The following is a 43,052-nucleotide window of genomic DNA, read 5'->3' as shown; positions in this document are numbered from 1 at the left end:
CCGGGGCGTCGGTGCGGGGGAACGGGTCAGACGACGCGCGGGTCGGACTCCTGGGTGTCGTCCTCAGGGATGTGGACGTCCTGGACGGTCACGTTGATCTCGGCGACCTCCATGCCTGCGATGTGCTGGATGGCGTCGGCGACGGCGGAGCGCACGTCCTCGGCGACCTTCTGCAGCGGCGCGGGGTACTCGGCGACGATGGTGATGTCGGCGGCGACCTGGCGCTCGCCGACCTCGACCTTGACGCCCTGGCCGCGGTCGTCGTTGCCGATCGCACTGCGGATGGCGCCGATCGCTCGGGCCGCTCCTCCGCCGAGGGCGTGGACGCCCGGGACCTCGCGCGCGGCGATGCCGGCGACCTTGGCGATGACGCCGTCCTCGATCACGGTGCGTCCGGATCCGGTGCTGGTCTGACGGGTGGTGGTCGCGGTGGTCTCGGCCATGGTCTCCTCTTTCGCTCGGGGCCCGATCGCTCGATCAGGCGGGGTATGCAGGTAGGACGCTCCGTCGACGCCGAACGTCACGGTCGGATCCGGCCCGCCCAGGCAACTGCCAGAGAGGAGGGCCGGGCCGGGCCGGTCCTCTCAGGAACGCGGTCGACGCCCGTCGATTCGCCCTCGGCCCGGTGCTGTGGTGGCATGGAGCCGTGACCGACGCGACCGCCCCGCAGGCGCCCCTCCCCGATCGGACGGCCGCGCGCATGCGCCCGCGCGCCCTGCTCGTCCTGGCCCTGATCGGAGCGGTCGGCGGGACCCTGTCGGGCGCGTTCGGCGTCGGCGGCGGGATCGTGATGGTGCCGATGCTGATCGCGTGGGCCGGGATGGACCAGCGCCGCGCCTCCGCCACCTCGCTGCTCGCGATCGCTCCGACCTCGGTCGCCGGAGCGTTCGGCTACGCCCTCGCCGGCCAGGTCGCCTGGGTCCCGGCGGCGGTGATCGCGGCTGCGGCGATGCTCGGGGCGGTGGCCGGATCCTGGCTGCTCGCGCGGCTGCCTCTGGGGGTGCTGCGCTGGATGTTCGTGGCGCTGCTCGTGGCCGCGGCGGTGCGGATGGCCGTGTTCGGCTCGAACGACACCGGCGACGTCGCCGAGGGCTGGGGCGTGTGGCCCGGATTCGCGGGGCTCGGCATCGGGATGGGCGTCGCCTCCGGCCTCTTCGGCATCGGCGGCGGAGCGATCGCCGTGCCGGTCCTGGTCGGCGCCTTCGGGCTCGCGGACCTCCTGGCCAAGGGCACCTCGCTCGCCGCGATGATCCCCACGGCGGTCACCGGCTCGATCGCGAACGCCCGGCGCGGCCTGCTCGACGTGCGCGCGGGCCTCGTGGTCGGGCTCACCGCCACGGCGTTCTCCTTCGCCGGAGTGGCGCTCTCCTTCCTCCTGCCGGCGCGCGTGTCCGGGATCCTCTTCGCGGTCCTCCTCCTGCTCGCGGCGGTGCAGCTCGCCCTTCGCGGGCGGCGCCGCTGAGCCCTGCACGACGCGGACCCCCGCCGTCAACGCCCTGTCCGATCCGTCGCAGACGCTCGTAGCGTCGTCGCGATCGGGCGCGGGCCCGGAGGGGCGGGAGCACGATGGAGCAGCAGCAGCAGCGGGATCAGCAGCACCGGCAGCAGCGGCGAGGGGGCGGCGCGAGCCTGCACCGGGACGTCGCACCCGGGGTGCACCGGCTCGAGCACGCCTGGACGAACCTCTACCTGATCGAGGAGGCGGGCCGGCTGACCGTCGTCGACGCCGGACTCCCGAGGACGTGGCCGCACCTGGTCCGCGCGCTGGAGGTGCTCGGCCGCTCGCTCGGCGACATCGACGCCCTCGTGCTGACCCACGCGCACTTCGACCACCTCGGCGTCGCCCGCAGCCTCGTCCGGCGGGGCGTCCCCGTGCACCTGCACGCGGCCGACCAGCCGCTCGCCGCGCAGCCCTACTCCTACCGCCGCCAGCGCACGCCGTTCGTGTACCCGCTGCTGCACCCCTCCGCGATCCCGGTGCTCGGAGCGATGGCCCGTGCGGGCGCGCTCGCGGTGCCGCCCGTGCACGGGACCCTGCCGCTGACCGCCGGAGCGGTGCTCGACGTGCCCGGATCGCCCCGCGTGCTCGCGACTCCGGGGCACACCGACGGGCACGTCTCGCTGCACCTGCCCGAGCGCGACGCGGTGATCGGCGGAGACGCGCTGGTCACGCTCGACCCCTACTCCGCGCGCACCGGCCCGCACCTGGTCGCGCGCGCCGCCACCGCCGACACGGCGCAGTCCCTCGACTCGCTGCGGGTCCTCGCCGGGACCGGGGCGCGGACACTCCTGCCCGGCCACGGCGCGCCCTGGCGCCTGGGCGTCGCGGCGGCGGCCGAGCTCGCGGCGCGGACGCCGATCGCCTAGGGCAGGCTCCGCAGGCCGCTCGGACGCCGGTGGCCTGCCTCCCCGGCCGACCCGGTCCCGCAGCCGTGACACCATCGGAGGTGATGTCGATCCCCGGTCCCGCATGAGCGCGGTCAGCTACCAGGCCGCGTCGATCCCCCTCCGCCTGGCCAGCGCCGGCATGGTCGTCGCCCTCCCCGTCCTCGCCGTCGAGCGTCTCGGCGACGTCGCGCTCGGCGGTGCCCTGACCGGAGCGGCGCTCTTCCCCGCCGTGATCGCCGCGCCGCTGGTCGGCACGGTGCTCGACCGGGTCCGCCGCCCCCGCCGGCTCCTGGTCGGCGCCGCGCTCACGACCGCCGTCGCCTTCGCGGTCGCCGCCTTCCTCGGCGAGGTGCCGACGCCGCTCATCGTGGTGCTGCTGCTCCTCGCGGGGCTCGCGACGCCCGTCTACATGGGCGGCATGTCGAGCTTCGTCACGAGCGCCATCCCGGAGCCGCGCCGCGCCTACGCGCAGGACTCGCTCTCGTACACGGTCGCCTCGATCAGCGGGCCGGCCATCGTGGGCCTCGCGGTCGGAGTCGGGGGAGCGCGGACCGCGATGCTCGCCATGGCGGTCCTCGCCCTCATCGGCGTCGTCGGGTCGCTCGGCCTCGCCATGGAGGCCCGTCCGGCGCCGACCGTCGGCGTGCTGCGGACGATCGTCGCGGGCGTCACCCACCTCGTGCGGCACCGTCCGATCGCGGTGGTCACCTCGGCGGGCACGCTCAGCCAGGTCGCGGGCGGAGCGGCGGGAGTCGCGGCGATCAGCCTCTCGGTGGAGCGGCTGGGCAGCACCGACGCCGCCGCGTGGATCCTGACCGCCTTCGCCGTGGGCGGCCTGCTCGGCGCCCTCGCCGTGGCGGCCCGCCGCTGGACCCGCCGTCCGCCGGCGTGGACCATGGGCGCCGCCTACATCGCGACCGGCGCCGTCCTCCTGGTCGCCGTCCCCGACCTGGGCGTCGTCGTGGCGATCGCCGCCTTCGCGGTCGCGGGCGTCTTCACGGCCCCCTCGAACGCGGCGATGCTGCTGTTGCGCGACCAGGAGAGTCCCGCCGCCGTCCGCTCGCAGGTGTTCACGATCGGCGCGGGGCTGCGCTCCGCCGCCGCGGCCGTCGGCGCCGTGCTGGCGGGAGCGGCGTCCGGCCTCGGAGCCTCCTGGCTCGTCGCGGGGATCGCCGTGGTCTGGATCGGCTCCGGCCTGCTCCTGCGGCTGTTCCCCGCGCGCGACCGCGACTGACCCCGGCCGCGCGCGGAGCGCTCGGCGGGACCGGCACCACCGCGCGCGGGGATCGCGATCAGGCCGCGACGCCCGCCAGCGTGCCCGTGCTCGGCCCGTTCGGGTCGGTGATCATGCAGTTGATCGTGCGGTCGCCCGTGCCCCAGCTCTCGGCGGTCGGGTAGTAGTAGCTGAAGTCGTACGCCGAGTCCTGGTAGCCGATCCCGGTGAACGACTCGAACGCCGTGACGCAGTCGGTCTCGGCCTGCTCCGTCGCGACGGACTCGCCCGGGTACTCGTCGGCGTCGGCCATCGTCAGGTTCTGGAACACCTCGTAGACGTGCGGGTCGGTGCAGGGCACGGTCGGCACGTCGGTGACCTCGGTCGCCTCCTCGCTGAGCTCGCCGTTCAGGCAGTCGCCCACGCGCAGCTGGAAGACGTCGGTCGTCCCGCCCTCGGTGATCTCCCCGGTCTCGTCGTCGCGGGTCTCGCCTCCCATCAGGCCGTTCAGGCCCGAGCAGCCGGTCAGGCCGAGGGCGAGGGCCGCGCCGGCGGCCAGGACGAGGGCGGTTCTGCGGCGGTTCATGGCGACTCCCGGGATCTGCTGCACGGAGGTGTTCCTGTGACGGCTCCCAGGCTAGAGGTGCAGGGCATCCGTCCCGAGGGGGATGCACCCGATCCGGATCTCCACTTTCCGGAGTAGCGGACGCTCAGCCCGGTCCGGTCGAATGGGGTCATGGCTCAGAAGACGGTCGCAGACCAGCTCATCGCTCAGCTCATCGACGCCGGCGTCTCCCGCATCTACGGGATCGTCGGCGACTCGCTGAATCCGATCGTCGACGCGGTGCGCCGCAGCGGCGGCTCCGAGAAGGGAGGCATCGACTGGATCCACGTGCGCAACGAGGAGGCGGCCGCCTTCGCCGCCGGTGCGGAGGCGCAGCTCACCGGGCGCCTCGCCGTCTGCGCCGGCAGCTGCGGCCCCGGCAACCTGCACCTCATCAACGGCCTCTACGACGCGCACCGCTCCTCCGCCCCGGTGCTCGCCATCGCGAGCCACATCCCCAGCAACGAGATCGGCTCGTCCTACTTCCAGGAGACGCACCCGGACAGGCTCTTCGTCGAGTGCTCGAACTACCGCGAGCTGATCTCGACCGCCGCCCAGGCTCCGCGGGTCGTGAACGCCGCGATGCGCAGCGCGGTGGCGCTCCGCGGAGTCGCCGTGGTCACCCTCCCCGGCGACATCGCCGAGCTGGAGGCGGTCGACGGCTTCCCCGCGTTCGTGCTGCCGTCGACACCCGTCCTGGTCCCCGCCGACGCCGACGTCCGCGCCCTCGCGGCCGCGATCGACCAGGCGCGGACCGTCGCGATCTTCGCGGGCGCCGGAGTGCAGAACGCGCACGACGAGGTCGTCGCCTTCGCCGAGCTGGTGGGCGCGCCCGTCGGGCACAGCCTGCGCGGCAAGGAGTGGATCCAGTACGACAACCCCTACGACGTCGGCATGACGGGCCTCCTCGGCTACGGAGCGGCGCACGCCGGCATGCACGACGCCGACCTGCTCCTCCTCCTCGGCACCGACTTCCCCTACGAGCAGTTCCTCCCCGACGCCTCGAAGGTCGTGATCGCGCAGGTCGACAGCGACGCCTCGAAGCTCGGTCGCCGCGTCAGCGTCGCGCACCCCGTCCACGGCGACGTGGCGGCGACCCTCACCGCGCTGACCCCGCTCGTGCAGCGGAAGGACCACCGCTTCCTCGACAAGACGCTGAAGAAGCACGAGAAGCTGGTCACCGGAGTCGTCGGGAAGTACACCGAGGTCGGCACGCGCAGCCCGATCCACCCCGAGCTCGTCGCCTCCTCGCTCGACGGCCTGCTCTCCGAGGACGCGATCGTCACCGCCGACACCGGCATGGGCAACGTCTGGCAGGCCCGCTACATCACCCCCAACGGGAAGCGGCGCCTGCTCGGCTCGTACATGCACGGCTCGATGGCGAACGCGCTGCCGCAGGCGGTCGGCGCGCAGCTCTCGCACCCGGGGCGCCAGGTCGTCTCGCTGAGCGGCGACGGCGGGCTCTCGATGCTGATGGGCGAGCTGGTCACGGTCGCCGCCTACCGGCTGCCCGTGACGATCGTCGTGTTCAACAACTCCACGCTCGGGCTGGTGAAGGTCGAGATGCTGGTCGACGGCTTCCCGGACTTCGCCGTCGACGTGCCGATGGTCGACTACGCGAAGGTGGCGGAGGCGATAGGAATCCGCGGAATCCGCGTCGAGGACCCGCGAGACGTGGAGGAGGCCCTCCGCTCGGCGCTCGCCGACGGCGGCCCGGTCCTCGTCGACGTGGTGACGGATCCGCTCGCCCTCTCGCTCCCGCCCACGATCACGGGCGCGCAGGTGAAGGGCTTCGCGCTGGCGGTCTCGAAGATCGTGATGAACGGAGGAGCGGGCGAGGCCGTCGCGCTGGCCCGCACCAACATCAAGCACGCTCTCCGATGATCGACGCCCGGGCGCTCGCGAGCGGCACCTGGTTCGTCCGGGGCTCCTCGCTGCCGCTCTGGCGCTCGCGGTCGGGGGTGGCGATCACGTACGCGCCGCTCCCGACCGGCGGGATCGGCGACGTCGTCAGCTGGCGCGGCCGGACGCGCTCGCACTACGTGGTCGGGATCGACACCCCCGACCCGCACGATCCGTCCGGCTTCCGCTGGCGCGGCGTCGAGCCGCTGACCCTCCTCGCCCGCAGCCGCTGGTCGTTCGTGGCCGCCGACGAGGAGGCGGGCTGGGCCCTCACCCGCTTCGCCCGGACGCCGTTCACGCCCGCCGGCGTCGACGTGTACGTCCGCGAGCCGCACCCGGCCCGCGGCGTCCTCGCGGCGGCGCTCGCCGCCTGCGCCGCCGACCCGCGCACGTCTGCGCTGCGCCCGCGCCTCTTCGAGGTCGCGCCCTGACTCCTGAGCGCGCGCCCTCCCGTGAGGCGTCACGAACGGTCGTCATCCCGCTCGGATGACGACCGTTCGTGACCCCTCGGCGGTCGTCGATGCGGGGATCGTTCCGCGAGTGCTCGTCGCAGGCGCTCGACGGAGCGCTCGGGGTGGGGGACGAACTCGGCGCCGACGATGCGGACGACGCGGACGCCGATCGAGGCGAGGTCGTCGTAGCGGCCGAGGTCGCGCGCGAAGCGCCGGTTGCTGGTGCGGTGATCGTCGCCCTCGTACTCCCACGCGACCCGCTCCGCGGGGTACCAGCCGTCCGGCCGCCCGATGAAGACCCCGTCGGAGTCGAACAGCGGCTCCTGCAGCACCGGCTCCGGGAGGCCCGCCCGCACCGAGGCGAGCCGGAACCGCGACTCCTGCCGCGACTCCGCCCCGTCGCGCACCAGAGCGAGCGCCGCGCGGAGCCGCACCGAGCCCCGACCGCGGAAGGCCGACACGCGCTCCCGCAGGTCGGGCAGCGGCACCCAGGGCCGTCGATCGGCCGGATCGCCGACGACCGGCGTGCGCACCAGCGCGTCGCCCACCGCGACGAGGTCGTCCGGCTCGAGGAGTGCGGAGAGATGGCAGAAGAGCGAGGCCGGATCGGTGAGGGGGAGTCCGCGGCGGAGGACGCGGCGGACGTCGGGATCGGCGAGGGCGTGGCCGACGACGTTCCGGTGCCGGGGAGCGCGTCCCGGCCGGCGGACGCTGACGTGCACCGGCTCGTCCGCAGCGGCGGGCGGGAGGTCGAGCGGCCAGAGCCGCGCCGCCGTCACGTGGCTCAGGAGCGCCTCCGGACCGACCAGCGCGAGGAGCGCCTCCGCGCGCAGGCGCAGGTCGGGGTCGGGGTCGGCGGTGCGGACGCCGTGGAAGGGCCGGTGGAGGTCGGAGCTGCGGAGCCGCCCGCGGCTCAGACCGCTCGCGCGAGCGTCAGCGACGGTGAAGGCGCGGCCGCGGAGTCCGATCGGAAGCGGCGAGGGATCGTGCATCCGGCCACTGTCCCGCCTCCCGATCCTCGTGAACCGGTTCTCCACAGGTCGGATCCGCCGCCCACCCCGCTCGACCGCGTCCATGCGTCACGAACGGCCGCCATCCCGCTCGGATGACGACCGTTCGTGACCCCTCGGCGGGCCCCTGAAGCCCGCCGGGCGCGTCACTCGCCGAGCGTGATCGCCTGCGCCTCGACGAGCTCGGGCTCGGGCTCGTGGGCGTCGGCGCGGGCCAGGGTGCGGCGTCCGAGCAGCACGATCAGCGCGGCGACGGCGACCGCTCCGGCCGCGGCGTACATCGGGAAGGCCGGCGAGATCGCGGCGGCCAGGGCGGACGCGGCGGGCGGGGCGATCGCGCCGCCGAGGAAGCGGACGCCGGAGTAGGCGGACGAGGCGACGGAGCGGGGCAGGTCGGTCGCCTCCATCACGCACTCGGTGAGCACCGTGTTGACGACTCCGAGCAGCAGGCCGCCGACGATGATGCAGACGATCAGGCCGACGCGCGACGAGATCACGAGGCCGCCGGCGATCAGGTCGAGCGCGAGCAGCAGCAGCACCGAGCGCAGCACGACGGTGCGCGGGAGGCGCCGGGTGAGCAGCGGAGCGACGAACACGGAGGTGACCGCCACGCCCAGGCCCCAGCCGAAGAACGTGAAGCCGAGGCCCATCTCGTCCAGCCCGAGCGGGTAGGGCGTGTAGGCGAGCAGCACGAAGAAGCCGATGTTGTAGAACAGGGCGGCGCCCGCCAGCGTGCGGATGGCCGGGACCTTGAGGGCCGCGAAGGGCGCCGAGAGCGGAGTCGGAGCGGGCTTGGGGCCGTCCTCGCGCAGGAGCGTCGCGATGGCGATGAAGCCGATGGCCATCAGCACGGCGGTCCCGAAGAACGGACCGCGCCACGAGACGCTGCCGAGGAGCCCGCCGAGCAGCGGGCCGATGGCGATGCCGATGCCCAGCGCGGCCTCGTAGAGCACGATCGCCGCGGAGGAGCCTCCGCTCGCCGCGCCGACGATGGTCGACAGCGCGGTCGAGATGAACAGCGCGTTGCCGAAGCCCCAGCCCGCGCGGAAGCCGATGACGCCCTCGACGCTGCCCGCCGTGCCGGCGAGCGCGGCGAACACCACGATCAGCACCAGGCCGATCATGAGGGTCTTCTTGGCGCCGATGCGGCTGGAGAGCCAGCTGGTGAAGAACATCACGACGCCGGTGATGACGAGGTAGCTCGTGAAGAGCAGGGAGGTCTCGGTCGGAGTCGCCTGCAGGCTCTCGGCGATGGCCGGGAGGATCGGGTCGACCAGGCCGATCCCCATGAAGGCGATCACCGCGGCGAAGGCGACGGCCCAGACGGCCAGCGGCTGCTTCAGGATCGAGCCCTGGGCGGGCGAGTGGGGGGAGGTGGTCACGGCGTGGAGCCTTTCTCGGGGGAAGAGGGGACGGGGGTGCCGGCGATCCGGGCGACGCGGGCCTCGACGAGGGTCGCGGCGCGCTCGAGGGCGAGGCGGTCGTCCTCGTCGAGGTCCTCGAACAGCGGGGCGAGAGCGGCCTCGAGGCGGAGCCGGTGCTCGGCGAGGGCGTCGAAGCCGGCGGGAGTGCCCTCGATGAGCCAGGCGCGGCCGTCGCCGGCGTCGTGGACGCGGCGGATCCAGCCGGCCTCGTCGAGCCGGGCGATGATGCCGGTCATCGTCGGCTGGGTGACGCGGACCCGCTCGGCGAGCTCGCCGAGGCGGGAGGGGGAGGCGGTGCGCAGCTCGGCGAGCGTCGACCAGACGGCTCCGGACTGCGCGCCGAGCCCGGTCGCGCCGCTCGCCCGGCCCGCGAACCGCGTGAGGGCGGTGGCGGCGGAGGCGAGACGCACGGGGGCACTGGGATCGGGCACGAGAAACAATATAGCATGCCTATGTAGTTCGGTGGAGGGCGCTTCGAGTCCACCCTCCATCGTGCGCACTCACTGACGTTCTCCTCCGCTTCTGTGACAGGATCATCCGTATTCGCGCGTCCACTCCCGCGATCACCGACGGAAAGAGAAGTCATGTCCCCCAGCGAGCACGACGTCGTCGTGATCGGAGCCGGTGCCACCGGACTCACCGCGGCGCTCCGGCTGCAGCAGCACGGCCTCGACGTCGTCGTCGTCGAGGCGCGCGAGCGCGTGGGCGGGCGGCTCGAGACCCGCGTGGTCGACGGGCAGCTCCTCGAGCTCGGCGGCCAGTGGGTCTCGCCGGACCAGACGGCGCTCCTCGAGACCCTCGACGAGCTCGGCCTCGGCACCTACTCCCGCTACCGCGAGGGCGAGAGCGTCTACATCGGCGCCGACGGCTCCGCTCGCCGCTTCACCGGCGACATCTTCCCGGGGAGCGAGCGCACCGAGTCCGAGATCTCCCGTCTGATCGAGGTGCTCGACCGCCTCGTCGCCGAGACGGATCCGGCGGCGCCGTGGACGCACCCGCTCGCCCGCGACTACGACCGCATCACCTTCGCCGCCTGGCTGGAGCAGCAGAGCGACGACGAGGAGGCACGGGCCAACATCGCCCTCTTCCTCGCCGACGCCATGCTCACCAAGCCGGCGCACGCCTTCTCCCTCCTCCAGGCGCTCCTCATGGCCGCGAGCGCGGGGAGCTTCAGCAACCTGGTCGACGCCGACTTCATCCTCGACAAGCGCGTGATCGGCGGCCTCCAGCAGGTCCCGGAGCGGCTCGCCGAGCGCCTCGGCGCCGAGCGCGTCCTGCTCGGGCACCCGGTCCGCTCCGTCCGCCACGGCGACGACGGGGTCGAGGTGCGCGCCGACGGCGTCGTCCTCCGCGCCCGCCGCGCGATCGTCGCCGTGCCGCCGAACCTCGTCGGCCGCATCTCGTTCGACCCGCCGCTCCCGCGCCTGCGGCAGCAGGCCCTGCAGCACCAGTCGCTCGGCCTCGTGATCAAGGTGCACGCCACGTACGCCACGCCCTTCTGGCGCGCCGACGGCCTCTCCGGCACCGCGTTCAGCCCGCACTCGCTCGTGCACGAGGCCTACGACAACTCGAACCACGGGGAGGAGCGCGGCACCCTGGTCGGCTTCGTCTCGGACGAGAAGGCCGACCGCGTGCTCGCGCTCGACGAGGCGGAGCGGAAGGCCGCGATCCTCGACTCGCTCGCCGCCTACTTCGGCCCGGCCGCACTCGATCCGGTCGTCTACTACGAGAGCGACTGGGCGTCCGAGGAGTGGACGCAGGGCGCGTACGCCGCGAGCTTCGACCTGGGCGGGCTGACCCGGTACGGCGCGCTGCAGCTGGAGCCGGTGGGTCCGCTCCGCTTCGGCACGAGCGACCTCGCCGCCGAGGGCTACCAGCACGTCGACGGCGCCATCCGCGTCGGCAGGCGCCTGGCACAGGAGATCATCGACGAGGACGGCGCGACCGCACCGGCCCCCCAGCGCGAAGGAGCACAGCCCGCATGAGCACCCACTACGCCGTGATCGACCCGGCCACGGGGGAGACCCACCGCGAGTACCCGACCCTCGGCGACGCCGAGCTGACCGCGGCGATCGGCGCGGCGCAGGACGCGTACTCCTCCTGGTCGCGGACCGTGCCCGTCGCGACCCGCGCGGCGCTGATCGCCCGCGTGGCAGAGCTGCACGTCGAGCGCGCCGACGAGCTCGCGGCGATCATCGTCCGCGAGATGGGCAAGCCGCTCGACCAGGCGCAGGGCGAGGTCGGCTTCGCCGCCGACATCTACCGCTACTACGCCGAGAACGGCGAGGCCTTCCTCGCCGACGAGCCGATCGAGCTCGCCGAGGGCACCGGCTCCGCGCTGATCCGCCGCGCCGGGCTGGGCGTGCTGCTGGGCATCATGCCGTGGAACTTCCCCTACTACCAGGTGGCCCGCTTCGCCGGCCCGAACGTGGTCGCGGGCAACACGATCCTGCTCAAGCACGCGCCGCAGTGCCCGGAGTCGGCCGCCGCCATCGCCGACATCTTCCATACCGCGGCCGAGGAGCTGGGCGCGCCCGCCGGCGTCTACGTGAACCTCTACGCCACGAACGAGCAGGCCGCGACCGTCATCGCCGACCCCCGGGTCCAGGGTGTCTCCGTCACCGGTTCCGAGCGGGCCGGCGCGGCCGTCGCGGAGCTCGCGGGCCGGCACCTGAAGAAGGTCGTGCTCGAGCTCGGCGGCTCCGACCCGTTCGTGCTCCTGTCGACCGACGACCTCGACAAGGCGGTCGAGGACGCGGTCGCCGCGCGCCTGGACAACAACGGCCAGTCCTGCAACGCCGCGAAGCGCTTCATCGTGATCGACGAGCTGTACGACGCGTTCGCCGAGAAGTTCACGGAGGCGTTCACCCGCGCCCAGCCGGCCGATCCGTTCGCGGAGGGCACCCTCCTCGGCCCGCTCTCCTCCTCCGCCGCGACGGAGCGCCTCGAGGCGCAGCTGGCGGCCGCGCGCGAGCAGGGGGCCACCGTCCGCGCCAGCGGCGAGGTGACCGGCAACTTCTTCCCGCCCGCCGTGCTCGAGGGCGTCACGCCCGAGATGGACGCCTACCGCGAGGAGTTCTTCGGCCCCGTCGCCGCGCTCTACCGCGTCCGCGACGAGGACGAGGCGATCGCCCTCGCGAACGACACCCCCTACGGCCTCGGCTCCTACCTCTACACGACCGACCAGGAGCAGGCGCTGCGCCTGGCGGACCGGATCGACGCCGGCATGGTCTGGATCAACCTCGTCCTCGGCGACGCGGCCGAGCTGCCCTTCGGCGGCGTGAAGCGCTCGGGCACCGGCCGCGAGATGGGCCGCCCCGCCCTCGAGGAGTTCGTGAACAAGAAGCTCATCCGCATCGCGTGAGACGGGCGCGGGCCGGGCCCCGGAGTCGATCCGGAGCCCGGCCCGCAGCCGCTCGGCCTGCGCCCGCTCACTTCTTCGTCAGCGACGACTCCTTGTGCGCGGCCTTCGCGTCGGTCTTGTCGCTCTGCACGATCCAGTAGGGCTCGTCGTCCGAGGCGTTGAACTTCTGCCCCTCGAACTGGAACTCCTTCGTCTTCTTCTCGACCAGCTCGCCGTGGGTCTCGCCCTGCGAGGTGTTCCAGCTGATCTTGTCGCCCTTCTTCACGAGGCGGCTCCTCTCTCTCGGTCGCGCCGGAGCGCGGTGGTCCCCTCGCGCGGGAGCGCGATGGTGGTGGTGACGTCGACGATCGCCGGAGCGGCGGGCGCCGACGAGAAGCCGAACCGCACGGGCGGCGAGAGCGGGCGCAACGGGCCGAGGTCCTCCTCCGCCAGCACCGCGTGGACGCCCTCGACGCGGCGGATCGCCCGCACGCCGTAGTACTCGCGGCGTCCGTGCCCGGCCGACCCGGCCGTACTGACCCCGCGGACGAGCAGGGAAGCGACCGGCGAGATCGCGGTCAGCCATGCCGGGTGCTCGGCGAGCGGTCGCGGAACGATCCGCAGCAGCCGGCCGAGCGCAGTGAGACCGCCGAGCTCCAGTCGCACCGCGAGCGGTCCGGCCGAGACGGACAGGCCGCCCGCGATCCTCCGCCACGACACCGGCGCGATCCGCACCTCGTCGAACGCGTACGTCGACCCGATGAAGTCCGCGACCTCGCGGGTCGGTGCGATCAGGAGGCGGTGGCCGTCGCCGTCCTCGACCATCGCGTCGGCGAACGGGCCGAAGGGGGTGTCCTCCCAGAGGCCCAGCACGATCCTCGTGCCCGAGGACGTGCCGAACCCCGCGATGCGCCCGCCGAAGCGGAGGAGCCGCGGGGTCCGGCCGGTCATCAGGAGGCCGAGCGCAGCAGCGTGAACGAGCCGTCGCGCACGATCAGCGTGGTGACCTCGCCCTCGACGACCTGCTCCGGGTCGCTCGAGGCGGCCAGCGTCCACTCGGCGCCGGGCGCCTCGGGAACGGTGAACTCGACGCCGTTCTCCGCCGCGTTCAGCAGCAGGGCGAAGCTCGCGCTGCCCTCGTGCTCGAACACGAAGGTGATCGAGCGGGCGTCGGGGTTGTCCCAGTCCTCGTCGGCGAAGCCCTGCGCGTCGGAGCGGAGGATGTCGACCGTGTCGGGGCCGCCGTCGCCGGGGGCGCGGCGGAACCACTTCGGGCGCAGCGCCGGCTCCGCGGCGCGGAGGGCGATCAGCTCCTGGGTGAAGGCGAGCAGCTCGCGGTCCGCGTTCTCCCAGTCGAACCACGAGATCTCGTCGTCCTGGCAGTAGGCGTTGTTGTTGCCGCCCTGGGTGCGGGCGATCTCGTCGCCGCCCAGGATCATCGGCACGCCGGCCGAGAGCAGCAGCGTCGCGAGGAAGTTGCGGCGCATGCGGTCGCGGCGCTCGTTGACCGCCTCGTTCTCGGTCGGGCCCTCGGCGCCGTTGTTGGAGGAGCGGTTGTCGCTCTCGCCGTCGTTGTTGTCCTCGCCGTTGGCCGCGTTGTGCTTGCGCGAGTAGGCGGTGAGGTCGGCGAGGGTGAAGCCGTCGTGCGCGGTGACGAAGTTGATGCTGGAGACCGGCGAGCGGCGGTCGGCCTCGTACACGTCGGGGGAGCCGAGGACGCGCTGCGCGGTCGTGCCGAGCACCGAGTCGGCGCCGTTCCAGAAGTCGCGCACGTCGTCGCGGAACTTCCCGTTCCACTCCGACCAGTCCGCGGGGAAGCCGCCGACCTGGTAGCCGGCGGTGTCCCACGGCTCGGCGATCATCTTGACGGGCGCGAGCACCGGGTCCTGCGCGATCAGGTCGAGGAAGGCGCTGTGCACCTCGGCCTCACCGGTCTGGCGGGTGAGGGTGGTGGCGAGGTCGAAGCGGAAGCCGTCGATGTGCATCTCGGTCACCCAGTAGCGCAGCGAGTCCATGATCAGGCCGAGCGCGGCCGGGTGCGCGACGTTGAGGCTGTTGCCGGTGCCGGTGGTGTCGAAGTAGTTCGCGCGGTCCTCCTCCACCAGTCGATAGTAGGAGCCGTTGTCGATGCCCTTGAACGAGAGGGTGGGGCCCTTGTCGTTGCCCTCGGCGGTGTGGTTGTAGACCACGTCGAGGATGACCTCGAGGCCGGCCTCGTGGAACGCCTTGACCATGGCCTTGAACTCGTCGACCTGCGAGCCGTCGTCCCCGGCGTGCGAGTACTCGTTGTGCGGCGCGAAGAAGCCGAGGGAGTTGTAGCCCCAGTAGTTGCGCAGGCCCTTCTCCTCGAGGTGCGAGTCCTGCACGAACTGGTGCACGGGGAGCAGCTCGACCGAGGTCACGCCCAGGTCGGTGAAGTGCTTGATCGCGGCGGGGTGCGCGAGGCCGCGGTAGGTGCCGCGGATGTCCTCGGGCACGTCGGGGTGCAGCTTCGTGAAGCCCTTCACGTGCACCTCGTAGACGACGGTCTCCTCGAGCGGGATGCGCGGCGCGGTGTCGCCGCTCCAGTCGAAGGAGTCGGGATCGGTGACGACGCAGCGGGGGACCGCGTGCGCGGAGTCGGCGTCGTTGCGGGTGTCGGCGTCCTCGTAGAACTGGCCGAAGACGTCCTCGGACCAGGTGTACGAGCCCTCGATCGCGGTGGCGTGCGGGTCGAGGAGGAGCTTGGCGGCGTTGTGGCGGAGGCCGTTGGCGGGGTCCCAGGGGCCGTCGACGCGCAGTCCGTAGCGGGTGCCGATGCCCATCTCGGGGACGAGGCCGTGGAAGACGTGGCCGGTCCGCTCGGTGAGGGCGACGCGGGTCTCTGCTCCGGACTCGTCGAAGAGGCAGACCTCGACGCTGTCCGCGGTCTCGGAGTAGACGGCGACGTCGGCGCCGGCGTCGCCGCGGAGGGAGACGCCGAGGGGATACGGGAAGGAACGGGGGGATGCGGGCATGCGTCCATCCTGACCGGGCGGCTCCGGTAGCTTCGCGCCCTTGTCGCCGCGCCCGCCTCCCGCTAATCTTCCAGGCCCTCCCTTCGACACGGCGCCCTCCGCGGGCATATAGTCAGCTGGCTTACTAAATCCTCGGAGGAGAGCGTCGTGCGCAACCGCAAGTGGATCGGGCTGGTCGTCATCAGCCTCGGAGTGGCGACGATCATCGTCGACTCGACCATCGTCAACGTCGCCATCCCGTCGATCGTCGCCGATCTCGGGATCACCTCGACCCAGGTGCAGTGGGTGCAGGAGTCGTACACGCTCGTGTTCGCCGCGCTCCTGCTGGTCTTCGGCACGCTCGCCGACCGCTGGGGCCGGCGCCGCATGCTTATCGTCGGCGTCTCGCTCTTCGCGCTCTCCTCCGTCGCGGCGGCCCTCGCTCCGACCGGCGACCTGCTGATCCTCTCCCGGGTCGTGCAGGGCGTCGGAGGAGCGATGGTGCTGCCGACGACCCTCTCGCTGATCAACGCCACCTTCCGCGGGCGCGAGCGCGCCATCGCCTTCGCCGTCTGGGGCTCGACCATCGGCGGCATGACCGCGGTCGGCCCGCTGCTCGGCGGCTGGCTCACCACCGACTTCTCCTGGCGCTGGGCGTTCGGCATCAACATCCCGCTCGGCGTGATCATCGTGGTCGGAGCGCTGCTGTTCGTCGACGAGTCGCGGCAGCCCGACGGGCGGAGGGTCGACCTCGTCGGCGCCGCGCTCTCGATCATCGCCTCCGCCTCCCTCGTGTTCGCCCTCATCGAGGGGCGCACCCTCGGCTGGTGGGGCGTCGACGAGCGGCTGAGCGTCGGCGGCTGGAGCTGGCCGCTCGGCCTCTCACCGGTCCCGATCGCGTTCGCCGTCGCGGTGCTCGCCGGGGTCGCCTTCGTCCTCTGGGCGCGGGCCCGCGAGCGCGCCGGGCGCTCGGCGATGCTCGCGATCGGGCTCTTCCGCCTCGCCTCGTTCCGCAACGGCAACCTCGCCGCGATGATCGTCTCGCTCGGCGAGTTCGGGATCATCCTGGCGCTGCCGATCTGGCTCCAGAGCGTCCTCGGCTACACGGCCGTGCAGACCGGCCTGGTGCTCCTCGCGCTCGCGCTCGGCTCCTTCGTCGCCTCGGGCTTCGCCGGCGCCTTCGGCAACAGGGTCGCGCCGGTGCTGATCGTGCGGGTGGGTCTCGCGGCCGAGATCGTCGGCGTCGCGGGCATCGGCCTGGTCGTCTCCGACTCCACCCCGTGGTGGGCCCTCGTCCCGTTCCTCGCCGTCTACGGCTTCGGCGTCGGCCTCGCGACGGCGCAGCTGACCGGGGTCGTGCTCCGGGACGTGCCCGTCGAGCTCAGCGGGCAGGGCTCGGGCACGCAGTCGACCGCGCGGCAGATCGGCTCGGCGCTGGGCATCGCCGTGCTCGGGACGATCCTCTACACCTCGACCGCGGGGGTCCTCACGACCTCGCTCGAGCAGCAGGGCCTCCCCGCGGAGCAGGTCGCGAGCACCGTCGACGCGGTGGTCGACTCCTCCGGCGCCGCGATCGCCGGGCTGGCCGCCTCACCGGACACCGCCGACGCGGCCCGGGCGGCGGGCGAGGCGTTCTCGGACGGCACCCGCTACGCGGCCTTCGCCGCCGCCGGGTTCCTCGCCGTCGGCTTCCTGGCCACGCTCTCGCTCGGCCGCCCGGCAGAGGAGGAGGAGCCGGAGGTCAGCTCAGCGGAGCCGAGTCGTCGGCGGTGAAGACGATCTTGCCGATCGTGCGGTCGGCGCCGGTCGCTCGGCGCGACAGCACGTCGACGACGTCGCCCAGCGGATGCACGGCGCCCGGCCGGGGCCGCAGCTCGCCGGAGGTGGCGAGCGAGACCGCGCGCCCGATCCGCTCCGCCGTCGCCACCACGATCATGTTGCGCACCCGCGGGCGGTCGCGGCGGACGAGGCCCGTCGCCTGCGAGACCAGCGCCGGACCGCTCGGCACCAGCGTCGCGATGCGCCCGCCCTCGGCGAGGAGGATCGCCGCGTCGTCGACCGGCAGGTGGCCGGAGACGTCGACGACCACGTCGAAGCGGCCGCCCAGCACCCCGAGGTCGAGCGCGCGGTAGTCGTGCGGCTCGGCGCCGAGCGAGCGGAGCAGGTCGGCGGAGGCGGCCGAGCCGGTGGCCGCGACCGTGCAGCCCGCCCGCACCAGCAGCTGGATCGTCGGATCGCCGATGGCTCCCGAGCCGCCGCTGACGAGGACGCGCTCGCCGGCGCGCACGTGCAGTGCGTCCACCAGGCCCACCGCGGTGCCGCCCGACATCGCGAGCGTGACGGCCTCGACGAAGCCGAGGGAGTCGGGCATCGGGACGAGCGAGCGGCTGCGCGCGATGGACGCGTCGGCGAAGGCGTCGCCGTCGCGGGTCATCCCCACCACGCGGTCGCCGATCGCGACCGAGTGCGACCCCGGGCCGAGCGCCTCGACGGTGCCGGCGATGTCGAGGCCGAACCCGTAGGGACGGGAGCGGCCGACGGCCATGATCCGCGCGGAGCCGGACAGGATCTTCTCGTCGGTCGCGTTGATGCTCGCCGCGCGTGTGCGCACCAGGACCTCGCCGCGACCCGGCATCGGCACCGGCGCCTCCCGCCACGAGAGCAGATCGGGCCCGCCGAACCTGTCGTACCCGAGTCGTCGCATGTCGCTCCCGTCGTCCGTGCCAGCCCCCCGAGCCTAGGGCGTGACCGCTGAGCGGAGGCGTCGCGGGCGCCCGGCGGAACCCCCTCCGGTGCCCGCGGGCCCGGTGCTACCGTGGCGGCCATGAGCGCAGACGACAGCCCCGAGTTCGCAGGCTTCGAGGCCACCCCCTCCACCGATGCGGAGAAGGCCGACGACGTCCGCCCCGCCGACGCCGAGGTCGAGGAGAACACGACGGCCGACGAGAGCCGCGACCCGGACCACGGCTACGACCCGATGAGCGAGAGCGGCTCCGAGAACGCCCCCGAGGACGAGGTCGGCCCCCGCGAGGACGAGGAGGGCCTGCTTCCCCCCGGCAGCACCGCCGAGGGAGCCGGCACCGCGCTCGGCGCCGACGCCGTCGAGGGCGGCGAGCCCCTGGGCGAGAACGCGAGCGCCGGCACCCCCGGCCAGCTCGCCGACGAGCGCTGGCGCACCAACGGCATCAACCCGCTGGGTTGAGCCTTCTTCCGCGGCGGTCCCCGCCCGCCGCGGCGCAGTCGGCTACTCGGGATGGCCGGGCGGGTGGAGCGTCCTGCGTCCAGCTACGACGGACCGCTGACACGCGTTCCGCCGGTTCGCCTCGCGGACACAGCGGCGGTGGACGCCCGGCCGCGCGGGCCATCGACTCCTCCATCCACGGCCACGGCGGCGCGCCGTGAGGCGAACCGTCGAAACGCGTTCCAGCGTTTCGGCGTAGCCGGACGCGACCCGCTCCACCTGCCCGGCTGTCTGCGGGAGCCGACCGCGCCGCGGCGGGCGGGGACCGCCGCGGGAGTGAACATCGCCGGAGGCGAACCGTCGAAACGCGTTCCAGCGTTTCGGCGTAGCCGGTCGCGACACGCTCCACCTGCCCGGCCACTCCTGGGAGCCGACCGCGCCGCGGCGGGCGGGGACCGCCGCGGGAGTGAACACCGCCGTGAGGCGAACCGTCGAAACGCGTTCCAGCGTTTCGGCGTAGCCGGTCGCGACTCGCTCCACCTGCCCGGCCACTCCTGGGAGCCGACCGCGCCGCGGCGGGCGGGGACCGCCGCGCAACAAACACAGCTGGCGTTCCGGTTGCTCGGAGGAGGAGCAGGGGTGGGCGCCGTAGCGTTCCGGGAGCGCGGCACGCCGGTCGCGCGGACGGGGAGTCCCATGTCGTTGTTCCTGAACCGCACTCGTGAGGTCCGATGGACCGAGGACGAGAGGCGGGCGCTGGCCGAGGCGGTGGCGGAGGACCGGGCCGACGCCTGGCGCGGAGTGGGTGCGCTGGATCGCACCGTCGTCGTCTCGACCGAGGATCCCGGCGTCCGCGGCGGCGCGCGCTGGCCCACCGATCACCGTGCGTTCCTGCGCGTCGACCGCGGCGCCTCCGTGGTGCTCGCTACCGACGGGCTGAGCGATCCCTTCGACCGGCTCGCGCATCCCGGCACCGGTCTCGGCCTCGAGCTGTGCCTCGAGACGTCCGCCGTCCGCGGCGTCCCCACCGCCGAGCTCTGGAACCACTGGCACTTCCGCCTGCTGTACGAGGCCGCCCGACGGGCCGCCCTCCAGGGGGTGTGCTGCCGCAGCTCCCTCGACACGGCGCGGCTCGCGAACGTCGCGGCGCCGCCCGCCTGGACCGATGAGCAGGGCACCGTCGGCGTCCTCCTGGGCCTGCGCAGCCCCGGCCTGCCCGAGCGGCTCGACCTGGCGACCGGTCACGCCGACCTGGTCACCCTCACGCCGCTGCGGCCGCAGGAGCACGCCCGGGCGTCGGTCGACGCGGGCGCCCGTGCCGAGATCGCCGAGCGCCTCCGGGCCCTGTCGCACGAGGAGCTCGTGCACACGGCCCGGCCGCTCGTGGTCTGAGGAGCGTCGCGGCTCAGGAGCCCTCGGCCGGCTCCGGCACCACGGTCATCTCGCCGGTGTTGTTCGCGCTCGCGATGAACTGCTCGATCCACAGGCGGTTCAGCGACGGCCGCTTGCTGCCGTGGAACCGGAAGTGCAGCGGAGTCGTCGGGTGCACCCAGACGGAGCTGCGGCCGTAGCCGGACGACTCCGGCTCGCTCCAGGAGAGGCTGAACGACTCGTTCCGCCGCATCTTGGTGAACATCGCGACCTTGAGGTGCGCGAGGAGCCGGTCCTCGAAGTCGATCTCGAGTGATTGCGGTCCGTAGATCAGTCGTCCCATTGTCTCCGCCGTGAAGTCGTGCCGACGCGCCGGAGTCCCGGACGGCGTCGCGGGCTCCGTGAGCTCGGGAGCCGCCACGGAGAGGATACCGATCCTGCGGCCCGGAGGGGTGGCACGGGTTTCGCCTCCGCCGGCCGGGGGCGTAATCACCCCGTCAACGACGGACGCCCCGCCGACCGGATCCGGGGATCCTGGTCGACGGGGCGTCGTAAGTCGGAGATTACTCGCCGACGCCGCGGATGTTCGCGGCCTGCGGGCCCTTGCGGCCCTGCTCGACGTCGTACTCGACGTGCTGGTTCTCGACGAGCTCGCGGTAGCCCTGCTTCGCGATGGCGGAGAAGTGCGCGAACACGTCGGCGCCTCCGTCGTCGGGAGCGATGAAGCCGAAGCCCTTTTCGGAGTTGAACCACTTAACGGTGCCAGTAGGCATTTCTTTTCCTTATGTGTTAATGACGCCGACCGGGGCCTGCGTCGTCAGAGTCCGCACGAGTGTGCGGTACCCGCTCGACTCGGCCTCCGCGGGTGAAACACGCGTCTGCCGGAGTCGCCCGGGTCGTCTAGGGGCTGAGCTCGCGCCTCCGGGGGAGGGCGGCTCTGCGGGGGAGAACGTCCCGCGGACCGGGCGTGCCGGTGGAGCGGGGGTCGAACGAGGAACGGCGCGGCTTCCGCGGCGTCCTGTGAAGGGCGGTACCCGCGTGCGAGGCGGGCGTTCGAACCGGACGACCGAGGACGATGCTCTCGGTCGGTGCGGTCTCTATCAGGGGCTGAGTCTCTTCGTCGTCGTGCGACTTCTCAGCCGTGGAATTCGGGCGATCGCCCAGGAGATGTCTCGACTCTACGGGATCACGGCCCCCGAGCGCGACCGCCGGCGTCAGACGGCGCGCCGATCCGCGTGCGCGAGGCGGCCGGAACCGCTGTCCGGGCGGGTCGCGGTGTGCCACGATACGACTCGGATCGCGCCGTTCCCCGCCGCCGATCCCCGCCACAGCCTCCCCGCCACCGTCGCCCCGGAACGAGCCCGGAGCCCGTCCTCCCGAGGTCACCGTGCCACTGCCTCCCCGGCCCGCCGACGCCGCGGTGCTGCTGCGCGAGCAGTGCGAGGTCGGCGTGCTCTGCGCCCGGCGTGCGGGCGGGGTGCTGACCGCCGCCTCCGCGCTGCACCTGCTCGCCCTGACGCCCGCGCAGCTGACCACGGTGCTGCCGAGCCTGGCGCTACTGGTCGTCTCGGCGCTCGTGCAGCTCGCGCCCGGCCGATCGGTCGCGACCGGGACGAGGGCCGTGATCCTGGGATCCGCGCTGGACGTCGCGGCACTCGCCGCCTTCCTCTCGCCGGGCGTCGACGCCTCCCTCCGCGCCGTTCTGGGCGGGATCACGATGCTCGCCTCGATGGCGCTGCCGTGCGCGCTGCTCGCCGTCGGCTCCTGGCGGGGCATGCCGTGGGCCGCGGTCCTCGCGCTGCTCCCGGTCCTCGCCCTCGGCGCGGCGGCGACGGGCGCGTCCGGGCGCGCTCCCTTCGTCCTGATCTCGGTCGTCGTCTGCTGGGCGCTGCTCCTGACCGCCGCGCGGTGGCTCGCGGGCTGCGTCGCGCGTGCGCACGTCGGCACCGCCCGCCTCCGGACCGCCCACGACGCCGAGCGCCGCTCGAGCGAGAGCGAGTCCAGGCACCGCGCCGACGCGCGGCTGATGCACGACACGATCCTGGCGACGCTGACAATGGTGGCGCACCGGGGGGAGGGCGTGCCCGCTCCCGTGCTGCGCGACCGGGCCGCCGCCGACCTGGCCCTCCTGCGCGGTCTGGAGACGGTGGAGGAGCCGGACCCGGACGGGGCGGCCGGGGTGCCGGAGGCGCTCCTCGCGCTCGGTCGGCGGTCGGCGGCGGTGGGCGTGGAGGTGCGCTGGCACGGCGGTGCGCAGCCGCGGATCCGACCGGAGGTGCTCGACGCCGTGGTGCGCGCGACCGGGGAGTGCCTCGAGAACGTGCGGCGCCACTCCGGAGCGGACCTGGCCCACGTGAGCGTGGCGGAGGAGGCGGGCTCGCTCCGCGTCGTCGTCTCGGACGAGGGGCGCGGTTTCGACCCGGCCGCGGTGGCGGCCGGACGCCTCGGCCTCGCGGAGTCGGTCGTCGGCCGGATCGAGGCGGTGGGCGGCGAGGTCCGGGTCTTCTCGGCGCCCGGGTCCGGCGCGACCGTGCTGCTGAGCGTGCCGCTGTGAGCGGGTCGCGGCAGGAGGAGGGGACGCTCCTGGAGCTGGTCCGGGCGGCGGACAGGAGCCCGGGCGCGCTGTGGAGCATCCGCGAGCGCCTCACCCGGCCGAACCGCCTGAGCGGGAGCTACCTCGGGCTGGGCTTCCTCACGATGGCGGTGCTGCTCGACATCCGCGGAGTGATCTCGTACCTCTGGTCCCTCGACGCGCGGTCCGCGACCTGGCTGAGCGGACTCTCCTGGCTGCTGGTCGTCGCCGCGAGCGCGGTGGGGGTCTCGATCGCCCTCCGCCGCCACGGCGAGCTGCCGCGCCGGGCCTTCGCGGGCGTCCTCGCTGTGGACGTGGCCGCGCTGCTGCTCGAGTTCGCCGACCACGCCCTGCCGACACCGGCTCCGATGTACTACCCGTCGGTCTGCGTGGGAGTGGGCGCGGGCGTGATCGCGCTGATCACCTTCCAGCCGCTCTCGCGCTCGTTCCTCGCTCTGGTGGTCCTGGTCGGGCTCACGGCGCTCGGCCTCGTCGGCCAGGCGCTCCTCGGCGACGGAGGCGCCGCCCTCGCGGTGAGCAACGTCCTCCTCGCCGTCGCGCCCGCGGCCGTGTGCGTCGTCGTGCTCACCTCGCTCGACCAGTACGTGCGGCGCACGCTCGACCGCAGCCTGGCCGACGGCACCGTCCACGCCGCGGACGACGAGTTCTCGCAGGTGGACGCCCGCATCGAGGAGCTCCTCGAGCGGGTCCGGACGCCGGTGCCGCTGGACGAGGAGCTGGGCGAGCGGGCGCGGGTGCTCGGAGACGAGCTCCGCGAGGCGCTCGCCCGCAGCCACGACCGCACCTGGCTGAGGATCGCGGTGGAGGAGTCGGCGCTGCTGTCCTCCGCTGTCGCGATCGACGATCCGAGCGGGGCTGCGGCGCTGCTGGCCCCGCTCGACCGCTCGCGGCTGCTCTCGGTGCTCTGGCTGCTCACCGCCCCCGCGGGGAGGACTCCGCTCGCCGTCCGCCTGGAGCCGGGCCAGGGCGGCGGGGTGGAGCTCGCCCTGGTCGCCGCGGGCATCCGCGCCCGCGACCTCGACCGCTCGGTCTGGGGCATCCTCAGCGAGCTCGGCGAGCACCGCACGACGACCGACCACGGCGCGACGAGGATCCTCGTCGCCCACCGGCCCCGCAGGAGGACGACGACATGAGCGACGAGCCCGCGATCACGCTGGCCATCCTCGACGACCACCCGATCCTGCTGGCGGCGCTGGCGGAGTGGATCCGCCGCTCGGGCACGGACATCCGCGTGGCGGCGACGGCCGGCACCTGGACGGACCTGCTCGCGCACCCGGCCTTCCCGACCGACGTGGTGCTGCTCGACATCGACCTCGGCGACGAGCTCGACCTCGCCATGAAGATCCGGGTCATCGCGGCCGCCGGCGCCGCCACGATCATCATCAGCACGCACTCCGACCCGGGCACGATCAGCCGGGCGCTCGAGGCCGGGGCGCACGGCTACGTGGTCAAGAGCGAGCGGACCGAGACGATCCTCGCGGCGATCCGGGCGGCGGCGCGCGACGAGCGCTTCCTGACGGCGCAGACGCGGGAGCTGCTCGGGCCCGACCGCCCGGGCACCCTGACGCACCGCGAGCGGGAGATCGTCCGCCTCTTCGTCGACGGGATGCCGCTGAAGCAGGTCGCCACGCTCCTCGGCATCACCCAGGACGCCGCGCGGAGCTCGCTGCGCAGCGCCCGGGGCAAGTACCGGGCGGAGGGGCTGGCCGTCGGCACGAAGATCTCGCTCCGTCGGCAGGCGCTGCGCGACGGGATCGTCGAGCGCTAGGCCCGCGCTCGACGGTCCCGGGGGCCTAGACCGTCTCGGCGCGCTTCTGCCGCGCGGGCTCGGCGGGGTCGGAGGGTCCGTTCCAGATCGAGACGATGCCCCAGACGACGGCCGCGATCGGCACGGCCAGCACGGCGCCGACGATGCCGGCGAGGACGGTGCCCACGGTCAGGGCGATCAGGACGATCAGCGGGTGCAGCTTCAGCGAGCGCGCCATCACGACCGGCTGGAGGAAGTTGCCCTCGAGCTGGTTGACCCCGATGACGACCAGGATCACGATCAGCGCGGCGACCGGGCCGTTGGCGACCAGGGCGACGAGAGCGGCGAGGATGCCGGCGGCCGTGGCTCCGACGATCGGGATGAACGCGGTGAGGAAGACGATGACGGCCAGCGGGATCGCCAGCGGCACCTGGATGATCGCCAGCGCGACACCGATGCCGATCGCGTCGACCGCCGCGACGGTCGCCGTTCCACGGACGTAGCCGCCCAGCACGTCGACCGTCTTGTGCCCGACGCGCTTGGCGCGCTCGTAGCCCGAGCCGGTGAAGGGGCGCAGGAGGAACTCCCAGATCTTCGGGCCGTCCTTCATGAAGAAGAACAGCACCACGATCATCAGCACGAGGCCGGTGATGAAGTTCGCCGCCGCGGAAACGCCCGCGAGCGCGCCGTTGCCGAACGAGCTGGAGGTGAGGAAGTCGACGACCGACTGGCGGGCGGACTCGATCTGCTCGTCGGTGATCTGGAACGGCAGGTGCTGCACGTAGTCCTGCAGCGAGGTGACGCCGTCGGAGGCGCTGCTGACCAGCTCGTCCCACTGGTTGCGGACCGCGACCGTGATCAGCCAGCCGACCGCGCCGAGGACCGCGAGCAGCCCGATCAGCGCCAGCCAGGTCGCGAGGATCGACGGCACGCCCTTGCGCCGCATCCACGCCAGCACCGGGTGGATCGCCGCGGCGAGGATGAGCGCGATCATCACGGGGATGAGCACCAGCGTGAGCTGCGTCATCGCGAAGACGAGCACCGAGGCCAGCAGGAGGACGATGACCACCTGGAGGCAGCGGGTGGCGAACCGGCCGAGGCCGTCGCTCCAGACCCGCCGCTGCGGATCGGGTGCGCTCGGCTGCGGCGCGGCGGCGCTGGTCGAGGAGTCGTTGCGGTCGAAGAAGCCCATGGAGGGACGGTATCGGCTCGGGCCGACCTGCCGTCCCTCCTTGACACCCCGCCCGCGCCGCGGCGATGCGGGGGTCAGAGACCGGCGGGCTTCTCCGGCGTGCGCAGCCAGGCGTCGAAGAAGTCCGCCAGGTCGGAGCCGGAGACGTTCTCGGCCAGGGCCTGGAAGTCGGCGGTCGTCGCGTTCGAGTAGCGGTTCTCGGAGGCCCAGCGCTTCAGCAGCACGCCGAACGTGTCCGCGCCGATCCGGTCGCGGAGGGCGACGAGCGTCAGGCCGCCGCGGGCGTAGACGGGCGCGTCGAAGAGGCCCGCGGCTCCGGGGTCGGCGACGGCGGTCGACCAGAACGGGTCGTCGGCGGGAGCGGCGGCGACCCGGGCGGCGGACTCGGTGACGCTCGCGCCGCCGGTGTGCTCCTCCCAGAGCCACTCGGCGTAGGTCGCGAAGCCCTCGTTCAGCCAGATGTCGGACCAGGTCTCAGGCGTGACGCTGTCGCCGTACCACTGGTGCGCGGTCTCGTGCGCGACGGTCGACTCGTCCGCGCCGCCGGAGTAGAACGAGCGGCCCTGGGTCTCGAGGGCGTAGCCGATCCGCTCGTCGTCGACCACGGCTCCGGCCGAGCGGAACGGGTACGGGCCGAAGACGGAGGAGAAGTAGTCGATGATCGCGCCCTGCTTCGCGAGGGCCGCCTCGGTGCGGGCGCGGGTGTCGCCGGTGATGTCCCGGTCGATCGCGTCGATGGTCGTCACGCCGCCCTGGGTGGAGCGGACCAGGTCGTAGTCGCCGATGTTCACCATGGCGAGGTAGCTCGCCATCGGGCTGGTCTCGACCCAGCGGGAGGTCGTCCACCCCTTCGACGTGGTGGGGGAGCCGACCGGCAGGCCGTTCGCGACCACCGTCCGGCCCTCCGGGACCGTGATGCTGAAGGTGTAGCGCGCCTTGTCGGCGGGCGAGTCGTTGACGGGGTACCAGGTCGAGGCGCCGTCCGGCTCGCTGGCGACCAGGGCGCCGTCGTCCGTCGACCACCAGCCGAAGGGGGCCCCGGTGCCGTCGACGGGGTTCCCGGTGGTCCCGGCGTAGTCGATGCTCACCAGTGCGGGCAGGCCCTTCCGGAGGGTCCGGGCGGGCGTGACGGTCAGCTCGTCCCCCGACTGCGAGAACCGGGCGCCCCCGGCGTTGACGGTGACCTTCGAGACGGTGAGGCCGGTCAGGTCGAAGGAGAGCGAGCGCAGGTCCTTCTGGGGCGCGAGGGTGACCACGGCCCTGCCGCCGAGGGCCCGGGTCGCCGGATCGTACTTCAGGACGAGGCTGTAGGTGAGGGCGTCGAAGCCGCTGCTGCCGAGGCCGGGGAAGTACGGATCGCCGGCGCTGGTGCCCCCGTCGACGGCGCCCGCGCGGGCGGCGGGGGAGGCGATGGCGGCGGGTGCGAGGAGGAGGGAGGAGGCCACGAGCGCGCTGAGCGCGGCTGACGCACGGAATGTCATGTCCGCACGCTAGCGGGCGGGCGTTTCGTGCGCGTGTCGGCACCGTGCCGAGGAGAAGCCTCGTCGATCGACGGACGGGCGATGACGCTCCTGCCGGGGCGAGTCAGCTGCGGAATCCGTCGCTGCCACGGAGCATCGCACGGTGGAACTACCCATTCGAGCCGCCGGAGCCCCGCGGATCGTTGCGGCGGCGACGGATTCCGCACTACAGTCGCCGTGTTCATGCAGGTGCATGGGGTGCGGTACCCGAAGCCGCACTGCACCGCCCTGCTCGGAGCAGACGCCTCCGCCGGGAGGGATGACGATCCTCTCTCCCGGCGGGAGGCGGACCGGGCGGATCCGCCCGGCCGCCGCCGGCGCTACGCCGGGACGCGCACCGTCAGCCCGCCGGGCTCGATCCAGGTGCGGAACGCCGAGGTCGAGCCGAACGGATCGCCGTCGAGCTCGATCTCCTGCGCGTGCTCGAGGCGGACCGTGAGGTCGCGGCCCTTCACGTACCGCAGGGCCGACACCTCCTTGGTCAGCCCCATCAGCTTCTTGCCGACGACGCCGCTGCGGCGGAGCACGCCGTTCTCCCACACCACCTTGAAGATGATCTGCACCCAGCCGAAGAAGCCCTCGGGGCGCAGCAGGACGATGTCGAACTCGCCGTCGTCGACGGCCGCGTCCGGCAGCAGGAGGATGTTCGCCGGCAGGGCGCCGCAGTTGCCCACGATGATCGTGTGCGCGCGCACCTTGCGGGTCTTCGAGCCGTCGAGGCGGTAGCGGAACTCGAGCTGGTTCTTGTCGAGCAGGGCCTTCCGCAGCGCGTCCACGTAGGCGAGCCAGCCGGCCCGCTTCTTGAGGTCGTCGTCGGTGTTGGCGAGCATCTTCGCGTCGATCCCGAGGCCCGCCATCACGACGTAGGCGTGGCGGTCGCGGCCCGTGGAGGTCTCGATGTCGATCATCCCGACGTCGATCGCCCGGTCCTGTCCGGAGAACGCGACGGTCAGGGAGTTGTCGATGTCGTCGAGCGTGAGGTTCAGGTTGCGGGCGAGCAGGTTGCCGGTGCCGGAGGGCAGCAGCGCGAGCGAGGCGTCGGAGCCGCGGAGGGCCTCCGCCACGACGCGGACCGTCCCGTCGCCGCCGGCCGCGATCACGACGTCGGCGCCCGCGGCGAGGGCCTCCTTCGTCTGACCGGCCCCGGGGTCCTCGACGGAGGTCTCGTACCAGAGCGTCTCCTCCCAGCCGGCGGCCTCCTCGGCGCGCTTCACAGCGGCCTTCACCGACTCCAGGTCGACCTTGACGGGGTTGTAGACGAGCGCGGCACGGCGGCGCTCAGGCATCGTCGCGGCTCTCGTCGAGCTCGTCGCCGTTCTCGTCGACACGGCCCGGTCGCACGGCGGCGTCCTCGCGGATGTCGATGCGGGTGTCGCCGGCCTCGGTGGTGGAGACCTCGATGCGCGGGGCCGCGTCGGCCTCCGTCGCCTTCGGGGCGCTGGTCAGCTGGTCGTGGCGGTCGTCCGCGCTCTGGTCGGTCATGCCTGGACGGTAGCAGCGGGCGATCCGCGCACGCGCGGGCTTGCGTCAGCGGCTGCGTGCCGCCTGAAGACCCCAGAGCACGAGCGGGATCTGGAGCGGGAGGCGCAGCAGCGTGATCACCCGGGTCCGAGGCCGACGGGCGTCCCGCGCCATCTGCACGTTGCCGGGGAGGACGGCGGCCATCAGGGCGGCGGAGGCGAGACCGCCGGCCGCGCGGGTCCGCGGGTGCAGCGTCGCGGCCGCGCAGACCAGCTCCGCCGCTCCCGAGACGAGGACCCATCCGCGCGCCGAGCCGGGCATCCCTCGCGGGACGACCGCGTCGAAGGTCCGCGGGTGCACCAGGTGCACGACTCCCGAGACCGCCATCGCCGACACGAGCACGAGCGGGCCCGCGCCCAGGCGGCTCATCGGCCCTCCGCCCCGCGCTCGAGCGGAGCGACGTGGTCGAGGATCCGGCGCCACTCGCGCACGAGCGCCAGCCGGCCGGCTCCGTCGACCGTCACGGTGCGCGCCCGCGCGAGGCGGCCGCGGTACCAGCGGCCGTCCTCGGCGCTCGCCACCGGGTCCGCGTCGCCGTGGACCAGGAGCGTCTCGGCGGTCACCCGGTCGAGGTCGTCGGCCCAGGAGCCGTCGCGGAGCGCCGCGAGGTCGGTCGCGGCGCCGCTCGGGCCCTGCCGCCAGCCCTCGGCGAGCATCCGCTCCAGCCGGTTGCGCAGTCCGCCGTGGGTGGCGAGCACCGGGTCGTCGGAGTCGATCCCGAGCGCGTCCAGGCCCGGCTGCGTCTGCGGGAGGGCGGCGGCGATCGCGTCGGCGTCCTCTCCGCGGAGGGTCTCGCGCCGCTCCCACGCGCTGGTGGGGTGCACGATCACGCCGGCCTGCGGGGGCGCGGGGGTGCCGACCAGCGCGAGGCGGTCCACGAGGTCGGGGTGCCGGGCCGCGAGCGAGAGCGCGAACGCGCCGCCGGAGCCCCAGCCGACCACGCCGACGCTGCCGAAGCGGGCGCCCTCGACCATGCGGGCTGTGCGCTCGGAGCGGCGCAGGTACTCGGCGAGGTCGTCCGCGCGGTCCTCGACGCGGCCGTGAGCGGCGTCGACCGGGTCCGAGGCGCCGTAGCCGGGGCGGTCGAGGATCAGCAGGTGCAGACCCCACGGACCGGTGACGGTCGGGTCGGGGTCGAAGCCGCCCGCTCCGGGAGTGGGGTGGCAGAACACCACCAGCCGGTCGGCGACGGGATCGCCCGCCGCCGAGACGCCCATCCCGCGGCCGGACCGCAGCTCGAAACGGTGGTTCGCCATGTCGCCTCCCGGGTGCGCCGAGGGTCAGCGCGTCGCCCCCAGTCAAGCGGAGACGGCGGCCCGCGCGCTGGGCCTTGTGCCGGAGCGGGAGCAGTCGGACGCGTCTGGAGCGGGCGTGCTCGATGCGGGTGGTGCGACCGTCGTCAACCCCGGTGACGCGCCCTCCGCCGTCCGGTGGACTGGACGGTCCCTCGAGGAAGGACCACCCGTGATCCGCACAGCACTGCCCGCGACCGTCGACGACGTGGAGCTCGACCCGGTCGGCGACGACGGCTGGCGGGTCCGCGCCCGCACCGAGGACCCGCGGGAGCCGGAGGCCGTGCTCGGCTTCATCACGCCGGTCGACGGCGGCTTCGAGGCGCACCGCCTCGGGCTGCCGCAGGAGGACGTGACCTGCCCGTCGCTCGAGGACGCGCTCTCGAGGTACGTCGCCGAGGAGCCGCTGCCCGCGTGGATCCGCACCGCCCGGACGGAACCGCGCACCGGCTTCCTCGGCGAGCGGGAGGTCGTGGTCGGCACCCCCGAGGCCGAGGGGGCGGGCCTCCTGGTCGTGCACGTCGACGGCGAGCTCGCCGGGCACGTCGTCGCGACCAACCCGATCGCCTTCGTCGCCGAGCGCGGCGACCTCCCGCCCCTCGTCGTCGAGTCGATGGACGGGCTCCTCGCGCTCGTCTCGGGACTGCGCCGGTAACCCCTGCCCCCCGCGGAGGTCGACCCCCGTGGCAGGCGGTCGGCCGCCGCCTAGCGTGCTGGGAGCGGGTCGGCACCGGCTCCGTTCGGTGCTGCCGCGGATGATCGAGCAGGGGCGGGGCAGCGTGATCACCACCTCCTCCGTCGCCGGGCTCGACGGCGCCCCGGGCCTCAGCCCCTCCGTCGCCTCGAAGCGCGGGGTCGCCGGGCTCACCAGGAGCGCGGCCCTCGAGGTCGCGGGCACCGGCGTCCGGGTCGACTCGGTCCACCCGTCGCCCGTGAACACCCGGATGATGCGCTCGATCGAGGCGGGAGCCGTCGACGCCGGCGCACCGTCCGTTCACCCGATGTCCACGTGACGCCGCGGAGGAGGGGAGCGAGGATGGGGGCGTGTCCCGTCGCCTCCTCCTCCCCGTCGCCGGCGTCCTCGCCGCGGCCCTCGCCGCCGGCGGGCTGACGCTCCTCGTCTGGACGATCGACGAGACGCCGTTCGCACGGCCCGACGCCGGCTTCGACCGTCTGACGAGCGAGGTCGCCGCGGTGCCCGGAGTCTCCCTCGACGGCGCCGAGCGCTGGGTCGAGGCGCCGGCGTTCGGCCCGCCGACCTCCTGGGTCGGGGTCGCGGTCGAGGAGCCGGCGCTCGCCGACGCCCTCGCGACGGCCTGTGCGACCGAGTACGCGGATCCGGTGCTGTGGTCGTTCCGGGCGACGTCCGCAGGCGGGAACACCCTCTCCTTCGCGGGCGCGGAGGAGCCGACCGCCGCGTGCCCCGCTCCCGCTGTCGACGCGTCGGCCCTGCTCGAGCGGATCGACGGGCTCGGCCGCGGCCTGGAGCTGCACGCGTCGCTCCGCGAGGGGGCCTTCGCCCTCGACTCCTTCGAGGACGTCTCCGGCGGGCTGCCCGCGCTGCTCCCGATCGTCCGGGCGGCGGAGGACCTGCGGGACGCTGCGGGCGCGGAGCGGGGCGCCCCGGTCGAGATCTCCGGTCCCTGGGCCGCGATCACCGTCGGTCCCGGCGAGCAGGAGCGGACCGCCGCGCTGCTCACGACCCTCGTCGAGGAGCACGGCGTCACCGCCTACTGGGCGACCGAGGACGGCCTGCGGATCGTCGCGCCCGACGGCGGGCACGCCGCGATCGAGGCCGCCGTGCGCGGCTCCGGGCTGCCGGTGGCCGACCGGCCCCTGCGGTTCGAGGCCGACGAGTCCTGACGCCGGGCGGCCGTGAACGGGTGCGGCCTGGCTCAGACCTCGGTGGCGGGTGCTCGACGGGCTCCCCGGCTCACGACGGGAGGCACCTCCAAGACGGGGACTGCACGCTTCATGAACCGGTCGAAGTCCGGAACAGTGAACGCGGCGTACCCGTGCTCGGGAGTGAACAGGAGCCCCATCCCGATCAGCTCCGCGCGGACCGATCCGAGCTGAGTGGACGCGCGCTCCAGAAGCGCCGCGACGTCGCCCGCTTTCTGGGGCTCTGGTCCGAGCTCCGCCATGGCTCGCATGTACGCGGTCTGAAGTGGACTCGCCCGATCGAGTCGCACGCGGAAGAAGGAGCTGTCCAGCTTCGCCTCGTATGCCTCCCTCGCCAGTTCGACGTCCTCCCGGTGGATGCGATCGTTCTCAGCCACCGTCCAGACCTGGTAGCCCAGTTCCTGGATGAAAGAGGGGTATCCGGTCGTGATCTCGACTGCGAGTTCAACAGCGTCGTCGTCGTAGACCGCGCCCTCGGCCGCTGCCGGCTCTCGGAGAGCCGCTACCGCTTCGTCGTGATCGAGCGAGTCGATCCGCGGAAAGGTGAAGAGCCGCTCGGCGTACGATCTCGCATCGCCCACCAGCTCGGCGATCTGCGGAAGACCGGCACCGACGAACGTGACGGGGAGGCTCCGCTGCACGGTCTTGTGGATGGCTTGGATGAGCGCTTCGAGCTGCGGTGAGTCGAGGATCTGGACCTCGTCGATGAGCAGGACGATCCCCTCGCCCTGCTCGGCCGCCGCTTCACCCACGGCGACGAGGACGTCCGTCAGGTCCAGTCCGAGATCCCGATGATCGGCCACTCCTTCTGCCAGCGGTACATCCCATCCGATGGACCACTCGCCGTCCGCTCCGACAGACACCGCGAAGGCGCTCAAGACCGCGGCGGCGTGCCTCCCGCGGTCGGTCCATCTCGCGCGGGGGGACAGGCGGAGGAGTGCCGCCTTGAGCTGGGTTGCCAGCACCTGGCGGAACCGGCCCTCGTCGTGCTTGACCGCCTCGAACTCGATCACTGTCCCCGTTCTCCTCCTGGGCGATCGTCCGGAAGCCGTTGAGAAGGACCGTCTTTCCGACGCCCCGCAGCCCCGTGATGATCATCGACTGGTTCGTGCGGCCCCGTCGCAGGCGCGTCAGCAGGGTGCGGAACGCCTGGGTCTGCTCGTCTCTGCCGATGAGGATCTCCGGTCGCGCTCCCGCGTTCGGCGTGTAGGGATTGTCGACGGCATCCATACGGGCCGGTTCAGGAGTCTTACTGTGCTTTATCCAGATCGAGTGAAGCGCAGTAAAGCCATCGAACGGCGCCCGTCACGCGCGCCAGGCCGCCAGCTCCTCCGCAGCCGCCAGGACGCGGTGGGTCGGCGAGAGGTCGAGGACGCGCGCGCCTGAGCGCCTGCGAGGCCCGGATCCCGCCTCCTGGACCCGCGACCCAGGGAACGCTGGCAGGATGTACGGGACGGTCGGTGCGCGAGAGCGCGCCGCACGGACGGCACCGCCCGCTGAGAGCGGCCCCGCCCGGCCCCGTCCCGCACACCTCCACCCGCTCCCGACAGCGCTCACAGCGCCGGAGCGACACATCACCGCGGCCCGACCGGGCGCGCGGTCGGACCCTGCGCCGCGCGCCCGCGTCCAGCCACTCCCTCCCGGAAGAACCGCATGAGAAACGCCAGAACCGCCAAGCCCGCCCGCCACCACCTCGAGCTCCCCAAGCCCAAGCCCCTCGAGAAGGGCGCCATGCGGATCACCCCGCTCGGCGGCCTCGGCGAGATCGGCCGCAACATGACCGTCTTCGAGCACAAGGGCAAGCTGCTCATCGTCGACTGCGGCGTCCTCTTCCCCGAGGAGAACCAGCCCGGCATCGACGTGATCCTCCCCGACTTCGCCGCGATCCGCTCGCGCCTGAAGGACATCGAGGCCATCGTCCTCACCCACGGCCACGAGGACCACATCGGCGGCGTGCCGTACCTCCTCAAGGAGCGCGGCGACATCCCGATCATCGCCTCGACCTTCACCCTCGCGCTGATCAGCGCGAAGCTGCAGGAGCACCGCATCACGCCACGCACGCGCCCGGTGAAGGAGGGCGACCGGATCGACGCCGGCGTCTTCGACCTCGAGTTCCTCGCCGTGAACCACTCCATCCCGGACGGGCTCGCCGTCGCGATCCGCACCGAGGCCGGCCTCGTGCTGCACACGGGCGACTTCAAGATGGACCAGTTCCCGCTCGACGGGCGCACCACCGACCTCCCCGGCTTCGCGCGCCTCGGCGACGAGGGCGTCGACCTGTTCCTGGTCGACTCCACGAACGCCGACGTCCCCGGCTTCGCGATCTCGGAGGGCGACCTCGCCCCCGCGATCGACCAGGTGTTCCGCACCGCGCCGCGCCGCATCGTCGTGTCCAGCTTCGCGAGCCACGTGCACCGCATCCAGCAGGTCCTCGACGCCGCGCAGCGCCACGGCCGCAAGGTCGCCTTCGTCGGCCGCTCGATGGTCCGCAACATGGGCATCGCCGCCGACCTGGGCTACCTCAAGATCCCGGCCGGCCTCGTCGTCGACATGAAGGTGCTCGAGAAGCTCCCCGCGACCGAGATCGTGATGATCTGCACCGGTTCGCAGGGCGAGCCGATGGCGGCGCTCTCGCGCATGGCCAACAAGGACCACATCATCGACATCGGCCCCGGCGACACCGTGCTGCTGGCCAGCTCGCTGATCCCCGGCAACGAGAACGCGATCTACCGGATCATCAACGCCTTCACCCGCTGGGGCGCCACGGTCGTGCACAAGGGCAACGCCAAGGTGCACGTCTCGGGTCACGCCAGCGCGGGCGAGCTCGCCTACTGCTACAACATCCTCCGCCCCACCGCGGTGCTCCCCGTGCACGGCGAGTGGCGCCACCTCACCGCGAACGCGGCGATCGCGACCCGCACCGGGATCGACGAGAAGGACGTCTTCGTCATCGAGGACGGCGTCTCGATCGACCTGGTGAAGGGCCGCTCGCGCATCAGCGGGCGCATCCCGGCCGACCAGATCCTGGTCGACGGCACCACGATGGGCGTCGCCACCGAGGACGCGATGAACGACCGCATCGTCCTCGCCGAGGAGGGGGCCATCACGGTCCTCGCCATCGCCGACCTCGACCGCGGCACGCTCGGCGAGCCGGTCGAGTTCTTCACCCGCGGCTTCGTCGAGGAGCCGGGCTGGAAGGCCAACGCGAGCAAGGCGATCGACGACGCCGTCCTGCAGGCCGCGGGCAAGCCGGTCGAGCTCGAGGCCATGGAGGCGCTGATCACGCGCACCCTCGGCCGCTGGCTGACCCGCCGCCACCGCCGGAACCCGGTCATCACCACCATCGTCGTCGAGGAGTAGGCGCCTTCCACGCCGCCCTCCGCCTCCGCTACCCCCTGCCCCGCGAGGCGCGGGCGGAGCAGAGTGGGAGGGTCGGCAGGTCGCCGACGCGAAGGGAGAGCGCCATGAGCACCGACCGCACCACGGGTGAGGACACCGAGAAGACCGAGGACCTCCCCGACGGCACCGGGACGGACACCTCCTCCGGTGGCGGCGACACCGACACCGTCTCCGGCGGCGAGCCGGACGAGCCCGCCGAGTAGGGCCGTGAACGACGAAGGGCGGGACCGCGAGGTCCCGCCCTTCGTCGTTCCGCCGATCAGATCAGCGGGCCGTCGCTCTCGCTCGAGCGGCGGGTGACCTGCTCGCCGCTGGCCGGGTCGACGGCCGAGCGCGTGGTCGAGACGGCCTGGCGGCGGCGCGTCAGCAGGACCAGCCCGAGGATCAGGCCGACCGCTCCGGCCGCCATGAGGATGTAGCCGACCAGCTTCAGGTCGATCCCGGACACCTGCACGTCCACCGCGAAGGCGAGGACCGCGCCGACGACGAGGAGGAAGATCCCTGCTCCGATGCTCATTGCGTGCTCCTTCTGACTGCCGCCGGAGCGCACGCGGGAAGCGCGCAGGGGCACCGGCGATCGCCCCACGGTAGACCTCGGGTCCGGCGGCCCCCAGGCCTTCCGGCGGGAGCCTCCGGGGGTGTAGGGCGGTGCCGGGTCAGCGGTCGGAGACGCGGAGCATCACGCGGGTGCGGTCGGCGCGGGTGACCAGGCCCTCGATCAGGAGGAACACGCGGTACTCGAGCCGGTACTTCGCCAGGAACACGCGGCCCAGGCGATCGACCTCGCCGGGGTCGGCGTCGATCTCCGCGGCGGCCTCGACCGGCACCGCGTAGTCGGAGACGCGGCCGCGGCGGTCGCAGGGGACGAGGGTCACCCGCGCGTCGTTGCGGAGGCGCTTCACCTTGCCGCTGCGGCGGGGAGTGGTGACGATCAGCTCGTCGCCGTCGCGGGCGATCCAGACCGGGGTCGAGACGGCGTCCCCGGACTTCCGGAACGTGGTGAGCGAGACGAAGCGCTCGTCGGCGAGAGCGGTGAGGTCCTGGGAGAGGGGCATGTCCGAAGTAGAGCGGGCGGGAGCGGTCACCGCAAGCCTCCGTGGCACCTCGATCCGCCCCCGTAGGGTGGAGTGATGACCGACGCGACGCCTCTGATCGGCCCGACCGAGGCGCCCGATCTGCACGTGATGACCTACAACATCCGCCGCCGGATGCCGCGCCTCACCTCCCGCGCCGTCGACCAGTGGGACCGGCGCCGCCCGCTCGTCCAGCGGGTGCTGGAGCAGGAGCGCCCCTCGATCCTCGCCGTGCAGGAGGCGCTGCCGGACCAGTCGGCCGCCGTGCACGAGGCGCTGGGCTCCTCCTTCGAGGCGATGGGCTTCGGCCGGGACGCGGACCGCGGCGGCGAGCGCGTGATGCTCTTCGTCGACCGCAGCCGCTACGCCGTCCGGCACTGGACCCAGATCGCCCTCTCGGACACCCCGGACGTCGCCGGCTCGCGCAGCTGGGGCAACCGCATCCCGCGCACCGCCGTGATCGCGGAGCTGACCGATCACGCGACCAGCCGCGAGCTCACCGTGGTCTCGACCCACTTCGACCACATCTCGCGGCGCTCGCGCCAGCGCTCCGCCGAGCTGATCGCCCGCCGCGTCCTCGAGCTCGGACGCCCCGCGATCGTGATGGGCGACACCAACACCGACGTCGACACCGTCCCCTACCGGACGATCCTCGAGGAGGGCCGCCTCGTGGACGCGTGGGAGACGGCGGAGAAGCACCTCACCCACTCGTGGAGCACCTTCTCGAACTACCGCGCGCCGGCGCCGGGCAAGCGGATCGACTGGCTGCTCGTCAGCGAGGGCGCCTTCGAGGTCGTCTCCGCGGGGATCAACGCCGTCCGCTACGGGGGAGCGGCGCCCTCCGATCACGAGCCGGTCCAGGCCGTGCTGCGCTTCACGAAGCCGTGAGCGGCTCCGCCCTCGTCGAGACCTTCCTCGAGCCCCCGCGCACCCGCGGGGAGTGGACGGCCGACGGCATCCGCGCGATCGGGGCGGCGAGCATCGTGGCGGCCGCGATCGGCTGGGACCTGGTCGACGTGGCGGTGCTCGCGCTCGCGGCGATCGGGCTGGTGCTGCCGCGCTTCCTCGGCATCCGTCCGGCGCTCGACGCCCTCTTCGGGCTCGCGCTGCTCGTGGCGTCCTGGAGCAGCGTCCTCGGCCTGTACGAGGCGTGGCCGCAGTGGGACCTGGTCGTGCACTGCGTGCTCAACGGGCTGATCGCCGCGGTGGCCTACATCGTCGCCGCGCGGGCCGGAGTCGTGCCGGCGGTCGCGGGCGATCGCGGGCCGCTGCTCCCGGCGGTCGTGCTCTGCGCCTGCTTCGGGACGACGGCGGGCGTCCTGTGGGAGTGGGGCGAGTGGGCGGGGCACCGCTTCATCGACTCCTCGATCTTCGTCGGCTACGAGGACACGCTCGGCGACCTCGCCGCCGGCGCGCTGGGCTCGGTCCTCGCCGGCGCGCTGATGCGCTTCTGGTCCGCGAAGTCCCGGGTGGTCGGACCCGGCGCCTCGCGCGGCGTCGGAGGTGCGGCGTAGCCTGTCCCGCATGTGCGGCCGCTTCGCGATGGACTCCGAGACCGATGAGCTGATCCGCGAGTTCGTCGCCGCGGGCGGGCGCGCCGAGGACTGGGCGCCCGACTACAGCGTCGCTCCCACCGACGTCGCGCCGATCGTGCGCGAGCGGCTCCACGACGGCGAGCGGGAGCGCGAGCTGGAGCTCGCGTCCTGGGGCTTCACCCCGTCCTGGTCGAAGGGCAGGGGGCCCTCGCCGATCAACGCGCGCCTCGAGTCGGTCGCGACGAACGGCCTGTTCCGCGGGGCGTTCGCCAAGCAGCGCGCGATCGTGCCGATGCGCGGGTACTACGAGTGGGAGGCCCGCGCCGACGGCAAGCAGCCCTGGTTCCTGCAGGGCGAGGAGTCGAACCTCGCCGCGGCCGGCCTCTACACGGCCCGGAAGGAGGGCGACGACTGGCGCGTCTCCTTCACGATCATCACCCGCGAGGCGCGCGACGCCTCCGGCGAGGTGCACGACCGGATGCCCGTGTTCCTCACGCCCGACGTGCGCGACGCCTGGCTCGACCCGGCTCCGCTCGCCTCCGCCGAGGAGATGCTCGCCACCCTCGACCGGGCGTCCGTCGCGATGGCGTCGACCGTCACGGCCCACCCGGTCGACCGCCGCGTGAACAACTCCCGCACGGTCGACCGCCGCGACCCGGGCCTGCTGACGCCGATCGCCTGACGCCGGTCGCCTGACGCCGGTCGCCTGACAGGCGCGGGACGATCCGCGCGGTCCGCGGAACCTCCGGGCGAGGGCGGACGACCGGTGGTGGGCGGACCGGAGAGCACGGGAGGGGCGGAGCCGCGGCCCCGCCCCTCCCGGGCGTCCTACTTCGTGCCCGCGTGACCCGGGAACGGCTTGCCGTTCAGCGAGACCTCGTCGGGGTCGACCTCGACGTCGCCCACGTCGTCCGGGCCGCCCGTGCCGGGCACGGCCTTCACCTCGGCCGAGCCGGAGACCTCGGTGCGGCTCTCCGCCGGATCCGAGTCCTGCTTGGCCTCGGTCTCGCGCTCGCTGCCGGGCGACTCCGAGATGTCCTTCTCGATGGTCTCGCTCTCGGAGGAGGTGGCGGGCGCCGCCCCGTCCGGCTTGCCGATGGTCGAGCCCTGGTCGTCCTGCTCCGTGCGGTCCTGGTCCATGTCGTCGCCTTTCGTCGGGACCTCCGACGCTACGTCGGGGCGCGCGCGGGGGCACCCGCTTGACAGCCCGGCCGGGGGAGGGCGGCGTGCAGGGTCGACGTACTACCCTGGGTCGACGGTCGCACCGGGGGGCGCGGCACACCCGCCGCCGACCGCGAGGAGGACCCGTGGCATCCCACCGGACAGGCGACACCCGCATCGTCGGGACGACGGTCGACGGCCGGTACACGATCGAGGAGCTCATCGGCCGGGGCGGCATGGCCACGGTCTACCGGGCGCGAGACGGCGTCCTCGGCCGCTCCGTCGCGCTGAAGATGTTCGCCCCCGGCATCGACGACGCGCAGGACCTGCAGCGCAAGGCGTCCGAGATCCGGCTGCTCGCGGCGCTCAACCACCCCGCCCTCGTCACCCTCTACGACGCGCACGACGGCGGCGACGACACCAACGGCCAGGCCTACATGGTGATGGAGCTCGCCGAGGGCCCGAGCCTGTCCGAGCGGCTCGCCGAGGGCCCGGTCGCGCCGAACGACGTCGCCTCGATGGCGGGCGACCTCGGCGAGGCCCTGCACACGGTCCACGCGGCCGGAGTCGTGCACCGCGACGTGAAGCCGTCGAACGTGCTGCTCGTCCCGAGCCCGCTGACCAGCCGCGAGTTCCGCCCGAAGCTGGCCGACTTCGGCATCGCCTCCCTCATCGACGCGACGCGGATCACCGCGCCCGGCACCCTCATCGGCACCGCCGCCTACCTCAGCCCCGAGCAGGCGCACGGCGACCCGGTCACCTCGGCGAGCGACATCTACTCCCTCGGCCTGGTGCTCCTGGAGTCGCTGACCGGCCGCCGCCCGTTCACGGGCTCGGCGATCGAGGTCACGCTCGCCCGTCTGCTCCGCGACCCCGAGGTGTCGGAGTCGCTCGGCAGCGGCTGGACCTCGCTCCTGACCGCGATGACGCGGCGCGAGCCCGGCGAGCGTCCCGCCGCGCTGCAGGTGGCGGAGTCGGCGCGCCGGCTGATCGATCCGCGGCGCGACTCCCCGCCGGCGGCCATCGTCGTGCCCGACGTCCCCGCCACCCGGGTGATGTCGACGGAGGCGCTCGCCGAGACCGAGCCGATCACGCGGGCGGAGGCGCTCGATCCGACCCGCCGGCTCGCGGCCGACGCCAACCCGGCCACGGAGGCGATCGCTCCGACGCAGCGCTTCACCGCGACCGAGCGGATCGCTCCGGCACCGCGGATCGCTCCGGCACCGCAGACCGCTCCGGCGCCGCGCACGGCTCCGCTCCGCCCCGCGGCCGCCCCTCCGCAGCGCCGCGGCCCGAGCCCGTGGCTGATCGTGCTGGTGCTCGCGCTGGTCGCGGTCGCCGTCGGGCTCGCGATCATCCTGATCGACGGTCCCCAGTCGCCTCTGCCGCAGGTGGACGGCGAGCTGGGCGACCACCTCCGTCAGCTGCGCGAGAGCATCCGCTCGTGAGGGGCCTCCGACTGCGCGCCGCCGGCGCCGTGCTCGCCTCGGTCCTGCTGCTGAGCGGATGCTCCTCCGCGCCGCAGGGCATCGACGAGGGCACCGCCCAGACCCTCGACGACGCTGTGGTGGCCGTCGCCGAGAAGGCCTCGGCCGACGACTACCAGGGCGCTCTCACCGAGCTCGCCTCGCTGCAATCGGCGCTCGACGCCGCGCTCGCCGAGGGCTCCGTCAGCTCCGACCGCGCAGCGACGGTGCAGGCGCAGGTCGACGTCGTCCGCGGCGACCTCGAGGCCCTGATCGCGGGAGCCCCGGAGCCGGCGCCGGCCGAGACGACCGCCCCGGCTCCCGAGGAGACGACCCCGGTCGAGGAGGAGCCGGAGGACACGCCGGCCCCCGTCGAGACCGAGGACGACCCCGCCCCCTCGCCCGAGGAGTCGGAGCCGGAGGAGACGCCGACCGAGCCGGAGGAGCCCGCGGAGGAGACCCCGGCCGCTCCCGGCGAGGACGCTCCGGGGAACAGCGGGGACGCTCCGGGGAACAGCGGCGACGCACCCGGGAACAGCGGGAACGCTCCCGGCAACGGCAACGGCAACGGCAACGGCAACGGCAACGGCAACGGCAACGGCAACGGCAACGCGGGCGGCAACGGCCCGGGCGCTCGCGGTGCGGCGACCGGCGTCGGCGCCCCCGCGGGCAGCGGTGCCGCACCCGGGGCCGCGAAGGGCCCCGGCGGCCGCTAGAGCGCTATTCCTGGGTCGAGAGCACGGCGAACGCGGCGTCGAGCTCGACGTCCACGTCCGTGCCGTCCTCGCGGGTGACCTCCACCTCGAAGGCGTGGTCGGCGTCGTCGCTGCGCTCGGCCTCGGTGACGGTCCCGGAGCCGACGGCGCCCAGCGCCGCCTCGCTCGCGCGGGCGAGGTCGTCGCCGGTGAGGTCGTCCGGGTCAACGGCGGCCGTGGTCGGGTCGCCGGCAGGCACGCCGTCGTCGCCGGAGCCGGCCTGGAGGGCGCGGTCGTCGGGGTCCACGGACACGACGGCGAAGGAGTCGTCGAGGCGCACCTCGTACTCGAGGCCGGCGCGGTCGGTCAGGTCCAGCTCGTAGCCGGTGGCGCCGTCGTCGTCGCGCTCGGCCGAGGTGACGGTCCCGCCGCCGATCTCGGCGAGCGCGGCCTCGCTCGCGCGGTCCAGCTCGCTGCCGGTGAGGGAGTCGGACCCCTCGAAGCCGTCGGTCGCCGCGTAGGCGATGCCCGTCCCGGCTCCGATCAGCACGACCGCTCCGGCGATCCCGGCGATGATCTTCGTCTTCTTCTGCACGATGGCTCCGTCCCGGCGCCGCTCGTCGACGCCTCCAGCACTCTCGCGGTCGGGCGCTGAAGCAGGCCTGAAGCGCCCGCTCAGCGGACGAGCGGCACCCGCACCTCGACCCGGGCGCCGCCCAGCGCCGAGTCGCCGACGACGACCCGTCCGCCGTGGGCCCGCGCGAGCCCGGCGACGATCGCCAGGCCGAGGCCCGACCCTCCGGCGTCGCGCGCCCGGCCCTCGTCGAGGCGGACGAAGCGCTCGAGCACCCGCTCGCGCTCCGCCGCCGGGATCCCCGGCCCGTCGTCGTCCACCGCGAGCACCGCCTCCGCTCCGTCGACCCGTGTCGAGAGCGCCAGCTGCGAGGAGCGGTGCCGCAGCGCGTTGTCGACCAGGTTCCGCAGCGCCCGCGAGAGCAGGGCCTCGTCGGCCACCGCCTGCACGGGCGAGATCCCGCTCGCGTCGACGCGGGCTCCGGAGTCGCGCAGGCGCCGCACCTCGCCGAGGGCGAGGTCGTCGAGGTCCACCGGAGCCGCCGCCACGGCCAGGCGCGCCTCGTCCGCCCGGGCGAGCAGCAGCAGGCCCTCGATCAGCCCGCCGAGCCGCACCGACTCCTCCGCGACCGTCCTCGCCAGCCGGGCGGAGTCGAGCCGGTCCGGGTGCGCGAGCGCCACCTCCGCGGTCTGGCGCAGCGCCGCGACGGGGGAGCGCAGCTCGTGCGAAGCGTCCGAGACGAAGCGCCGCTGCCGCTCCTGCCCGCTCTGCAGCCGATCGAGCATCCGGTTGAGGGTGTGCGCCAGCCGGTCGACCTCGTCGCCGGAGCCGGGAGCGGCGATCCGGCGGTCCAGGGCGGAGGAGGTGACCGCCTCGGCCTCCGCGCGCATCCGCTCCACGGGGCGCAGCGCCCGGCCGACGACGACGGCGCACACCACCGCCACCAGCGCGATCAGCAGCGGGACGGCGACCGCGAGCAGCCCGATCGTCGTGGACACCGCCTCCTCGCGGCCCTCGTCGGGCACGCCGACCACGACGAGGGAGTCGTCGTCGAGCTCGCGGGCGGCGACCACCACCGGCCCCTCGTCGTCCACGTCGACCGTGACCGGGTCGTCGCTCTCGGCCAGCGCGAGCGGAGGGAGGTCCTCCGCGTCCTCGCCCGCGGCGGCGACCCGCCCGTCGACGACGAGCTGGACCAGTCCCTCCGAGCCGCGGACGGCCTCCGGGCCGCCCTGCTCGACCAGCGCAGCGACCCGCTCCGCCTCGGCGTCGGCGGCGGAGGCGGCGCTCGAGGCGAGCACGGAGGAGAGGACCAGGACGAAGAGCACGCTCCCGAGGAGCGCGGCGGCGGCCACCACGGCGGTCGCGGCCGCGGTGATGCGGGTCCGCAGGCTCCGGTGGCTCACCCGGCCACCAGCGTGTAGCCCGCCCCGCGCCTGGTGCGGAGGGTGTCGCGACCGAAGGGCCGGTCGATCTTGTTGCGCAGGGTGCGGACGTAGACCTCGACGATGTTCGGGTC

Annotated in this window: 47 protein-coding genes and 1 pseudogene (1 of these 48 cut by a window edge); 23 read left to right on the top strand and 25 right to left on the bottom strand. The window is 73.6% G+C overall.

The window, feature by feature from the left end; translation table 11 throughout:
- Positions 1–26: 26 nt before the first annotated feature.
- The gene (locus C5B98_RS04420; protein ID WP_104225148.1) at positions 27–443 is read right to left on the bottom strand and encodes an Asp23/Gls24 family envelope stress response protein; all 417 of its coding nucleotides are present in this window, start codon (positions 441–443) and stop codon (positions 27–29) included.
- Positions 444–646: 203 nt separating this feature from the next.
- Here C5B98_RS04420 and C5B98_RS04415 point away from each other — a divergent pair, with 203 nt between their 5' ends.
- From C5B98_RS04415 to C5B98_RS04405, 3 genes are all read left to right on the top strand, one after another.
- Positions 647–1,462 (top strand): sulfite exporter TauE/SafE family protein, encoded by an 816-nt coding sequence (locus C5B98_RS04415; protein WP_104233037.1) that lies wholly within the window; start codon positions 647–649, stop codon positions 1,460–1,462.
- Between the two features lie 104 nt (positions 1,463–1,566).
- Positions 1,567–2,367, top strand: coding sequence for an MBL fold metallo-hydrolase (locus C5B98_RS04410; protein ID WP_104226086.1), 801 nt, complete (start codon positions 1,567–1,569; stop codon positions 2,365–2,367).
- Positions 2,368–2,470: 103 nt separating this feature from the next.
- Positions 2,471–3,622, top strand: coding sequence for an MFS transporter (locus C5B98_RS04405; RefSeq protein ID WP_104226087.1), 1,152 nt, complete (start codon positions 2,471–2,473; stop codon positions 3,620–3,622).
- Between the two features lie 58 nt (positions 3,623–3,680).
- On the opposite strand, the gene C5B98_RS04400 is transcribed toward C5B98_RS04405, so the two are convergent.
- On the bottom strand, positions 3,681–4,211 hold the full coding sequence (locus C5B98_RS04400) for a septum formation family protein (RefSeq protein ID WP_104327378.1): 531 nt from the start codon (positions 4,209–4,211) through the stop codon (positions 3,681–3,683).
- Positions 4,212–4,337: 126 nt separating this feature from the next.
- Here C5B98_RS04400 and C5B98_RS04395 point away from each other — a divergent pair, with 126 nt between their 5' ends.
- Both C5B98_RS04395 and C5B98_RS04390 read left to right on the top strand, forming a co-directional pair.
- Positions 4,338–6,089 carry a pyruvate dehydrogenase gene (locus tag C5B98_RS04395; RefSeq protein ID WP_104308322.1) on the top strand — a complete coding sequence of 584 codons (1,752 nt, stop codon included), beginning with the start codon at positions 4,338–4,340 and terminating at the stop codon, positions 6,087–6,089.
- Positions 6,086–6,538, top strand: a complete 453-nt coding sequence (locus C5B98_RS04390; protein ID WP_104225142.1) for a hypothetical protein — start codon at positions 6,086–6,088, stop codon at positions 6,536–6,538. Before C5B98_RS04395 ends, C5B98_RS04390 begins: the two co-directional genes overlap by 4 nt.
- A gap of 29 nt (positions 6,539–6,567) precedes the next feature.
- Here C5B98_RS04390 and C5B98_RS16840 read toward each other — a convergent pair whose 3' ends face one another.
- The 3 genes from C5B98_RS16840 to C5B98_RS04370 form a co-directional block, all read right to left on the bottom strand.
- On the bottom strand, positions 6,568–7,551 hold the full coding sequence (locus tag C5B98_RS16840) for a hypothetical protein (protein WP_181065452.1): 984 nt from the start codon (positions 7,549–7,551) through the stop codon (positions 6,568–6,570).
- A gap of 164 nt (positions 7,552–7,715) precedes the next feature.
- A complete protein-coding gene (locus C5B98_RS04375; protein ID WP_104327375.1) occupies positions 7,716–8,951 on the bottom strand; it encodes an MFS transporter in 1,236 nt (411 codons plus the stop codon).
- Complete coding sequence (locus C5B98_RS04370; protein WP_146084654.1) at positions 8,948–9,424, bottom strand: MarR family winged helix-turn-helix transcriptional regulator; 477 nt, start codon at positions 9,422–9,424, stop codon at positions 8,948–8,950. The genes C5B98_RS04375 and C5B98_RS04370 overlap by 4 nt, the downstream gene beginning before the upstream one ends.
- A 153-nt stretch (positions 9,425–9,577) precedes the next feature.
- Between C5B98_RS04370 and C5B98_RS04365 the strand changes: the two genes are divergently transcribed.
- Complete coding sequence (locus C5B98_RS04365) at positions 9,578–10,978, top strand: NAD(P)/FAD-dependent oxidoreductase (RefSeq protein ID WP_104308326.1); 1,401 nt, start codon at positions 9,578–9,580, stop codon at positions 10,976–10,978.
- Positions 10,975–12,357 carry an NAD-dependent succinate-semialdehyde dehydrogenase gene (locus C5B98_RS04360; protein WP_104308327.1) on the top strand — a complete coding sequence of 461 codons (1,383 nt, stop codon included), beginning with the start codon at positions 10,975–10,977 and terminating at the stop codon, positions 12,355–12,357. The genes C5B98_RS04365 and C5B98_RS04360 overlap by 4 nt, the downstream gene beginning before the upstream one ends.
- Positions 12,358–12,424: 67 nt before the next feature.
- Here the strand turns inward: C5B98_RS04360 and C5B98_RS04355 are convergent, their stop codons facing one another.
- Genes C5B98_RS04355 through glgX form a run of 3 tightly spaced genes read right to left on the bottom strand, consistent with a single transcriptional unit; the run spans position 12,425 to position 15,332 of the window.
- A complete protein-coding gene (locus C5B98_RS04355; protein ID WP_056866275.1) occupies positions 12,425–12,622 on the bottom strand; it encodes a DUF2945 domain-containing protein in 198 nt (65 codons plus the stop codon).
- Positions 12,619–13,287, bottom strand: coding sequence for a hypothetical protein (locus C5B98_RS04350; protein ID WP_104308328.1), 669 nt, complete (start codon positions 13,285–13,287; stop codon positions 12,619–12,621). Before C5B98_RS04350 ends, C5B98_RS04355 begins: the two co-directional genes overlap by 4 nt.
- A complete protein-coding gene (gene glgX, locus C5B98_RS04345) occupies positions 13,287–15,332 on the bottom strand; it encodes a glycogen debranching protein GlgX (RefSeq protein WP_104308329.1) in 2,046 nt (681 codons plus the stop codon). The genes C5B98_RS04350 and glgX overlap by 1 nt, the downstream gene beginning before the upstream one ends.
- A gap of 147 nt (positions 15,333–15,479) precedes the next feature.
- Between glgX and C5B98_RS04340 the strand changes: the two genes are divergently transcribed.
- Positions 15,480–17,084, top strand: a complete 1,605-nt coding sequence (locus C5B98_RS04340) for a DHA2 family efflux MFS transporter permease subunit (RefSeq protein WP_104246954.1) — start codon at positions 15,480–15,482, stop codon at positions 17,082–17,084.
- Here C5B98_RS04340 and C5B98_RS04335 read toward each other — a convergent pair.
- Positions 17,053–18,015, bottom strand: a complete 963-nt coding sequence (locus C5B98_RS04335) for an NADP-dependent oxidoreductase (protein WP_104267194.1) — start codon at positions 18,013–18,015, stop codon at positions 17,053–17,055. The genes C5B98_RS04340 and C5B98_RS04335 overlap by 32 nt on opposite strands.
- Before the next feature lie 120 nt (positions 18,016–18,135).
- Here C5B98_RS04335 and C5B98_RS04330 point away from each other — a divergent pair, with 120 nt between their 5' ends.
- Both C5B98_RS04330 and C5B98_RS04325 read left to right on the top strand, forming a co-directional pair.
- Positions 18,136–18,513 carry a hypothetical protein gene (locus C5B98_RS04330; RefSeq protein ID WP_104314845.1) on the top strand — a complete coding sequence of 126 codons (378 nt, stop codon included), beginning with the start codon at positions 18,136–18,138 and terminating at the stop codon, positions 18,511–18,513.
- A gap of 675 nt (positions 18,514–19,188) precedes the next feature.
- Positions 19,189–19,884: a hypothetical protein gene (locus C5B98_RS04325; protein WP_104308330.1), complete on the top strand. Its 696-nt coding sequence runs from the start codon at positions 19,189–19,191 to the stop codon at positions 19,882–19,884.
- Between the two features lie 13 nt (positions 19,885–19,897).
- Here the strand turns inward: C5B98_RS04325 and C5B98_RS04320 are convergent, their stop codons facing one another.
- Positions 19,898–20,206 (bottom strand): hypothetical protein, encoded by a 309-nt coding sequence (locus tag C5B98_RS04320; protein ID WP_104226101.1) that lies wholly within the window; start codon positions 20,204–20,206, stop codon positions 19,898–19,900.
- A 220-nt stretch (positions 20,207–20,426) separates the two neighbouring features.
- Positions 20,427–20,636 (bottom strand): cold-shock protein, encoded by a 210-nt coding sequence (locus C5B98_RS04315; RefSeq protein WP_055786246.1) that lies wholly within the window; start codon positions 20,634–20,636, stop codon positions 20,427–20,429.
- Between the two features lie 614 nt (positions 20,637–21,250).
- Here C5B98_RS04315 and C5B98_RS04310 point away from each other — a divergent pair.
- From C5B98_RS04310 to C5B98_RS04300, 3 genes are read left to right on the top strand one after another with little or no spacing between them, the layout of a single operon-like run.
- Positions 21,251–22,417 carry a sensor histidine kinase gene (locus tag C5B98_RS04310; protein ID WP_104222936.1) on the top strand — a complete coding sequence of 389 codons (1,167 nt, stop codon included), beginning with the start codon at positions 21,251–21,253 and terminating at the stop codon, positions 22,415–22,417.
- Entirely contained in the window at positions 22,414–23,589 is a 1,176-nt protein-coding gene (locus tag C5B98_RS04305; RefSeq protein WP_104273765.1) for a hypothetical protein, read from the top strand. The genes C5B98_RS04310 and C5B98_RS04305 overlap by 4 nt, the downstream gene beginning before the upstream one ends.
- The gene (locus C5B98_RS04300; protein WP_104222934.1) at positions 23,586–24,224 is read left to right on the top strand and encodes a response regulator; all 639 of its coding nucleotides are present in this window, start codon (positions 23,586–23,588) and stop codon (positions 24,222–24,224) included. Before C5B98_RS04305 ends, C5B98_RS04300 begins: the two co-directional genes overlap by 4 nt.
- Positions 24,225–24,249: 25 nt before the next feature.
- Here C5B98_RS04300 and C5B98_RS04295 read toward each other — a convergent pair whose 3' ends face one another.
- From C5B98_RS04295 to C5B98_RS04270, 6 genes are all read right to left on the bottom strand, one after another.
- Positions 24,250–25,395, bottom strand: a complete 1,146-nt coding sequence (locus C5B98_RS04295; RefSeq protein ID WP_104222933.1) for an AI-2E family transporter — start codon at positions 25,393–25,395, stop codon at positions 24,250–24,252.
- A 74-nt stretch (positions 25,396–25,469) separates the two neighbouring features.
- On the bottom strand, positions 25,470–26,876 hold the full coding sequence (locus C5B98_RS04290; protein ID WP_104222932.1) for a M1 family metallopeptidase: 1,407 nt from the start codon (positions 26,874–26,876) through the stop codon (positions 25,470–25,472).
- A gap of 359 nt (positions 26,877–27,235) precedes the next feature.
- Positions 27,236–28,201: a diacylglycerol kinase family protein gene (locus C5B98_RS04285; RefSeq protein ID WP_104222931.1), complete on the bottom strand. Its 966-nt coding sequence runs from the start codon at positions 28,199–28,201 to the stop codon at positions 27,236–27,238.
- On the bottom strand, positions 28,194–28,397 hold the full coding sequence (locus tag C5B98_RS04280; protein WP_104222930.1) for a multidrug transporter: 204 nt from the start codon (positions 28,395–28,397) through the stop codon (positions 28,194–28,196). The genes C5B98_RS04285 and C5B98_RS04280 overlap by 8 nt, the downstream gene beginning before the upstream one ends.
- 45 nt (positions 28,398–28,442) lie before the next feature.
- Complete coding sequence (locus C5B98_RS04275) at positions 28,443–28,805, bottom strand: hypothetical protein (protein ID WP_104222929.1); 363 nt, start codon at positions 28,803–28,805, stop codon at positions 28,443–28,445.
- Positions 28,802–29,692 carry an alpha/beta fold hydrolase gene (locus C5B98_RS04270; RefSeq protein WP_104222928.1) on the bottom strand — a complete coding sequence of 297 codons (891 nt, stop codon included), beginning with the start codon at positions 29,690–29,692 and terminating at the stop codon, positions 28,802–28,804. Before C5B98_RS04270 ends, C5B98_RS04275 begins: the two co-directional genes overlap by 4 nt.
- Positions 29,693–29,900: 208 nt before the next feature.
- Here C5B98_RS04270 and C5B98_RS04265 point away from each other — a divergent pair, with 208 nt between their 5' ends.
- The 3 genes from C5B98_RS04265 to C5B98_RS04255 are packed head-to-tail and all read left to right on the top strand — an operon-like array spanning position 29,901 to position 31,591.
- On the top strand, positions 29,901–30,383 hold the full coding sequence (locus tag C5B98_RS04265) for a hypothetical protein (RefSeq protein ID WP_104222927.1): 483 nt from the start codon (positions 29,901–29,903) through the stop codon (positions 30,381–30,383).
- 28 nt (positions 30,384–30,411) lie between these two features.
- Positions 30,412–30,741, top strand: coding sequence for an SDR family NAD(P)-dependent oxidoreductase (locus tag C5B98_RS04260; RefSeq protein WP_219814045.1), 330 nt, complete (start codon positions 30,412–30,414; stop codon positions 30,739–30,741).
- Between the two features lie 31 nt (positions 30,742–30,772).
- On the top strand, positions 30,773–31,591 hold the full coding sequence (locus tag C5B98_RS04255; RefSeq protein WP_104222926.1) for a hypothetical protein: 819 nt from the start codon (positions 30,773–30,775) through the stop codon (positions 31,589–31,591).
- A gap of 32 nt (positions 31,592–31,623) precedes the next feature.
- Here the strand turns inward: C5B98_RS04255 and C5B98_RS04250 are convergent, their stop codons facing one another.
- Positions 31,624–32,643 (bottom strand): ATP-binding protein, encoded by a 1,020-nt coding sequence (locus C5B98_RS04250; protein ID WP_258062211.1) that lies wholly within the window; start codon positions 32,641–32,643, stop codon positions 31,624–31,626.
- A gap of 70 nt (positions 32,644–32,713) precedes the next feature.
- Positions 32,714–32,860 (bottom strand): annotated as a pseudogene (locus C5B98_RS17210) (ATP-binding protein); the annotation flags it as partial.
- 423 nt (positions 32,861–33,283) lie between these two features.
- On the opposite strand from C5B98_RS17210, the gene C5B98_RS04245 reads away from it, so the two are divergent.
- Together C5B98_RS04245 and C5B98_RS16835 are read left to right on the top strand one after the other, a co-directional pair.
- Positions 33,284–34,990: a ribonuclease J gene (locus C5B98_RS04245; RefSeq protein ID WP_104222925.1), complete on the top strand. Its 1,707-nt coding sequence runs from the start codon at positions 33,284–33,286 to the stop codon at positions 34,988–34,990.
- A gap of 104 nt (positions 34,991–35,094) precedes the next feature.
- Positions 35,095–35,232 (top strand): hypothetical protein, encoded by a 138-nt coding sequence (locus C5B98_RS16835; RefSeq protein WP_159940924.1) that lies wholly within the window; start codon positions 35,095–35,097, stop codon positions 35,230–35,232.
- Positions 35,233–35,288: 56 nt separating this feature from the next.
- Here the strand turns inward: C5B98_RS16835 and C5B98_RS04240 are convergent, their stop codons facing one another.
- Both C5B98_RS04240 and C5B98_RS04235 read right to left on the bottom strand, forming a co-directional pair.
- The gene (locus C5B98_RS04240; protein WP_104222924.1) at positions 35,289–35,546 is read right to left on the bottom strand and encodes a DUF6458 family protein; all 258 of its coding nucleotides are present in this window, start codon (positions 35,544–35,546) and stop codon (positions 35,289–35,291) included.
- A 139-nt stretch (positions 35,547–35,685) separates the two neighbouring features.
- The gene (locus tag C5B98_RS04235) at positions 35,686–36,084 is read right to left on the bottom strand and encodes a PPOX class F420-dependent oxidoreductase (RefSeq protein ID WP_104222923.1); all 399 of its coding nucleotides are present in this window, start codon (positions 36,082–36,084) and stop codon (positions 35,686–35,688) included.
- Positions 36,085–36,159: 75 nt separating this feature from the next.
- Between C5B98_RS04235 and C5B98_RS04230 the strand changes: the two genes are divergently transcribed.
- Genes C5B98_RS04230 through C5B98_RS04220 form a run of 3 tightly spaced genes read left to right on the top strand, consistent with a single transcriptional unit; the run spans position 36,160 to position 38,319 of the window.
- A complete protein-coding gene (locus C5B98_RS04230) occupies positions 36,160–36,990 on the top strand; it encodes an endonuclease/exonuclease/phosphatase family protein (protein ID WP_104222922.1) in 831 nt (276 codons plus the stop codon).
- Positions 36,987–37,616: a hypothetical protein gene (locus C5B98_RS04225; RefSeq protein WP_104222921.1), complete on the top strand. Its 630-nt coding sequence runs from the start codon at positions 36,987–36,989 to the stop codon at positions 37,614–37,616. Before C5B98_RS04230 ends, C5B98_RS04225 begins: the two co-directional genes overlap by 4 nt.
- Before the next feature lie 10 nt (positions 37,617–37,626).
- Positions 37,627–38,319, top strand: coding sequence for an SOS response-associated peptidase (locus C5B98_RS04220; RefSeq protein ID WP_104222920.1), 693 nt, complete (start codon positions 37,627–37,629; stop codon positions 38,317–38,319).
- 146 nt (positions 38,320–38,465) lie between these two features.
- Here the strand turns inward: C5B98_RS04220 and C5B98_RS04215 are convergent, their stop codons facing one another.
- On the bottom strand, positions 38,466–38,777 hold the full coding sequence (locus C5B98_RS04215; protein ID WP_104222919.1) for a hypothetical protein: 312 nt from the start codon (positions 38,775–38,777) through the stop codon (positions 38,466–38,468).
- A gap of 167 nt (positions 38,778–38,944) precedes the next feature.
- On the opposite strand from C5B98_RS04215, the gene C5B98_RS04210 reads away from it, so the two are divergent.
- Positions 38,945–40,246, top strand: coding sequence for a serine/threonine-protein kinase (locus C5B98_RS04210; RefSeq protein ID WP_104308332.1), 1,302 nt, complete (start codon positions 38,945–38,947; stop codon positions 40,244–40,246).
- Positions 40,243–40,980 (top strand): hypothetical protein, encoded by a 738-nt coding sequence (locus C5B98_RS16830; protein ID WP_181065451.1) that lies wholly within the window; start codon positions 40,243–40,245, stop codon positions 40,978–40,980. Before C5B98_RS04210 ends, C5B98_RS16830 begins: the two co-directional genes overlap by 4 nt.
- A gap of 4 nt (positions 40,981–40,984) precedes the next feature.
- On the opposite strand, the gene C5B98_RS04200 is transcribed toward C5B98_RS16830, so the two are convergent.
- The 3 genes from C5B98_RS04200 to C5B98_RS04190 all read right to left on the bottom strand — a co-directional run.
- Positions 40,985–41,554 carry a PepSY domain-containing protein gene (locus C5B98_RS04200; protein ID WP_104327374.1) on the bottom strand — a complete coding sequence of 190 codons (570 nt, stop codon included), beginning with the start codon at positions 41,552–41,554 and terminating at the stop codon, positions 40,985–40,987.
- An 80-nt stretch (positions 41,555–41,634) separates the two neighbouring features.
- A complete protein-coding gene (locus C5B98_RS04195) occupies positions 41,635–42,939 on the bottom strand; it encodes an ATP-binding protein (RefSeq protein WP_104327373.1) in 1,305 nt (434 codons plus the stop codon).
- Positions 42,936–43,052, bottom strand: the final stretch of a protein-coding gene (locus tag C5B98_RS04190) for a response regulator transcription factor (RefSeq protein WP_104249963.1). Its footprint extends 555 nt past the window's final position; 117 of the gene's 672 nt are visible here — the last part of the coding sequence; its start codon lies beyond the right edge, outside the window — the gene reads right to left on this strand; the stop codon is at positions 42,936–42,938. Before C5B98_RS04190 ends, C5B98_RS04195 begins: the two co-directional genes overlap by 4 nt.

The sequence above is a fragment of the Rathayibacter sp. AY1A5 genome, from assembly GCF_002930875.1.
In the GTDB taxonomy this organism is placed as follows: Bacteria; Actinomycetota; Actinomycetes; order Actinomycetales; family Microbacteriaceae; genus Rathayibacter.
This window is presented reverse-complemented; position numbering and strand designations above follow the sequence as displayed.

Bases quoted from the DNA above. Each gene is read 5' to 3' on its own strand.
- C5B98_RS04420 (WP_104225148.1), bottom strand. From the start codon at position 443: ATGGCCGAGACCACCGCGACCACCACCCGTCAGACCAGCACCGGATCC.
- C5B98_RS04410 (WP_104226086.1), top strand. From the start codon at position 1,567: ATGGAGCAGCAGCAGCAGCGGGATCAGCAGCACCGGCAGCAGCGGCGA.
- C5B98_RS04405 (WP_104226087.1), top strand. From the start codon at position 2,471: ATGAGCGCGGTCAGCTACCAGGCCGCGTCGATCCCCCTCCGCCTGGCC.
- C5B98_RS04395 (WP_104308322.1), top strand. From the start codon at position 4,338: ATGGCTCAGAAGACGGTCGCAGACCAGCTCATCGCTCAGCTCATCGAC.
- C5B98_RS04390 (WP_104225142.1), top strand. From the start codon at position 6,086: ATGATCGACGCCCGGGCGCTCGCGAGCGGCACCTGGTTCGTCCGGGGC.
- C5B98_RS16840 (WP_181065452.1), bottom strand. From the start codon at position 7,551: ATGCACGATCCCTCGCCGCTTCCGATCGGACTCCGCGGCCGCGCCTTC.
- C5B98_RS04365 (WP_104308326.1), top strand. From the start codon at position 9,578: ATGTCCCCCAGCGAGCACGACGTCGTCGTGATCGGAGCCGGTGCCACC.
- C5B98_RS04360 (WP_104308327.1), top strand. From the start codon at position 10,975: ATGAGCACCCACTACGCCGTGATCGACCCGGCCACGGGGGAGACCCAC.
- C5B98_RS04350 (WP_104308328.1), bottom strand. From the start codon at position 13,287: ATGACCGGCCGGACCCCGCGGCTCCTCCGCTTCGGCGGGCGCATCGCG.
- glgX (WP_104308329.1), bottom strand. From the start codon at position 15,332: ATGCCCGCATCCCCCCGTTCCTTCCCGTATCCCCTCGGCGTCTCCCTC.
- C5B98_RS04335 (WP_104267194.1), bottom strand. From the start codon at position 18,015: ATGCGACGACTCGGGTACGACAGGTTCGGCGGGCCCGATCTGCTCTCG.
- C5B98_RS04330 (WP_104314845.1), top strand. From the start codon at position 18,136: ATGAGCGCAGACGACAGCCCCGAGTTCGCAGGCTTCGAGGCCACCCCC.
- C5B98_RS04325 (WP_104308330.1), top strand. From the start codon at position 19,189: ATGTCGTTGTTCCTGAACCGCACTCGTGAGGTCCGATGGACCGAGGAC.
- C5B98_RS04320 (WP_104226101.1), bottom strand. From the start codon at position 20,206: ATGGGACGACTGATCTACGGACCGCAATCACTCGAGATCGACTTCGAG.
- C5B98_RS04315 (WP_055786246.1), bottom strand. From the start codon at position 20,636: ATGCCTACTGGCACCGTTAAGTGGTTCAACTCCGAAAAGGGCTTCGGC.
- C5B98_RS04300 (WP_104222934.1), top strand. From the start codon at position 23,586: ATGAGCGACGAGCCCGCGATCACGCTGGCCATCCTCGACGACCACCCG.
- C5B98_RS04295 (WP_104222933.1), bottom strand. From the start codon at position 25,395: ATGGGCTTCTTCGACCGCAACGACTCCTCGACCAGCGCCGCCGCGCCG.
- C5B98_RS04290 (WP_104222932.1), bottom strand. From the start codon at position 26,876: ATGACATTCCGTGCGTCAGCCGCGCTCAGCGCGCTCGTGGCCTCCTCC.
- C5B98_RS04285 (WP_104222931.1), bottom strand. From the start codon at position 28,201: ATGCCTGAGCGCCGCCGTGCCGCGCTCGTCTACAACCCCGTCAAGGTC.
- C5B98_RS04280 (WP_104222930.1), bottom strand. From the start codon at position 28,397: ATGACCGACCAGAGCGCGGACGACCGCCACGACCAGCTGACCAGCGCC.
- C5B98_RS04275 (WP_104222929.1), bottom strand. From the start codon at position 28,805: ATGAGCCGCCTGGGCGCGGGCCCGCTCGTGCTCGTGTCGGCGATGGCG.
- C5B98_RS04270 (WP_104222928.1), bottom strand. From the start codon at position 29,692: ATGGCGAACCACCGTTTCGAGCTGCGGTCCGGCCGCGGGATGGGCGTC.
- C5B98_RS04245 (WP_104222925.1), top strand. From the start codon at position 33,284: ATGAGAAACGCCAGAACCGCCAAGCCCGCCCGCCACCACCTCGAGCTC.
- C5B98_RS16835 (WP_159940924.1), top strand. From the start codon at position 35,095: ATGAGCACCGACCGCACCACGGGTGAGGACACCGAGAAGACCGAGGAC.
- C5B98_RS04240 (WP_104222924.1), bottom strand. From the start codon at position 35,546: ATGAGCATCGGAGCAGGGATCTTCCTCCTCGTCGTCGGCGCGGTCCTC.
- C5B98_RS04235 (WP_104222923.1), bottom strand. From the start codon at position 36,084: ATGCCCCTCTCCCAGGACCTCACCGCTCTCGCCGACGAGCGCTTCGTC.
- C5B98_RS04230 (WP_104222922.1), top strand. From the start codon at position 36,160: ATGACCGACGCGACGCCTCTGATCGGCCCGACCGAGGCGCCCGATCTG.
- C5B98_RS04220 (WP_104222920.1), top strand. From the start codon at position 37,627: ATGTGCGGCCGCTTCGCGATGGACTCCGAGACCGATGAGCTGATCCGC.
- C5B98_RS04215 (WP_104222919.1), bottom strand. From the start codon at position 38,777: ATGGACCAGGACCGCACGGAGCAGGACGACCAGGGCTCGACCATCGGC.